The sequence below is a fragment of the Paracoccus sp. (in: a-proteobacteria) genome, assembly GCF_047973135.1.
In the GTDB taxonomy this organism is placed as follows: Bacteria; Pseudomonadota; Alphaproteobacteria; order Rhodobacterales; family Rhodobacteraceae; genus Paracoccus.
Genome location: NZ_JBKEBL010000132.1, coordinates 1 through 52,372 on the forward strand (window position 1 = coordinate 1; position 52,372 = coordinate 52,372).

Consider the following 52,372-nt stretch of genomic DNA (forward strand, 5'->3'; position numbering starts at 1 on the left):
CTTCCGGCACCGCAGACACGAAAATCAGCGCATGCCACAAATTCGGGGCTTTGCTGCTTTTTTGCGCGAATCCCATTGACGCCCCCCAAGACTGCCTTTAGAGACCCCGCTCACCACCTGCCCAGATGGCGGAATTGGTAGACGCGCACGGTTCAGGTCCGTGTGCCGCAAGGCGTGGAGGTTCGAGTCCTCTTCTGGGCACCAAAAGCCCCCGGAAACATCAGGTTTCCGGGGGCTTTTGCTTTTCCGGATGGCGCAGGGCCGCCGGATAAGTGCCGCAAGCCATTTGACATGAACGCCTTGGTAGGCGATTTCCTGTCTCAGGCGCAGAACGAAATGCAATTTGAACGTGTGGCGCAACCGCGTCACGGATTTTTTGGCGGAATGGCATGGCAAAATCGGCGACGGCAAGACGATCCCCCACCCGCGACAGGGCCCGCGACAGGGCCCGCGACAGGGAACGCGACAGGGAACGCGTCATTCGCCACATGGTGCGGGTCGAGGGCGGCACGTTCACCATGGGCTCGGACGATCATTATCCCGAAGAGGCTCCGGCACATAAGGTCACGGTGGACGGCTTCTGGATCGATCCCCGGCCAGTGACGAACAGGCAGTTCAAGCGCTTTGTCCGCGACACGGGCCATGTCACCCTTGCCGAGAAAACGCCCAATCCAAGGGACTATCCCGGCGCGTTGCCACAGATGCTGTATGCGGGTTCGCTGGTGTTCTCGCCCCCGGACCGGGTGGTGGACACGTCCGATTTCACCGTCTGGTGGCAATATATGAAAGCGGCGGACTGGCGGCATCCCTATGGTCCGGGCAGTAATATCCACGGCAAGGACGATCACCCCGTGGTCCATATCGCCTATGCCGACGCGCTGGCCTATGCGGTCTGGGCTGGCAAGGACATCCCGACCGAGGCCGAATGGGAATATGCCGCGCGTGGCGGGCATGAGGGCCGCGAATACGCCTGGGGGGACGAGCTGACCCCCGGCGGCCGGCATATGGCAAATACCTGGCAGGGCATTTTCCCGAACGAGAATCTGGTCGAGGACGGGTATGAACGCACCTCGCCGGTGGGCAGCTATCCGCCGAACGATTACGGGCTTTACGACATGATCGGCAATGTCTGGGAATGGACGGCTGACTGGTATGCCGCGCAGCATCGGGCCGATCCGGGCAAGGCCTGCTGCATTCCCCGCAATCCGCGCGGGGTCGCGATGGATGACAGTTTCGACCCGGAAATGCCGCAGATCCGCATTCCGCGCAAGGTGCTGAAGGGCGGATCGCATCTGTGTGCGCCGAACTATTGCCAGCGTTACCGCCCCGCCGCGCGCCACGCCGAACCGGTGGACACATCGACCAGCCATCTTGGCTTTCGCTGCGTCCTGCGCGGGCAGCACGACTGATCGCGGGCGCGAAAATCGCGTTTTCACTGGATCGTCGCCCCGGATTCTGGTCATTGGGGCCAAATTCCAACGATGGCAGGCAGCAAAACATGAGCATTCACCTTTATCAGAACGATCTTCCCGACGACCTGGACCTTGGCAAGGTCGTCGCCATCGACACCGAGACGATGGGTCTTGACCCGCGCCGCGACCGGCTGTGCCTGGTGCAACTGTCCTCGGGCGATGACGAGGCGCATCTGGTCCAGATCGAAAGGGGCCAGACCGAGGCGCCGAACCTGACGCGGATGCTGACCGATCCCAAGGTGTTGAAGCTGTTCCACTTTGGCCGCTTTGACATCGCCGCGCTGGAAAATGCGTTTGGCGTTGTGACCTCGCCGGTGTGGTGCACCAAGATCGCGTCAAGGCTGGTGCGCACCTTTACCGACCGCCACGGGCTGAAATACCTGCTGAATGAACTGGTCGGCGTGGATGTCAGCAAGCAGCAACAGACAAGCGACTGGGGCGCCGAGGATCTGAGCGATGCGCAACTGGAATATGCCGCCTCGGACGTGCTGCATCTGCACAAGCTGAAAGAGGCGCTTGAGGAAAGGCTGCGGCGCGAGAACCGGCTGGGGCTGGCGCAGGCCTGTTTCGATTTCCTGCCCGCCCGCGCACATCTGGATCTGTTGGGCTGGGGGGATGAAAACGACATTTTCCATCACTAGATTGGCGTCATGACATCACATCTGGAAACGGCTGTCCGCGTGATCCGCACCGAGGCTGGGGCGCTGGACCTGCTGGCCGACAGCCTTGGCCCCGAATTTCAACAGGCCATCGACATGATCCTGGCCGTGAAGGGCCGGGTCATTGTGTCTGGCATGGGCAAATCCGGCCATATCGGGCGCAAGATCGCGGCGACTCTGGCCTCGACCGGGACGCCCGCGCAATTCGTGCATCCGGGCGAGGCAAGCCATGGCGATCTGGGTATGGTCACGCGCAACGATCTGGCGCTGGTTCTGTCCAACAGCGGCGAGACGCCGGAATTGGCCGACCTGATAACCCATACCCGTCGTTTCGAAATTCCGCTGATCGGTGTCGCCTCGCGCCCGGATTCGACCCTGCTGCGGCAAGCGGATCTGGCGTTGGTGCTGCCCCCTGCGCCCGAGGCCTGCGGCCAGGGGATCGTGCCGACCACCTCGACCACGATGACGCTGGCGCTTGGCGATGCAATGGCCGTGGCGCTGATGGAACACCGGCAGTTCACGGCGGAACATTTCCGCACCTTCCACCCCGGCGGCAAGCTGGGCGCGCTGCTGGCCAGGGTGCGCGACCTGATGCATGCCGACATGCCGCTGATCGCCGACGGCGCGCCGATGACCGATGCGCTGCTGGTCATGAGCCAGAAGGGTTTCGGTGTTGTTGCCGCGGTGGACGGCGCGGGCAGGCTGACCGGCATCATCACCGATGGCGACCTGAGACGGCACATGCAGGGCCTGCTGGACCGCTCCGTCTGCGAGGTGATGACCCGCAATCCCGGTGTCATCGCCCCTGACGCGCTGGCCGGGGCGGCGCTGGCCGAGATGCAGGCCCGCAAGATCACCAGCCTTTTCGCGGTCGAGGATGGTCTGCCTGTCGGCATCCTGCATATCCATGACTGCCTGCGCGCGGGGTTGATCTGACCGATGAACCGCACCCGCATCGTCCGCTGGCTTCGCGTGCTGCTGCCTCTGGTGGCGCTGGTGATCCTGTCCACGATGTTTCTTTTCTCGAACCGTCCCGGCGACGGTACGGGTCTGTCCCCCGCGCATGAGGGGGCAGAACAGACCGCGCGCGACCATCGGATCCTGTTGCCGCATTATTCGACCATGACCGGCGACGGGGCCGAAATTTCGCTGCGCGCGGCCGAGGCGATGCCGGGCCGGGATACACAGGATCCGACCGCCAGCGACCTGCTGCTGGACTGGCGCGCGAAAAGCGGGCTTTCGGCGCGGCTTATCGCCCCGGACGGCACATTGGGCGATGACATGATCGAACTGCGCGGCGGGGTGCGCATGACCACCTCGTCGGGCTGGCAGGTCGAGGCGCCAAGCGTCGATGCCGCGATGGACAAGTCATGGATGCTGGCCGATGAAGGGGTCGAGGCCGAGGCGCCCTTCGGCCATCTGACGGCGGACCGCATGCACATGCAACCCGACGAACGCTTTGAAACCGGACCCGACGCGCCATCGGTTTTGAATTTCACAGGTAACGTCCATTTGATATACCAGCCCTGATTGACCCGAGGAAAATCCATGCTGCGTCAGATCCTGATCGTCTTGCTGCTGTTCTCTGCGCCGGCCATGGCGCAGAATGTGTCATTTGGCATGAAGGCGGATACCTCGCTGCCGATCGACACCGAATCCGACAGCCTGTCCGTGAACCAGAGTGATGGCACGGCGCTGTTCACCGGCAATGTCGTGATCGGACAGGGCGAGATGCGGCTGAAGGCGGATACGGTGACGGTCGAATATGTGCAGGGCACGCAGAACCGCATCGAATCGTTGCATGCGAAAGGCAATGTCACCCTGGTCAGCGGCCCCGACGCCGCCGAGGCGCGCGAGGCCGATTATCAGGTTGGCACCGGCTTTGTGACGCTGATCGGCGATGTGGTGATGACCCATGGCGACAATGTCCTGACCGGCGAAACGGTGCATGTCGATCTGAACACCGGAACCGCGCGTGCCGAAGGCCGCGTGCGGTCTATCCTGCAACCGGATAACCAGTGATGCGGCAAACGCCCGAAATACCTGCCAGGGGGCTGGTTGTGGTCGGCTTGCGAAAATCCTATCGCAAGCGCCCGGTGATCCATGACGTTTCCGTCAACCTGCAAAGGGGCGAGGTCGTCGCGCTGCTGGGGCCGAACGGATCGGGCAAGACGACGTGTTTTTACTGCATCGCAGGGATGATCCGCCCCGATGGCGGGCAGGTGATTCTGGACGGGACCGAGGCCACGCATCTGCCGATGTTCCGCCGTGCACGGATGGGCATCGGTTATCTGCCGCAGGAAATGTCGATCTTTCGCGGCCTGACGGTCGAACAGAACATCATGGCCGTGCTGGAGGTGGCGCTGGATGATCCGCGCCACCGCCGCGACCGGCTTGAGGAATTGCTGGGCGATTTCTCGATCACCCATCTGCGCGCCGCCCCCGCGCTGGCCCTGTCGGGCGGCGAACGTCGCCGGGTCGAGATCGCGCGCTGCCTTGCGTCGAATCCACGGTTCCTGCTGCTGGACGAACCCTTTGCGGGGGTTGATCCGATCGCCGTGGGCGAGATCAGGACGCTGGTTCACGAACTGAAATCGCATGGCATCGGCGTGCTGATCACCGATCACAATGTCCGCGAGACGCTTGGTATCGTGGACCGGGCCTATATCCTGCATGATGGCCATGTCCTGAAATCGGGCACCACGCAGGAAATCGTCGCCGATCCCAAGGTCCGCGAGGTCTATCTGGGTGACAGCTTCCGCCTGCACTGAGGCGGCTTTCCGGGCGGGTGCCGTGCGAAGATCGGCGGCTGATCCGCAGAAGGCCCGCGATAGCCAGACGACCCGTTGACAGCCGCTCAAGACTGGAACCAAATGAGGCCATGAGCGGCGCGAACGACCGCTCTGTTCCCGCCCCACCCAGACGGCTGACCGGCTGACTGGCTTGGGTCCGGGCAAAGGGAAAGGACACTACATGCGCTTTACTATCAGCGGAAAACACATTGACGTAGGTGACGCACTGTCGCTTCATGTCAAGGATGAGTTGAGTGAAACGGTCGGCAAGTATTCGCAGCGTCCCACTGATGCCGCAGTCACCTTTTCCCGCGATGCGCACCAGTTTATCTGCGATGCCGTCGCGCATCTGTCCACCGGTCTGACCGTGCAGGCCCGTGGCTCGGCAAACGAAATCTATGCGGCATTCGAAGCCTGCCGCGAGCGCATGGACAAGCAGTTGCGCCGTTACAAGCGTCGGCTGAAGGACCATCACAAGGACCGGACCGAACCGGTTGAATACGGGCAGGCGGGCCTGTATGTGCTGACCGCCGACGAGGATGAATGGGAAACGCACGATACCGGTCTGCAACCCATGATCGTCGCCGAAATGGAAACCCGCGTCCCGACCCTGTCGGTGGGTGACGCCGTGATGCAGATGGAACTGGCCGGGGCGCCGCTTTTGGTATTCCGCAACGAAAAACATGGCGGCGTCAACGTCGTCCACCGCCGCGATGACGGCAATGTCGGGTGGATCGACCCGCGCGGTAACGGCTGACGCCTCGCGTGACGCACAGCAGAACTGAACCGCCCCGGTTGCTTGTCCGGGGTGGACAGCGCAGGAAAGACACGACCCGATGCAACTAAGCGAAATTCTTCAGCCGGGGGCGGTACGTTCTTTGGGGCAGGTAACGTCCAAGAAACGGCTGTTTCAGGAACTGGCCGATCTTGCGGCAAGCGAATACGACCTGAACTCGTCCGAGGTTCTGGATGCCCTGCAAGAACGCGAAAGCCTTGGCCCCACGGGCGTCGGGCAGGGGGTGGCACTGCCACATGCCCGGCTGCACGGGCTTGACAAGGTTGCGGGGCTGTTTCTGCGCCTTGAGAAGCCGCTGGATTTCGATGCGGTGGACCGCCAGCCCGTCGATCTGATTTTTGCCCTTCTGGCCCCGAAGAACAGCGGCGTCGATCACCTCAAGGCGCTGGCGCTGGTGTCGCGGACGTTGCGCGACACCGACCTGAGGGGCAAGCTGCGCGCCAATGACAACCCGACCGCGCTGCATGCGGTGTTATCCGCCGCCCAGGGTTTCAAGGTGGCCTGAAGGTTTGGAATTGGACCGATTCGGCCCTATATTGACCGTCCAAGGGTCTAAGGAGGGCCGAAGATGACCAAACACGTCAGCGACCAACCCCGTAGCCACAGCGAAGCGCGGCTTCGCGAATTTACCCGTCAGGAACGCGAGTCGGGTGTGCATCCCGCCATTGACACCTTGCGCAGCCGTCCCAAGGACCGCAGCGCCGATGGCCGCAAAACCGCCGAATTTGCCCGGATCGAGCGCGGCAAGACCGTCTGACGGCATTTTCTGGCCCGGCGGCGCGATGCGCCTTGACGCCGGGCCGGGTTTGCCGCCGGGAATTATGCGCGGACCAGTTTCTCGTAATCCTCGGCGACCTTGCGGGTCATCGTCCCGACTTGGAAATGCCAGTCGCCAATCTGCCCGACCGGTGTTACCTCGGCGGCGGTGCCGGTCAGCCAGCATTCCTGAAAACCGTCCAGCTCTTCGGGTTTTATGCGGCGCTCATGCACGGTGATACCGTTGTCCTTCAGCATCTGGATGATGGTCTGCCGGGTGATGCCGTTCAGGAAACGGTCGGCCAGCGGGGTGTGCACCTCGCCATCCTTGACGAAAAAGATGTTCGCGCCGGTTGCTTCGGCCACATACCCCTCCCAGTCCATGAACAGCGCGTCGGAACAGCCCTTGGCCTCGGCGGCGTGCTTGGACATGGTGCAGATCATGTAAAGCCCGGCGGCCTTGGCGGCTGTGGGGATGGTTTCGGGGCTGGGACGCTTCCATTTCGCGATGTCCAGCTTGGCCCCCTGCCATTTCGCATCGCCGTAATAGCTGCCCCATTCCCAGGCGCAGACGGCCAGATGTACCGGATTGCGCGCCGCCGAAACCCCCATGTCCAGCCCCGACCCACGCCATGCGACGGCGCGGACATAGGCGTCCTTGAAGCCGTTGGCGGCCAACACCTGATCCTTGGCGGCGTCGATCTGTTCGGCGGTATAGGGGATGGCCATGTCCAGCAGCCGCCCCGATTCGATCAGCCGCAGCGAATGTTCGTGGCCCTTGAAGATCTTGCCGCTGTAACACCGCTCGCCCTCGAAAACCGAGCTCGCATAATGCAGCGCGTGGCTTAGGATATGCACCTTCGCGTCGCGCCAGTCGATCAGTTCCCCGTCCATCCAGATCTTGCCATCGCGATCATCATATGCCGCCGTCATTTTCCGTTCTCCATCCACCGGGTGCATTTCATTTGTTACGCAAATAAGGCCGGATCGGGCCTGTTTCTTGCGCAAGACGCTTGACGGCTAGCAATGCCGCGTTAGAAAGTCAACAAGGCTGTCCTATCAGGGCGGAAATTCCGAAAGAAGGATCAGGCGATGCAACAAAAGGCCAGAACGCCGGGCATGGTGGGCGAGGATTTGCTGTTCCTGACCGACGATCAGTTACGGCGCGGCATCGAGGCGATGTTCTTTGCCTATCGCGCCTTCACCGCCGATCCTGATCTGATTCTGGGCGACATGGATTATGGCCGCGCCCATCACCGCGCCCTGCATTTCATCAACCGCGACCCCGGCCTGACCGTCACCTCTCTGCTGGATGTTCTGGGCGTGACCAAGCAGTCGCTGAACCGCGTCCTGCGCACCCTGATCGAGGACGAACTGGTCGAAAGTCGCGTGGGCCGCCGCGACCGCCGCGAACGCCAGCTTTACCTGACCGACAAGGGCACCCTGCTGGAACGCCGCCTGTCCGAGGCACAGCGGGCCCGGATGCGCGCCGCCTATCGCAACGCCGGCCCGCAGGCAGTGGCGGGTTTCCGGCAGGTGCTGGAGGCGATGATGGACCCCGACATGCGGGCGCAGTATCAATCGATGAAGGAACTGCCGCAGGAAGGCAAAGACCCCGATGAATCGCCAAGACGCCCATATCCTGATCGTTGACGATGACGAACGCATCCGCAGCCTGCTGGGCCGTTTCCTGCGCAGGAACGACTATCTTGTCAGTTGCGCCCAGGACGCGGCTCAGGCGCGCAGGCTGTTGGCCGGGCTGGAATTTGACCTGATCGTGATGGATGTGATGATGCCGGGCGAGGACGGGTTTTCGCTGACCCGCTATCTGCGCGGGCGGATCGACACGCCGATCCTGTTGCTGACCGCGCGGGGCGAGACCGAGGATCGCATCAACGGTCTGGAAAGCGGCGCCGACGATTACCTGCCCAAACCGTTCGAGCCGCGCGAATTGCTGCTGCGCATCGCCGCGATCCTGCGCCGCGTGCCGGCCATCGATTCGATCCAGCCGAAATTCCTGACGCTCGGCGCGCTGCGCTATGACACCGACAAGGGTGAATTGTGGCAGGGCGATGCGCCCCTGCGCCTGACGGGCACGGAACAGGCATTGCTGCGGCGTCTTGCCGCCACGCCGGGCGAGGCGGTCAGCCGGACCGATCTGATCGAGGATCTGGGACGGGGCGGCAATGGCGAGGAATCCGAAAATTCAGAGCGCGCCATCGACGTGCAGATCACCCGCCTGCGCCGCAAGATCGAACCGGACCCGAAAGAGCCGCGATTTCTGCAAACCGTGCGCGGGGCGGGCTATATGCTTGTCACGGACTAGGCTTGCAGGCGCGGCTCGGCGGTCATAGCGTGGCGGCTATGGACGAAAACCCGACATATCTGGGAACCGAAATCGACGCGGCGACCGCGCTGGCCCTGCTGGAATGGCAGGCCGAGATGGGCGCGGACGAGCCGATCTGCGAAACCGGCATCGACCGGTTCGAACTGGCGGCGCGCCCTGCCGCCCTGCCGGTGCAGCCCGAAACGCCCCGCCCGGCCCCTGCCGCCGACGCGGATGGTACCGCCTCCGACGTGGCCAAGGCCGAGTCGCTGGCGGCTTCGGCAGGCGATCTGGCGGCGCTTGCGGCGGCTCAGGAAGGGTTCGACGGGATCGAACTGAAGAAAGGCGCGCGAAATTTCTGCTTTGCGGATGGCAATCCCAGGGCGCGGCTGTTGATCTTGGGCGAGGCGCCCGGCGACGAAGAGGATCGCCGCGGCCGTCCCTTTGTGGGCCGCGCGGGGCAGTTACTGGACCGCATGTTCGGTGCCATCGGCTTGTCGCGCGAGGCGGTGGATGCCGAAAAGGCGCTGTACATCATCAACGTGCTGACATGGCGCCCGCCCGGAAACCGCGACCCCAGCCCAGATGAAATTCTTGTGAGCATGCCTTTCCTGCGTCGCCATATCGAACTGGCCGCGCCCGATCTGATCGTGCTGATGGGCAATATTCCCTGTCAGGCGGCACTGGGCCGACGGGGCATCCTGCGCCTGCGCGGCCAATGGACACAGGCATTTGGCCGCCCCGCCCTGCCGATGACGCACCCGGCCTATCTGCTGCGCAACCCCGCCGCCAAGCGTGAGGCGTGGGCGGATTTGCTGTCGCTGGCCGAGCGGCTGGAATCTCTTTCCGTTTAGGTTTCGTTTCCGCATCATGGGATAACCGGAACGTCCCTGGCTGGACTATGACCCATGCGCTTTCTGTTTCGCAGCCTCAGCGGGCTGTTCATCACCGCCCTGACTATCGGCCTGCTGTTTCTGGCGGGCTTTCAGGTTTGGCAGGCGACCGTCCTGCGCGGGCAGGATGACGGCCCGTCGCGCCGTGCGGGCGAACAGGTGTACACCGCGCGGCTGATCACCCTGCAGGCGCAGCGCGCCGATCCGGTGATGGAGGTGTATGCGTTGATCCAGTCGCGCCGGCGGCTGGAACTGCGCGCGGGTGCGGCGGGACAGATCGTGATGCTGGACCCCGCCATGCATGAGGGAGGCGAGGTCAGGGCCGGGCAGATTCTGGCGCGGATCGACCCGGCGGCGGCGCAGGCGGCGCTGGACAGTCAGATCGCCGCGCGGGACGATGCGCAGGCAACGCTGGCCGATGCGCGGCGCAAGGTCAGGGTGGCGACCGACGATCTGGTCTCGGCAGAACGTCAGGCCCAGTTGCGTCACGCCGCAGTTGACCGACAGAACGAACTGGCCGCGCGGGGCCTTGGCACCAGCGCGGATCGCGAGGCGGCGGAACTGGCGGCCTCATCGGCGGATCAGGTGGTGCTGGCAGGGAAATCCGCGCTGGCCAGCGCTGAAGCCAGCGTCACCGCCGCCGAAAACGCGCTGCACCGCGCCGAAATTCTGCTGACCGAGGCGCGGCGCGAACTGGCCGACACGGAAATCCGCGCCCGCTTTGACGGTAAGGTCACAGGGGTCACGGCGGTCGAGGGCGGGCTGGTCAGCATGAACGAGAAACTGGCCGAAATCATTGATCCCGACGCGCTAGAGGTTCAGATTCCGCTGTCGCTGCAACAATTCACACGTCTGGCCGCAGGCGGGCCATCGGTGGCGGGCACGCCGATGACGGTGGTTCTGGATGGCAGTTCAGGTCAGTTGACGGCAAAGGCCAGGCTTGATCGCACCTCGGCCTCGGTGGCCGAAGGGGCGGCGGCGCGGATCGTCTATGCCCGGATCACCGAAAGTGAAGTGGCGCTGCGGCCCGGTGATTTCGTGACGGTCCGCATTCAGGAACCCGCGCTGACGGATGTGGCGCAGGTTCCGGCGGCGGCGGTCGGGGCGGACAGTGCGGTTCTGGTCGCCGATGTCGAAGGGCGGCTGACGGCGGCGCGGGTCGAGGTGCTGCGCCATCAGGGTGACGATGTGATCATCCGCGTTCCGGCCGAACTGAACGGCACCCGGATCGTGGCTGAACGCGCCCCGCAACTGGGCACCGGTATCCGCGTGCGCGATGCGGATGCGCCTGCCCCCGCCGCCGATCAGCGGGCGCAGAACCGGCGGGGGCGTGGCAATGGCTGACGGGGGCGGCACAAGGCGCGGGGGTATTCTGGCGCTGTTCGTCAATCACCCGACACTGGCCAATCTGGTCATGGCGGCGATGGTGGTCGCGGGCCTTTACGCCGCGCCGCAACTGCGCGCGCAGTTCTTTCCCGATACCGTGGTCAATGAAATCGACGTGACGGTGCGCTGGGACGGGGCCGGCCCCGACGATGTGGACCGTTCCGTCGTGGGCGTCCTGGAACCGGCGCTGATGGGGGTCGAGGGGGTGGCCATGACCTCGTCCCGCGCGACCGAGGGCGCGGCCCGGATCGAGATTGAATTTGAACCTGGCTGGGACATGTCGCGTGCGACCTCCGATGTGGAAACCGCCATCACGGCGGCGGGCGACCTGCCCGACAGCGCCGAAGACCCCGAGGTGACGCGCAGCGCCTGGCGTGATCGGGTGGCGGATGTTGTCATTTCCGGCCCGGCGGGGCTGGATCAGCTTGGCCGCATCGCCGACGATCTTGTGAACCGGCTGTATGGGCAGGGCATCACCCGGATCAACACGATCGGCCTCAGCGCGCCGGAAACGCTGATCGAGGTGGACATGCTGGAACTGGTCCGCCACGACGTGACGCTGGAACAGATCGCGGCGGTTGCGGCGGCGGCGGCCTCGGCCAATCCGGCGGGGGACGTCTCGGCGGGCGCGACCCGCGTGCGCACCGGCAGCGAAATCCGCGATCCGTCGCAGGTTGCGGAACTGCCCGTCAAGGCGCTGGCCGATGGCACCAAGCTGACCATCGGCGATGTGGCCCGCGTCACCAGTACCGGCCTGGACCAGAACGTTGCCTTTTACGTCGGCGACAACCCCGCCGTCATGGTCGGCGTCCAGCGCAGCGCGGCTGGCGATGCCATCGGCATGCAGCGCGGGGTCGAAGATATCGTCGCCCGCATGGAACCCGGCCTTCCCGACGGGGTGGAAATGACGCTGGTGCGCGCCCGCGCCGAGGTCATCGCCGCCCGGCTGGAGCTGTTGCTGGACAATGCCGCCATGGGTCTTGGGCTGGTGCTGGCGTTGCTGTTCCTGTTCCTGAACGCACGCACCGCCATCTGGGTCGCAGCGGGGATTCCGGTGTCGCTGCTGACCGCAGTTGCGTTGATGCATGCCACCGGCATGACGCTGAACATGATTTCGCTGTTCGCGCTGATCCTGACATTGGGGATCATCGTCGATGACGCCATCGTGGTGGGTGAACACGCCGATTACCGCGCCCGCAAACTGGGCGAACCCGCCGCCATCGCCGCCGAACGGGCGGCGAGGCGTATGGCGGGGCCAGTCGTGTCCTCGACCCTGACGACGATCATCGCCTTTGCCGGGCTGACCTTTATCGGAGGCCGGTTCGGCGACATGGTCATCGATATTCCGCTGACGGTCATTCTGGTTCTGGTGGCCTCGCTGATCGAGTGTTTTCTGGTCCTGCCCAGCCATATGGCCCATGCGCTGACGGTGACGGCGCGGCGGAACTGGTATGACCGGCCCTCCAAACTGGTCAATCGCGGGCTGGACTGGCTGACCGACCGGCTGGTCCGGCCTCTGATACGCGCTGTGCTGGCGCTGCGCTATCCGGTGCTGGCGGCAACCATTGCCGCGCTTGGATGGGGCGCGGCGACGCTGATGACGGGGCAGGTGCCGTGGCGGTTCTTCGATTCGCCCGAACGCGGCAGTGTGGCAGGCAATTTCGCCATGCTGCCCGGCGCCACGCGCGAAGATACGATGCGCGTCATGTGGCAGATGCAGGCGGCGGTGGATCGCGTGGCCGGCGAATATCAGGCCGAATACGGCCTGAACCCCGTCACGCATGCCATGGCGCAGGTCGGCGGCAATTCCGGGCGCCCCCTGCCCGGAGCGGACACCAAGGATCCCGACCTGCTGGGGGCGATCCAGATCGAGTTGATCGACCCGGATTTCCGCCCCTATTCCAGCTTCGACTTTGTCGCCGCGTTGCAACAAGCGATGCCCACGGATCCGCGTCTGGAAACCGTCAGCTTTCGCGGCTTCCGCTCGGGGCCGGGTGGCGATGCGATCTCGGTCCGGCTGACGGGGGCGGATGCGCAGCGGTTGAAGGATGCCGCCGAGGCGCTGAAGCTGCGGCTGTCGGATTTCCCCGAGGTTTCGGCGCTGGAAGACAGCATGCCCTATGACAAGCAGGAACTGGCGCTGGACCTGACAGCGCAGGGTCACGCGCTGGGGTTCACGACCGAGGGGTTGGGGCGCGAATTGCGGCAGAGGCTGGGCGGGATCGAGGCGGCGACCTATCCGGTGGGCACGCGAACCGGTGCGATCCGGGTGGAACTGCCCGAACACCAGCGCAGCGGCGATTTTCTGGACCGGATGCTGATGCGGACCGGATCGGGCAACTGGGTACCGCTGGCCGATATTGTCACCGTCCGCAGCGCCGTCGGCTTTTCCACCGTCCGGCGCGAAAATGGCGAAAGGATGATCTCGGTCACGGGGGACATATCCGACGACGATCCGGCCCGTGCCGCCGAAATCACCGCCGAATTGCAGACGCGGATCGTGCCGCAGATCGCCGCCGAATACGGTGTGAATTACGAAGTGACGGGCCTGGCCGAACAGGAAAGGGAATTTCTGGGCGATGCGGCGGCGGGGTTCGGGCTGGCGCTGACCGGGATCTATATGGTGCTGGCCTGGATTTTCGCCAGTTGGAGCAGGCCTTTCGTCGTCATGTCGGTCATTCCCTTCGGCCTGATCGGCGCGGTCTGGGGGCATTATCTGTGGGGCCTGCCCATGTCGATGTTCTCGATCGTGGGACTGATCGGCATGTCGGGCATCATCATCAATGATTCCATCGTGCTGATTTCGACCATCGACGATTACGCGAAAGAGAGGGGGTTGCGCCCTGCCGTGGTCGATGCGGTCTGCAACCGGCTGCGTCCGGTGATGCTGACCACGGCGACGACTGTGCTGGGGCTTGCGCCGCTGCTGTATGAACGGTCCTCGCAGGCGCTGTTCCTGAAGCCGACCGTGGTGACGCTGGTCTATGGTCTGGGGTTCGGGATGATCGTGGTGCTGCTGGTGGTACCCGCCGTCATGGGGATCGGGGCCGATATCGCGCAGGCGCGGGCCGGGTTCCGGCGCGGTCTGCGCGCGCCCGGTTTGCGCGGCCCCCTGCGGATCGGCGCGGGGCTGGCGGCGCTGGCCTTTGCGGTGACGCTGCTGCCTGCGACGGTGCTGCCGGTGCTGGGGATCGAGGTGCCGGGCTGGTGGCCGGTGGCCGGATCGGCTGGCGCGGCACTTGGCTGGTATGTGCTGGGGCTGGCGGGCGCGGTCGCGGTGGCGGCGCTGGTCAGCCTTGCAGGTCGCAGCCCAGCATCTCGACCGCGCCATCCGGGCCGATCAGCGTAAAGCGGACCTGCGACACGTCCAGATCGAAGGGCGCACCCGTTGGTGCGACGAAATCGGCGGTGGCGCGGGTCGCGCCGTCCTCGGGCAGCAACAGGGGGATCGAGACCCAGATGTCGGGGCGGTCCACCACCTCCATCGCGGCAACCTCGATCCGCGCGCGCGGCAGAAGAACCTCAAGCTGCATGCCGTCCGCGATGTCGCGCAGGGCACAGGTTCCGCTGTCCGCGACCAGCGCCGGCACGTCCCGCAGCGCGGCCTTGATCGAGGCCGAGGGGGCAGGGGCGGGGGCAGGGGCCTGCAAAGCCACATGCACCGGCACGCAGATCCGTTCGCAGATACCCAGATCGACCTCGGCGGCCAGAACCAGCGGCTTGCCGGGATCCGCAGGTGTCGCGGTGAAGGGCAGCACCAGCAGGTCGTGATAGCCAAGGGTGATATCCCCGCCCGACCGGATCGCCTGAGGCGCGGGCCAGTGAAATGTGACCCCGGCCAGGTTTTCAGACGCCCCCCAGTCAAAATCAGGCGGCAGCCCGGTATCGCCGGGACTGCGCCAATAGGTTTTCCACCCCGGCTGAAGTCGTAATTCCAGCGCCGAAACACGGTTTCCCTGCGAATCGGTCCAGCCGGGCAAAAGCCGCGCCGAGACAAGGCCGGGGGGCAGATCCTCGGACAGGGCGGGCAAAGCGGTAAGGGTCAGGGCAAGGGCCAGGCATGCGGGGGGTTTCATTCTTCGGGATTTAGCGCCTGACGCGCTCGCACAGAAATCACAAACGCGCGGGGGCTTGCAAGATGCACGACAAGAGCCAATCTTGTACATATAGGAGACCCGATGACCAGCAACCCCATCACATTTGAACATGTTCCGCAAAACCTGACCGGCAAGGTTCTTATCGCCATGCCGGGCATGCGGGATCCGCGTTTTGCGCGCTCGGTCGTGCTGATCTGCGCGCATTCGGACGATGGCGCGATGGGGCTGGTGCTGAACCAGCCCATGCCCGAGGTCGGCTTTGCCGATCTGCTGGATCAACTGGGGATCGAGGCGGATGACCGCTCGCGCAAGATCGAGGTGCGGTTCGGCGGCCCGGTCGAGCCGGGACGCGGCTTCGTGCTGCACAATGTCCCTGAGCATGGTGACGATCCCGAGGGGAGGCTGCGCATCAGTCAGGCCGTCGCCATGACCACCACGCGCGACATTCTTGAGGATCTGGCCCATGGGCAGGGACCGGAATCAGCAGTGCTGGTACTGGGATATGCCGGTTGGGGCCCCGGCCAGCTTGAGGCCGAGATGCTGGCAAATGGCTGGCTGACCGGAGATGGTGCCGACGATCTGATCTTTGGCGCGGATAATGACGGCAAATGGCAGGCGGCGCTGAAGGCTCAGGGAATCGACCCGTCGGTTCTGTCGGCGGCAGCAGGCCGCGCCTGATTGCGTCCCGCGATGGCCGGGGGAGCTGCGCCCCCCGGACCCCCTGCTTTTGGGCGCGGATAGCTGTGGCGCTGTTGCGTGCGGGGCGGTGGCGGTGGTTACTGGGGGGCTGACGGGGCTTCGTCGGGCAGGACGGGTTGTTCGGTCTCGACGGGTGCCGGGCTGGCCGCTGCCTTGTCGTCGATCAGCCGGTTATTCTGCCATTCGCCCGAAGCAACCTTGCCGGACTTGTAACGCATCACCCCCTGGCCCTGCCGCCTGCCCGCGACGAAATGGCCTTCGTATCGGTCGCCGCTGACATAGGTGGCGGCACCGTCACCGTCGATCTCTCCTTCTTTCCAGCCGCCTTCATAGACAAAGCCGTCAGGTGTGGTCAGCTTGCCCTTGCCATCGCGGCGGCCATTGGCGAAGCCGCCGGTATAAACCGTGCCGTCGGGATAGGTGGCCTGCCCCTCGCCGTGGCGCTGGCCGTCCTTCCATGCGCCGGTATAGACATAACCGTCGGGATAGGACATGCGGCCCTGCCCGTCATTGCGGGCGTTGCGAAAGCCGCCTTCGTAGATCATGCCATTGGCATAGCTGGCCTTGCCTTCACCCTCGATCACGCCATCCTTCCATGCGCCCTCGTAGGTGGCGCCGTCGGAATAGGTGATCTTGCCGGTACCCTGGGGGCGGTCGTTGTGCATTTGCCCGGCATAGACCGAGCCGTCGGGATAGGTGATCTGGCCCTCGCCTTCCATCCGGCCGTCCGCCCAGTCTCCGGTATAGACGAAACCGTCTGTGCCGGTGAAGGTGCCCTTGCCATGCCTGCGGTCGGATTTGAACTGGCCGTCATAGACATCGCCGCTGGCATAGGTGGCCACGCCCTGCCCGTCGCGCTTGCCATTCACCATCTGGCCTTCGTAGCGGTCGCCTGATGCCTGCACCAGAACGCCCGTACCCGACATTTGCCCGGCGGCCCAGATGCCGTCATAGACCAGACCGTCGGCCATGGTCAGCTTGCCCTTGCCCGCGCGCTGGCCTGCCAGCATGCTGCCTTCGTAGACGGCACCGTCGGAATAGGTGATCCGGCCCTGACCTTCCTTGATGCCGGCCTTCCAGTCGCCCTCGTATTTATAGCCGTTGGGCTGTGTCAGCACGCCCTTGCCCTGATGCAGCCCCTTGACGAATTGTCCGGTATAGACGCTGCCATTGGCATAGCGGGCCTCGCCCTCGCCGGTCATGTCACCGGCGACCCAGTCACCGTCATATGTGCCGCCATCGGGATAGGTGATGATGCCCTTGCCATCGGGCTTGCTTTTCGAGAAATGCCCGGAATAGACCGAGCCGTTGGGGAAGGTCGCCTTTCCCTGGCCCGAGATTTCTCCGTCCACCCAGTCGCCGGTATAGCTGTAGCCGTCGGGCAAGGTATATGTGCCCTGACCATGCTGGCGGCCATTGCGAAAGGTTCCCTCGTACACGCCGCCATCGTCATAATTCTTGGCGATGACCTGCGCGTCCGCAGCCCCTGCCGCCGCCATCAGCGTCAGAGCAACTGCCGTATTCGTGAACCGTCCTGCCGGTTTCATCTCCTGAGCCCCATGCTTTTTTTCTGGTCTACCCCATGCGCGCGGCACGCGCAAAGGCCGACTTTCCCTTTCCCCGCGCTTCGCCTATCACGGGGGCGACAAAACCGGGGGGCCCCGCCATGACTGACCGCTTTCGCCTGACCATCGGACAGTTGAACGCCACCGTGGGCGATCTGGCGGGAAATGCCGCCAAAGCGCGCGAGGCGTGGGATACGGCGAAACAGGCGGGCGCGGACATGCTGGCCCTGCCCGAAATGTTCGTTACCGGCTATCAGACGCAGGATCTGGTGCTGAAACCGGCTTTTACCGAACAGGCCATGGCGGCGGTGATGGCGGTGGGTGCGGCCTGTGCTGACGGACCGGCCATTGGTATCGGCGGGCCGTGGCGCGACGGGGGCAAGCTGTTCAACGCCTATTACGTCTTCAGCGGCGGAAAGCTGGTCGCCCGCGTGTTGAAGCACCATCTGCCCTATAAGCAGTTGTTCGACGAATTGCGCCTGTTCGACAGCGGCCCGATCAGCGGCCCCTATGCCATCGGCGCGGCGCGCATCGGATCGCCCATATGCGAGGATAGCTGGTATCCCGACGTGGCCGAAACGCTGGCCGAGACCGGGGCCGAAATCCTGATCGTGCCGAATGGCAGCCCCTATCACCGCGAAAAGCTGGACCTGCGCATGGGCCATATGGTCGGCCGGGTGATCGAGACGGGCCTGCCGCTGGTCTATGTGAACCTTGTCGGGGGGCAGGACGATCAGCTTTATGACGGGGCCAGCTTTGTGCTGAACCCCGGCGGCAGGAAGGTGGTGCAACTGCCGCCCTTCGCCGAGGCTATCGTGCATGTCGATTTCACCCGCACGCATGGGGGCTGGCATGCCGAGCCGGGCGAAATGGCCCCCCAGCCCGATGCCTGGGAACAGGATTACCACGCGATGATGCTGGGCCTGCGCGAATATCTGCGCAAATCCGGCTTTCGCAAGGTCGTTCTGGGCATGTCGGGGGGGATCGATTCGGCGCTGGTGGCGACCATTGCTGCGGACGCGATCGGCCCGGACAATGTGCGCTGCGTCATGCTGCCTTCGGAATATACGTCGCAGGCCAGCCTTGACGATGCCGCCGATTGTGCCGGGCGGCTGGGGGCGCAGCTTGACACCGTCAAGATAGACGGCGCGCGCGACGCGGTCTCGGGGGCGCTGGCGCATCTGATGGCGGGCACCCAGCCCGACATCACCGAAGAAAACATCCAGTCCCGCCTGCGCGGGGTCATGCTGATGGCGATCAGCAACAAGTTCGGCGAGATGTTGCTGACCACCGGCAACAAATCCGAAGTCGCGGTCGGCTATGCGACGATCTATGGCGACATGGCGGGCGGCTATAACCCGATCAAGGATCTGTACAAGACCCGCGTGTTCGAAACCTGCCGCTGGCGCAACGCCAATCATCGCGACTGGATGATGGGACCGGCGGGCGAGGTCATTCCGCCCCGGATCATCTCAAAGCCGCCATCCGCCGAGCTGCGCCCCGACCAGAAGGACGAGGATTCGCTGCCCCCCTATGACGTGCTGGACGCGATCCTTGAGGGGCTGGTCGAAAAGGATCTGGCGCTGAAGGATCTGGTTGCGCAGGGCTTTAACGCGGAAACCGTGCGCAAGGTCGAAAAGCTGCTGTATATCAGCGAATGGAAACGCTATCAGGCCGCGCCCGGCCCGCGCATTTCCACCAAGGCTTTCTGGCTGGATCGCCGCTATCCGCTGATCAACCGCTGGCGCGACGAACTGTAGCCCCGCTGGCCATCCGCGCGTCAGCCGCGCGCATTGTCAGGCGTTGGCCGAAATCGCCCGCCGCCCCCGTGTGTGGCCATGCTGCCGCAACCGCCCCGATATATCGGGCGCAGCAACCGTTTCGGCGGGGCCTATATCCGCATGCGCCGGATGCTGGCGATGTTGATCATCACGGCGGCCAGAATGACAAAGCCCCGGACGATGCCCTGCGCGAAGGGATCGACGCCCAGCAGCACCAGCCCGTTAACCAGAGCGGCAATGAAAATGATCCCCAAAAGCGTGCCAAGCATGGTTCCGCGGCCACCAAACAGGCTGGTGCCGCCGACCACGACGGCGGCGATGATGTCAAATTCCAGCCCCTGAGCGGCCCCGCTGTTGCCCGAACCCAGGCGACTGGCCATCAGGATGCCGGTCAGCGCGGCCAGAAAGCCGGTGATGCCGAAGGTGACGATGCGAATGCGGGCGACGGGAATGCCCGACAGCCGCGCGGCCTCGGCATTGCCGCCCACGGCATAGACGCTGCGGCCAAAGACCGTCCGGACAGCGACAAAGCTGAATACTCCGAACAGCACCAGCATGACGATGGCCGGGACAGGCAGGCCAAGAAACCAGCCGGCACCAAGCCGCTGAAAGCCGAAATCCATGATGACGATAGGCACCGCCGAAGAAATCACCTGCGCCGCCCCCCGCAGGGCCAGCCACAGGGCCAGCGTCACGATAAAGCTGGGCACATCGAAACGCGCGCGCAGAAAACCGGTCGTCATGCCGATCAGCGTGCCAAGGCCAAGGACCAGCACCGCCGCCAGATAGACATTCAGCCCGTGTTGTGCCAGCCAGGCCAGCATGACCCCGGCAAAGGCCACATGCGGCCCGACCGAGATGTCGATCTCGCCGCTGATCAGCACCAGCGTCATTCCCCAGGCGATGATCCCGACGAATGCGGCATCGCGCAGGATGTTCAACTGGTTGCCCATTGTCAGGAAATTCGGCGCAAATCCGGCCAGAACCACGTAAAGCAGCAGGATGGCTGCCATAAGCCCTGCCTCGTTGGCCCGATGCGCCAAAAGCGCCGCAAGTCCCGTTCTGGTCTCGCCATCCGTCTGTGTCGCGGTCATCCTTGCGCGTCCTTTCAATCGCCCATCGTCAGGTCGAGAAGCCGTTCCGTGGTAATGTCATGTCCCGAAAGCCCGGCGGAAATGGTGCCGCCACGCAGCACCACGACCCGGTCGCAGACCTCGGGTATCTCTTCGACCTCGCCCGAGACAAAGACCACGGCCATGCCCCTGTCGGCGAGGTCGCGCATCAGCCGATAAATCTGTGCCTTGGCGCCGACATCGACTCCGCGCGTCGGTTCATCCAGAAGCAGGATGCGCGGCTCGGCGTTCAGCGCCTTGCCGATCACCACCTTCTGCTGGTTGCCGCCACTAAGATTCGACAGCGCCTCGGACGGCCTTGCCAGTTTGATCCCAAGCGCGTTGATCGAGTCCGCCACGCGGCGGCGCATGGCGGGGCGGTCGATGACGCCTCGGCGCGAGACATTCGGCCAGCTTGCCATGACAAGATTTTCATCGACCCCCAGCATCACGACCGCACCAAGGTTGCGGCGGTCCTCGGGCGTCATCACCACGCCTTGCGCCATGGCGTCGCGCAGACCGGCGGGCCGGAAGTCCCGCCCGTCAAGCGTGATCGCGCGGGCCTCGAACGGCCGCAGCCCGGCAAGCGCCTGAAGGATCTCGGTCCGGCCGGAACCCAGCACTCCGGCGATGCCCAGAACCTCGCCCGCGCGGATGTCGAAACTTGCGTCCCGGACCCTTGGCGCGACAGAAAGCCCGTCAACGGTCATCAGCGACGGGCGGCGTTCCGTCGCGGGGGAATGCGCGCGCCCGTCCGTGGCGGATTCCGGCTGTTCGCCAAGCATCATCGCCACGATATCGGCATTGCTCAGCCCCTTGACCGGGCTGGTCGCGATGACCGCGCCATCGCGCATCACCGTGACCGAGCCGGCAACGCGCCGGATCTCGTCCATCCGGTGCGAGATATAGATGATGCCGGTGCCGCCGCTGGCCAGCTTGCGGATCACCTCGATCAGTGCCTCGACCTCGCGCGTGACCAGCGAACTGGTGGGTTCGTCCAGAATCAGGATGCGTGCGCCCTGCCGCAAGGCGCGGGCGATCTCGACAAGCTGACGCTCGGCGACCGACAGGGTTCCGGCCAACCGACGCGGATTGATTTTCAGGCCAAGATGGGCCAGCGCCTGCCCGGCCTCGCGCGTCATTGCCGTCCAGTCGATCCCGCCGCGCGCGCGGGGCCATTGGCCCAGAAAGATATTCTCGGCGACCGACAGTTCGGGGATGACGCTCAGTTCCTGATGCACGGTCGCGATACCCGCCCGGATGCCATCGGCGGGCGAGGACATCCGGGTTTCGGTGCCGCCGATACGGATGCTGCCCGTGTCGGGGATCGTGACGCCCGCAAGAACCTTGATCAGCGTCGATTTTCCCGCGCCATTCTTGCCCAGAATGGCGCGTACCTCGCCGGGTTGCAGCGCGAAATGCGCGTCGCGCAGCGCCACCACGCCGGGATAGGTCTTGGTGACGCCCCGGATTTCGATCAGCGGCGTATGCATGGGGTTTTCATGTTCCGGATGATGCGGCGCATCTTATGGAATGCCGTCTGAATGCGCTGTAAGCCACTCTTTGACCTTGTCGGGATCGGACGAGGGGAACAACTCGGTCGGCACGATGGTCAGATAGGTGTCGATCTTTTCGCGCTTGACCGCCTTCAGCGCCATGGCAACCGAAACCCTGCCCATTTCCTGCGGCTGCTGGCCATTGGTGGCGATCAGCGTTTCGGGCATGTTCAGCAGGTATTGGGCAAGCTGCGCGCTGATGTCATTGCCGAATACGACGACCTTGCCGGTGCGCCCTGCCGCCCCGATTCCCTGCACGGCACCGATGGTCCCGTTGTCGGTGGTCGCGAACATGGCGTTGATTTCGGGGTCGCCGGTCAGCATGGTCGTCGCGGTTTCGGTGGATTTGCCCGGCTCGAACCCCGCCTGATCGGCAGCCCAGACAACGCCCGGCAGCTTTTCCTCGACCGCTTTCTTGAAACCCTCTTTCCGCTGGACGCATGCCTCGTAGACGTCGCAGTTCAGGATACCGAAACGTGGGGCGTCGATGCCCTTTTCGACAAAGTATTCCGCCGCCAGCACGCCGACATCATAGCCAAGCTTGACCTGATCGGTCGTGACCAGAGCCTGAACGTATTTCTGCGCGTCCTCGTCATTGATGCATGTGTTATAGCAAATCACCGGAATGCCCGCGTCAAAGGCTTGCCGGACCACCGGCACCGAAGCCACGGCCGAAACCGGCGACATGATGATTGCCTGTACCTGCGATGAAATCAGGGTCGAGGCGAATTGCGCCTCGCGCGAGGCGTCGCCCTGACTGTTCTGGCCAAGAAGGCGGATATTCTGATCTCCGGCACCCGTTTCGATGCCTTTCTTGATACCGCCGTAAAACCCCTGAGCATCCAGATACAACGCGCCGATGGTCACGTCCTGTGCGGCGGCAGGCCCGGCGACGGCCAGCGCCAGCCCGGTCAGGGCGGCGAAAAGGGATGGTCTGGGTGGGTGACAGGTCATTTCTTCTCCTCCAAATCTGGTTTCCGGCTGTTTTGGCGCGGATCATTCCGGCAGTCGAAAGCGATGGTCGGGCAGCCCGCCGATGCCGGCCTCGGCGATGAATACCGCCCCTTCCAGCGGGTTGGCGGCAAGCTGGGCCGGGCTCAGCGTGAAGGTCGCGGACGTGACGACCAGCAGATCGCGCGACGGGCCGGCGAAGGTGCAGCTTGTGATGTTCGTCGCGGGCATCTCGATCACGCGATCCACCCTGCCGTCCGGGGTGATGCGGATGACGCAACCGCCGCCGAAACGGGCGTTCCACAGGCAGCCATCCTGATCAATGGCCGAGCCGTCGGGGGCGCCGCGCCCGTATCCCTCGATCAGCACCCGGCGGTTCGAAAGGGTGCCGGTCTCGTCGTCGTAATCATGGGCGAAGATGACGTCGCGGATCGAATCGCCGAAATAGAATGTCTTGCGGTCAGGCGACCATGCCATCGTGTTCGAGATGCCAAACTCATGCGGGCTGTGGCGCGACACCGTGCCCGAACCATCTATGCGGAACAGCGCGCCGGAATTTCGGTCCATGTCGCGGCCCGTCCCGTCCGGGTTCAGATTGGTCTGCATCGACCCTGCCCAAAACCGCCCGCAGGGATCGCAGCGCCCCTCGTTCAGGCGGTTTCCGGGCATGCCGTCTGGCTGCACAAAGGGCGTGAAGGCCCCGGTCGCGAAATCGAAAAATGACACCCCGCCCGCCAGTGCCAGAACCGCGTCATGGCCGCCGCCCTCGCACAGGGCGATGGCGGTCGGAAAATCGTCGCAATCCCAGTGCCACGCCTCGTCCGTTGCCAGCCGGTAACGGAAGATGCGCTTGCCGATGATATCTACCCAGTACAGATCGCCGCCGTCACCGTCCCAGATCGGGCTTTCGGCCACCTGCGCGATGGCCGCGCCCGGAAGGGGGCAAAATTGCATGGCGCGGGTCATTTCCGGTCGCTCCAGCTATAGGAAGTGGCCGGATCGGCCCACCGGCTGTTTGGCACCAGTGCGAACCAGTCGGGCCGGGCGGGATCACGGTCATAGGGATAACCGCCAAACTCTCTGTAATACTCGGCATATTGCGCCAGCTTGTCGCGATCCAGTTCCACCCCGAGGCCCGGTCCCGTGGGCACGGTGATCGCCCCGTTGCGATAGGGCATCAGGCCGCCCCGGATCACATCGTCGCGCAGGTGGTGGTAATGGGCATCCGCGGTAAAGACCAGATTGGGCAAAACCGCGCCCAGATGCAGCATGGTCGCAAGCTGGATCCCCAACTCGCCCGAGGAATGCACCGCGACGCCAAGCTGGAACGTGTCGCAGACCGCTGCGGCGCGGATGCAGGGACGGATACCGCCCCAAAAAGTCGTGTCCAGCAGGATGACATCCACTGCCGGGTCGCGCACATTCGAGGCAAGCTGTTCGAAATTCACCACTACGGTATTCGTCGCGGTGGGGATGCGCACCGATTCGCGCACCCGGCGCATGCCGTTCAGGCCCCAGGTGGGATCCTCGTAGTAATCGTTGCGCAGATCCTCGATGGCATGGCCAAAGCGGATCGCCTCTTCGACGGAATGGGCTGCGTTGGGATCATAGCGCACGCTGTCGCCGGGAAAGGCCTGGGCAAGGGCGCGGAACACCTCTAGCTCGTAGTCGGGGGCAAAGATACCGCCCTTCAGCTTATGGGCGGTAAAGCCGCATTCCGCCTTGAGCCGCGCGGCCTCGGCGATCAACTGGTCCGCCGTTCGGATCTCGCCGCCGCGTTCGTGGTGATCGTGACGGAAGAACAGGTAAGAGGCGAAACCCACCTCGTCGCGCAGCTTGCCGCCCAGCAGGTCGCAAACCGGCAAATCCAGCGTCTTGCCCATGATGTCGAGACAGGCAAATTCGATGGCCGCATGCAACTGGGTGCGGTTGTTGTACAACGAGGCCGTCGGGTTGCAGATCTTGAAGCGCAGCGCCTCAAGGTCAAAGGGATCGTGCCCGACAAGATAGGCTTTCAGCCCCCGGAACGCGGCTTCGGCGGATTCGCCGCCGCCGCCCATCTCGCCCAGGCCGATGACGCCGGTATCGGTCTCGATCTCGACGATGGTGCGGACGAATTTCCCCCAATGCGCGCCGTTCGAGGTCCGGATCGGAGCATCAAGTGGAACCGCAACCGTGGTGGCACGGATATCGGTGATACGGGGTCGTTTCATGCTGTGCTCCTGAACCTCAGGTAATGATGTCGATCATGTTCTGGACGCTGGTTTCCGCTGCCGTCAGATCGGCGACCTTCGCGCCTCGGGCGAAGGCGACGATCCGGTCCGAGACGTCGTGAACATGGTGCAGGTTGTGGCTGATGAAGATGACGGTGATGCCCTGATCGCGAAGCTGGCGGACGTAATCCAGCACCTTGTTCATCTCTTTCACCGAAAGATGGTTGGTCGGTTCGTCCAGAATCAGCATGCTTGACCGGAAATGCATCGCCCGCGCGATGGCCACGCCCTGACGCTGGCCGCCCGACAGATCCTTGACCGGCGCGTCGGGAGAACGCAGATGCAGGCCCACATCCTCGATGGCCGCCATCGCCTCGGCCGCCATGGCCTTCTGGTCCAGCAGCCCAAAGCCGCGCCATCCCCATTTGCGTTTCTCGCGGCCGATAAAGACGTTCCGGGCGATAGACATTTCGGGGATCATGGCGGTGTATTGATAGATCGTCTCGATCCCCAGATTCATCGCGTCGCGGGGGCTGCGGATGGCGACCTTGCTGCCCTCGAAGAAAATCTCGCCCGCGCTTTGGCGATGGACGCCCGACAGGATCTTGATGAAGGTGGATTTCCCGGCGCCATTGTCGCCGATCAGGCCGACCACCTGCCCCTTGGGAATATCCAGATCCAGACCGCGCAGCGCATGGACCGAGCCATACCATTTGTCCAGCCCGCGAACCGACAGGTGCAGATCAGTCATCGCCGGTCTCCTTGCGTTTTGCGCTGGCCGCCATGTCGCGGGTGAATTTGTTGACCGCGACCGAAATGACGATCATCGCGCCCACGGCAAAGCGGAACCAGTTGGCGTCGATCCGGGTCAGAATGATGATATTTTCGATAAAGGCGATCAGCAGTGCGCCGATCACCGCCCCCGTGACCGAGCCGATGCCGCCCGTCAGCGCGGCCCCCCCGATGACGGCTGCGGCGATGGCGGTCAGTTCGAAGCCGGTGCCCATGGTGGGCACGATGGCCTGGATGCGGAAGGTCTGGATCATTCCGGCAAAGCCCGCCAGCAGTGAACACAGGACAAAGCACAAGGTTTTGACCAGCGTGGTGTTGATCCCCATGTCGCGCGCCGCCTCGCGGTTGCCTCCGGTCGCGAAGATCCAGTTGCCAAAGTCAAAGCGCCGCAGCCAGAAGCCCAGCAACATCCCGATCCCCAGCAGCCAGAATACAGACACGCGCAGCAGATCGAACTTGCCGACGATCCACCACAGGTTCAGGTCGCGCGGAAAGGGCGGAGGAAAGCCGCCCGACATGACGATGGCGATGCTGCGGGCCATGAACAGCATCCCCAGCGTCGCGATAAAGGACGGCAGCCCGATGCGCAGCGTGATAAAGGCATTGATCAGCCCCACCACAACCGCCGCGAACAGCCCCACCACCATGGCAAGCGGCAGCGGCAATCCGGCGGCCATGCACAGGACCATGACCATGGGCGACAGCGCAAAGACCGATCCGACCGACAGGTCGAACTCGCCCGCGATCATCAGGATCGTCACGCCGATGGCGATCAGCGCGATTTCCGGGATGGGCTGAAGGACGATCTGAAGATTGGCATAGGTCAGGAACGCGGGGGAAAGGAAGGTAAAGACGATCATCATGACGACAAGCATGATGAAGGCGCTTGCCTCGGGTTTTTTCAGAAGCAGTTGTGTCATCTGCGAAGACTTTCGGAAATGTGGCGGCCGGTTGGCTGGCCCGGCCACAGGGCCGGGCCGCCGCGCTTCAGCGCACGCCCTGCTCGACGAAGGCTGTGACCTGATCGACATCTTCGGGGCTGACCAGCGCCTTGCCGGTATTCACGTCAAAGGCGGAAAGGCCGTATTTCTTGATGAAATAAAGCTGCTGGATCGGCAGATAACCCTGAAGGTAAGGCTGCTGATCGACGGTCAGATCGACATAGCCCTTTTTCATCTCGTCCAGCAGGATCGGCACCAGATCGAACCCGCCCATGCGGATCTGATGCGGCTGGATGCCCATGTCGCGCAGGCATTCCCCCGCCCCCGAGAACCAGAAGCCAGCGCCGATCACGGCGGTGGTGGCGGGGTTGCCCTGCACATACTGACAGATCCGTTGCCCGGTGATGGAAAGGTCGTTGCCGCTGTCGATCACCTGATAGTCCAGATCCCAGCCATCGGCGATGGCCTCGTCCAGGTATTTCCTTGCCCCGCCGATGCGTTGTTCGGCCCAGGATTCGCCGGGACGGGCCAGCCCCAGCAGCACATGCTGCTTTTGGCCCTTGTCCAGCAGCGCGACCAGCCCCTTGGCGACCTCGTATCCCGCCTGGAACAGATCTTGCCCGACAAAGGCCAGCCGGGCATTGCCCTCGGCCCCTTGTGTGTCATCGACATTCAGCGTCAGGACCGGAATATCCGCGTCGATGGCGCGCTGGATCGCGTCATCATACAGGTTATCATCGACGATCACCGTCGCGATTCCGTCCACGCCCTGCGCGATGGTGGTTTCCAGGTTTTGCAGATGCATTTGCAGATTGCCGTTTTCCGGCGTGAACAGAAGCTGGCAATCGACCTGATATTGCGCGCAGGCGTCGTCCATGCCGCGCTTGATGGTCTGCCAGAATGTGTTGTCTATCCCTGTCTGCGTCAGAATCGTGAAGCGATAGGGTTCTTGCGCCTGTGCCGCCGCGATGGTGGCCCAGATCGCTGTCAGGGCCGTCGCGGCCAGTTTGGTCGTCGTCATCGTTCCTCCTCCCTCAGGTGATGATCATGCGTCCATTTTCATGGCTTGCAGTGTCTCGTAACAGGCCGCCAGCGGGTGATAATCCGTCTTGGAGGCCGGGCTTTTCTCGTCGCTGTACCGCTGACCGGATTTGTCCAGAATGCGGTACCAGGCACCGTGGTCGTGATCGACGAAATACCTGTCGGCATAGGTCCAGACGCGGTTGTACCAAGTCCGGTATTCGTCCTTTCCCGTCGCCTGTGCCAGCAGCGCGGCGGCGGCGAAGGTTTCGGAAAAGACCCAGTAATACTGATCAGTGTCGATGATCGCGCCATCCGGCCCGAAGGTGTAATTGATCGCGCCGGTGGTCGGATCCCAGGCGCGACCCAGCGCGGCACCGAACAGAAACTCGGCCTTGGGGATCAGCCAATCCGCCGGGCGGTGCCGGTTCAGGATCAGCAGCAGCTTGGACCATTCGGTGAAATGACCGGGCAGATAGCCCCATGGGCGGAACAGGTTTTTGGGATCATCGCGGTTGAATTCCCAGTCATGGGTCCAGTTCGTGTGATAATGTTCCCAGACAAGCCCACCCGCCGGTTCGGCCAGATCGAGGCAGACCCGGCGGGCCAGCAGCTCGGCCCGGTCCAGATAGCGGGGGTTGCCCGTAGCCTCCCATGCGGCCAGCATCGCCTCGCACATGTGCATGTTCGCGTTCTGGCCGCGATAGGAATCGATCGCCGACCAGTCCCCTGCCGCGATCTCATCGACGTAAAGCCGCGCCCCGGCGTCCCAGAAGCGCGTTTCAAGCAGGGTCCAGATGTCATCCAGCAGCGCATCCGCCCCAGGAACATCCGCCTTGCGCGCCCCCGCCGCCGCCAGCAGCACGAAGGCGTGCCCATAGCAATGGCGGGTGCCGTCCACCACATCCTGCCCCGACAGAACCCAGGCATAGCCGCCATCGGGCCGCCGGTGATGGTCGCGCAGGAAGGCAAGGCCATGGGCGGCGGCCGTGCGACAGCCCTCATCGTCAAGCGTGACCGCTGCCAGCGAATAGTTATAGATAAAGCGGCAGGTGCCGACCAGATGCTTGGTCATCCGGTCGAAAATCGAACCGTCATCGCGCATCTGATTGATATAGCCGCCAAATTCGTGATCTATACAGGCCGGATGATAGAAATCGATGATCGACCGGATATGCGATTTCAGAAAGTCCTCGCTTTGGAAATTCACATTTCCCTCCCTGAACTGTGGATGCCTTATTCGGGCAGAATGATGCCCAGCTTTGACAGCACGCCGCCGTCGATCTTGATATCTGCGCCGGTCATGAAAGGGCACAGGTCGCTGGCCAGAAAGGCCGCGACGGCGGCCACCTCGTCCACGCGACCGACACGCCCGACCGGATGGCCCTTGCCCCATGCTTCGATGGTCGCCTCGGCGGTGTTGTCGCCCTTCCACAGATCCGCCGCCCAACGCAGCATTGGCGTGTCGATCGAGGCGGGGCAGATCGTGTTCACGCGCACGCCCGCCCCGGCATGATCCAGTGCCATCGCCCGCGTCAGCGCCAAGATCGCGCCTTTGGAGGCGGTATAGGCGGCGACATTGCTTTGCGAAGCGAAAGCCTGCACCGAGGCCAGATTGATCACCGCGCCGCCGCCCTGCGCCGCGATTTCGGGGATTGCGTATTTCGCCGCCCAGAAGATGCCCTTGACGTTGACGTTCATCACATCGTCCCAGACATTTTCCGGCGTGTCGGTGATGGTGCCGTAGCGCTGGATGCCCGCCGAGTTGACCAGCGTGGTCAGCCCGCCAAAGGCCGCCACCGCATCCTCGACCGCCCGCCGCATCTGGTCGCCCTGCGTCACATCGGCGACGATGGGCAACAATTGCCCACCCGCCGCCAGTTCTTTCTGCGCCGCGTCAAGCGAGGCCGGTTCGTTCGAGACGATGGCAACCCGCGCTCCGCAATCCAGCAGTGCCCGCGCGATGCCAAGACCCATGCCCTTTGAGCCGCCGGTGACAAGGGCGCGTTTTTCCGACAGGTCGATCTGGGGAAGGCTGGTCATCACTCGGTCTCCTGCTCGATGGGGATGGTTTCGAAATAATCCGGTTGCGCGGCGACAAGCTGGTCTATCTGCGCCATCACCCGGCGCAGGTGCAGCTCCATCACGACCTGGGCGCGGTCGGAATCATGGGCGGCAATTGCGTTGAACAGTTCGACGTGATCGTCCAGCAATGTGTTCAGGTCATAGGCACTGACCGTCGCCAGACTAAGCCAGCGCAGACGGTCCATATGCTTCTTGGCTTCGGAAATCACAGGCCAGACGGCGGGTCGGCCCGCCATTTCGGCAAAGCTTTGATGCATCCGTTCGTCCGAGGCGAAAAACAGTGCCGTATCGCCGTCGGTGATTGCGAATTTCTGTTCTTCGACCGCCTGCTGAACCGAGAATTTGAACCGGCGAGAGCTTTCGGCGGCTGCCTCGCGGACGATGGCGACCTCCAGCTTTTCGCGGACGAATTGCGCGGCGCGTACCGCATCCAGCCGGATCGGCGCCACGGTCGTACCCGCGCGCGAACGGAAATCGACCAGCCCTTCGGATGACAGCCGGGTCAGCGCCTCGCGGATCGGCGTTCGGCTGACGCCCAGCATATCGGCAAGCTGCAACTCGCCCACGGCGGTGTTCGGCGCAAGCTCCAGCGACACGATCTTGCGGCGGATCGTTCGATAGGCGCGTTCGGCAGCGGACAGTTCGATCGCCATGGTCATCTCCTCTGCATTCTTGTATACATAAATGCAAATTCAAGTCAATCACATTGTACAGAACTGTTTGTCCGCGACATGGGGATGCGCGGGCATGCGCGGCCTGGCGAATGGCACGGAACCGCCGCCGCGCGCCGGGGTTTTTCGATGCGCTGATTTCATTGGGTTTCTCTTGCCGGAAATGCCGGGGCGGTCCGCCGTTTTCACCTGACAATCCCGGCCCAAGGCACTAACGTCGCGGCATGACAGCGTCCTTGACCCTGACGACCCATCCGGCCATTGCCGGGATCGCGCCCCAAATCTGGGATGCGTTGGGCGACGGCAATCCCTTTACCTCGCATCGCTTTCTTGATGCGCTGGAACAGTCCGGATCGGTTGGCAAGGGCACCGGCTGGCAGCCTCTGCATCTGACGGTCGCGTGCGAGGGCCGGATTGTCGGGGCTGCGCCCGTCTATGCGAAATCTCACAGTCACGGGGAATATATCTTCGATCACGCCTGGGCCGAGGCCTATATGCGGGCGGGCGGGGCCTATTATCCCAAGCTGCAATGCGCTGTCCCTTTCACCCCGGCCGAGGGTGCGCGCCTGCTGGCCCGTGATCCCGCCGTCAAGCAGGCGCTGCTGGCGGGAATGACCCAGGTTGCCGATCGCGGCGGGGCCTCGGGTGTGCATGTGACCTTTTGCAGCGGCGCCGAGGCCGCGCTGGGGCAAGAGGCGGGCTTTCTTCCCCGTGTCACCCAGCAGTTTCACTGGCTGAACAAGGGCTATGGCAGCTATGATGAATTTCTGGCCGCCCTGTCCTCGCGCAAACGCAAGGATCTGCGCAAGGAACGCGCCCGCGCGCAGGCTTTCGGGGGCAGGATCCGTCATGTCACCGGTGACGATCTGCGACCGGAACATTGGGACGCCTTCTGGGCCTTCTATCAGGATACCGGCAGCCGCAAATGGGGTCGGCCCTATCTGACCCGCGCCTTTTTCGACTGTATCCATCAGACCATGCGCAACGACATCCTGCTGGTTCTGGCCGAGGATGACGGCACCCCCATCGCCGGAGCGCTGAATTTCATCGGGCCCGATTGTCTTTATGGCCGTTACTGGGGCTGCGTGCAGGACCACCCCTTCCTGCATTTCGAACTGTGCTATCATCAGGCCATCGACTTTGCCATCGCCCGCGGCCTTGCCCGTGTCGAGGCCGGGGCACAGGGCGAACACAAGCTGGCGCGCGGGTACGAGCCGGTGCCGATCCATTCGCTGCACTGGGTCGGCGATCCCGGCTTTCTGCGGGCGCTGGCCAGCTATCTGGATCAGGAACGCCGGGCCATGGGCCAAGAGATCGCGGCCCTGTCCGACTGGACCCCGTTCCGCAAGGGCGGCTAAGAGGCGATATTCGCGGACGGCATGATCCGCCCGTCCGGCAGGTTGGCCAGGGCCGCCGCCTGTTTGCGATAGACCAGCGGAGATTGGCCGTACCAGCGCAGAAAGGCCCGCGTGAACACCGCCTGATGGGCATAGCCAAGTGCGTCGGCCACATCGGACAGCGGTTTGCGCGTCAGCGTGACCAGCGACATCGCCCTTTTGCGCCGCCAGTCGTCGATCAGTTCCCGGAACGAGCTGTTTTCCTCTTTCAGGCGCCGTTGCAGGCTGCGCGGTTCCAGTCGCCGGGCATGGGCCACGCTTTCCAGCGTGCAATGGCCAAGTTCCATCTGCCGGGCGATTTCCTGACGGGTGGCATCGACGACGCTGCCGCTGGTGGCCTCGCGTTCGGTGGACAGGTAACGGCGGATGATGGCGTGATAGGCAGTGTCGCTGCGTTCCAGCCGCAGATCCAGCGCCTCGCGGTTGAAATACAGGGCGTCCCGTTCCGCGCCAAAGCGGACAGGGCAGCCGAACCAGGCCTCGGCGGTGCGTGCCAGACCAAGCTGGGGTTCGCGAAAACTCGCCTCGATATAGGTCAGCGGCCTGCCTGCCGCCTGATCTATGATGTTTTTGGTCACGGCAAGGGTCAGAAAGATGTACTGCCGCGTCACGACGGGCAAATTCTGAACCGAGACGATCACGGCGGCGACGTCCTCTTGTTCCTCAAGCGCGGCGACAAGGGCGTTGGTATAAACCGTCAGATTCTGCACGATGGAATACAGCGCGTCGCGCAGCGTCGGCTCCATCCGTGTCACCAAAGCCACGGGGCCAAGGATTTCCAGATGCTGATAGGGAACCATGCGAAAGGCCAGATCGGGCAGACGCCATGTCACGGCACAATTTTCAAGCAACTGACAATACGTTGTAAAATCGACCTGTGCATCGCCCTGCCGCAGCACGGCCGGATCCAGCCCTACCTGTTGCAGCGCAGCTTTCAGATCCCCCCCGAACTGGTCTGCAACCTCTTTCAGACCGGTCAGGCCGGGCGAACGGATGAATTGTCTGTTCACGGTATCCCCCCATGTTGCGGCCCCCCGCCAGCGGATCATGACACAATTGCAACGTAGAGGCGAGATTTCGTATGCATCATTTGTTACACGGGGTCAGCCGCTTGTCGTGGCGCGGGGCGATCCGGGGCAGGGGCCGGTGCGCAGGCTTTGATCCAGAAGCCTTTTCACCTCTGGTCGGCAGGATCCGCAATTCGTGCCTGCACCCAATGCCTGCCCGATGGCCTCGACCGACAGCAGACGCCGGGAGGTGATCGCGCTCAGGATGGTGTTCACGCCGATGCCTGCACAGGCGCAGATCAGCGCGCCCTCGTCCGGGCGGTCGGCGCCGGGTTGGCCCGACAGCACCGCTGCGCCGCAATTATCCGACAGCGCGCCCGTGACAAAGCTGCGCGACAGGGCGACCGGACCAGTCGAGACGAACAGTGCGGCCTCAAGACGGTCATCCTTGACAAAGGCCATGCGGACGATGCCGCGCCGCGAGTCGCGGACGGTCAATGGATCATATGGCAGGTCAAACAACCCATGCGCGAAATCATGCCAGTCGTCGGGAAGGGCCTTTCCGGCCATCTCGGCCTGAAATCCTCTGACGATCGTCGCATTCGCCCAATAGTCGCAATTCGGCGCGATAGGGTGGCGCGAGACAGCAAAGCCATACCAATCGGCGTCGAAGGGACGGATGCTGACGACGGCGGATTTCGATGCCGGCTGCCCCGAGATCGCGTCGGTCAGCGCCGGAACCAGCGCGTTGACACGGCCTGTCGGGCCGGTCTGGCCGGTCCAGTGCATCGGGGCGAAGGGCTGGCCGGGTTTTACGCGGTCGGTGATCAGCACGCGCAGGACAGCGCTGCCCCCGGCCCCCGCGACATGGGCGAGGCTGGCGGGGGGCAGGTTCAGTGCGGCGGCGTCCTGCGGATGGATTTCCAGAAACGGCTCGGCCAGATGGCGCGACAGGCGGGACGACAGGCCGGTGCGGGTCATGCTGTGCCAGTGGTCACGGATGCGCCCCGTATTCAGCCGAAAGGGCCGGGCGGGGCCGGTTGCCTGTGGCAGGGCGGCGCTGACCGGCACCATCCGCGCCTTGCCTGACGGCGTGTGAAAGCGGCCATCGCCGAAAAAGCGCCCTCCCTGCCGCGACGGCGATTGCGGCCACAGAAAGGGCTGCATGGCGTCATAGCGGGCCTGCGTGATCCCGGCATGCAGCGAGATGTCGAAGTCGCTGCCAAGCTGGCCCGCGACACCGGACAGCGCGGCATATTCGGCAAAAATCGCGGCCGGGCTGGTCCAGCCAAATTCCCGTGACCAGCCCATCCGTCGGGCGACCGAGGCCAGAATGCGCCAGTCGTCCCGCGCCTGTCCCGCAGGGGCCAGCAGTGGACGCTGGCGGCTGATGCGGCGTTCGGAGTTGGTGACGGTGCCATCCTTTTCGCCCCAGCCGGTCGCAGGCAGCAGCACATCGGCCAGCCGCGTCGTGTCGGTATCGGCCATGATGTCGGACACCACGACGAAATCGCATCCGGCGATGGCGCGGGCCACCCGGTCGGCCTCGGGCATCGAGACGGCGGGGTTGGTGCAGATGATCCACAGCGCCTTGACCCGCCCGTCCTCGACCGCGCGAAACATGTCCACGGCCTTCAGCCCCGGTTTCGTGGCCATGCGCGGCGCGTTCCAGAAACCCCGGACAGCGGCGCGATGCGTAGGGTTTTCGATGTCCAGATGGCAGGCCAGCATATTGGCAAGGCCGCCGACCTCGCGCCCGCCCATCGCATTCGGCTGCCCCGTGACCGAGAACGGCCCCATGCCGGGGCGTCCGATGCGGTTGCTGGCCAGATGGCAGTTAAGGATCGCGTTCACCTTGTCGGTGCCGGTCTCGGACTGGTTGATCCCCTGCGAATAGACGGTGACGACCCGTTCGCTGTCGCACCACATATCGAGAAACCGCGCCAGATCTTCGGGTGGCAGGCCGGTCATGTCTGCCGGGGTCCGGCGCGCTGCCTTCAGACAGTCGGCCAGCCCCTCGACCGGGGCGTCGGGGGCGATCAGGCCGCGCCGGTCAATCTCGGCCAGCAGCAGGTTGAAGATCGCCGCATCCGATCCCGCAGCGCAGGCCAGATGCAGATCAGCGATGTCGCAGGTGGCGGTGCGGCGCGGGTCGATCACGACGACCCGCGTACCCCGCACCTGACGCGCTGCGGCCAGCCGCTGAAACAGCACCGGGTGACACCATGCCAGATTGGAACCGACCAGAACAACGGTATCAGCGGTCTCAAGATCCTCATAGAGGCCGGGCACTGTGTCGCTGCCAAAGGCGCGCCGGTGCCCCGCAACCGAGGACGCCATGCACAGCCGTGAATTGGTGTCGATATTGGCGCTGCCGATGAACCCCTTCATCAGCTTGTTGGCGACATAGTAATCTTCGGTCAGCAATTGCCCCGAGACATACAGCGCCACCGAATCCGGCCCGTGCCGCGCGATGGTGTCGGCAAAGCGCGCCGCGACAAGGTCCAGCGCCTCGTTCCAGCCTGCCTTGCGTCCGGCGATCAGGGGGGCCAGCAGCCGGCCCTGCCGCCCCACCGTTTCCCCAAGGGCCGAGCCCTTGACGCAAAGCCGCCCGAAATTTGCCGGGTGATCGGGATCGCCCTCGATGGTCAGCCCGCCAGCGGCGTCGGGCGTGGCCAGCACCCCGCAGCCCACGCCGCAATAGGGGCAGGTCGTGCGGGCCGGACGGGGGGCAGAGGACAGCATGTTCATCAGGGGTCTGCCTTCATTCGGCCGGAATGGGCCGGGCCAGAGAGGCCGGTGCCTTGCGGGTGCGGCGTGTTTCGGGTGCGGTGCGGTAATGCGTCGAATGGGTCATCGCGCCCATAAGGGTCAACCCGCCGGCCATATTGCCCGGAACGGTCGGGATCTCGTTCCAGATCAGGTAATCGGCGATCGTGAAATTGCCGCCCGGCAGCAGGCCCGCCGGGAACAGGAACATGTTCACGATGGAATGCTCGAATCCCATGTCAAACAACACGAGGATCGGCATCCACATCGCGATGACCTTTCCCGAGACGCTGGTGGACATGAAAACCTTGGCCTTGCCCGCGTCGATCATCTTGCAGGCAAAATCCCGAGGGGTAACATGGGACATGGACATGTTCCTTGTGTGTTGGGTTGCGCCCGTCAACAGGCTTTCCGAAAGGCCGCCAGATCGGCGGAAATCAGAATGCGGCCCTTGCTGATGCGTACCTGATAGGTGCGGACCGCGCCGTCATCGATGCCCTGCGCGCGACCAGAGTTCATGTCGAACACCCAGTTATGCAGCGGGCAGGTGACGTGGTCGCCATGGACGATGCCCTCGGACAGCGGCCCGCCCTTGTGCGGGCAGCGGTCATCCAGCGCAAAGACCCGGTCATCGGCGGTGCGAAAGACGGCGATGCAGCCATGCGTGGTCCTGACAAGCCGCGCGCCCTGACGCGGAATATCCTCAAGCGTTCCGATATCGACCGAAACAGTCATTCCGCAGCCTCCAGTGTCAGATTGGCGACAGGGGCCCATTTGGGCGTTTGGTCGGGGGTGGAATGTTCCGCCCATGGATCCTTGCGATAGACCGACTGGCTGATCTCGAACCGCCCGCACAGCGCGCGGCGGTTGGCCCCGTCATTGACGACCTGCGCCCGGACCCAGTCCAGCCCGACCTTGGCCACCCATTTATAGGGGCGGTCCAGATAGCGGGCGTTTTCGCGGTAAAGCTGGACAAAGGCGGTGACGATTTCGACCGCCTCGTCCTCGGACGGGGTCGAGGCCAGATGCTCGGTTTCCTTCAGTTCCATCCCCGCCGCGCCCGCGACGCTGATATTGTAACCGCTGTCCACGCAGATGATGCCGACATCCTTGCAGGTCGCCTCGGCGCAGTTGCGCGGGCAGCCGGATACGCCCAGCTTGACCTTGTGCGGAGTCCAGGATCCCCACAGCAACCGTTCCAGCCGGATGCCAAGCCCGGTCGAATCCTGTGTGCCAAAGCGGCAGAATTCGCTGCCCACGCAGGTTTTCACCGTGCGAAGCCCCTTGGAATAGGCATGACCCGAGACCAGCCCGGCACGGTTCAGATCGCCCCACATATGCGGCAGATCCTCTTTGCGGACGCCCAGCATGTCGATCCGCTGACCGCCCGTGACCTTGATCATCGGCACGTCGTATTTCTCGGCCGCATCGGCGATGGCGCGCAGTTCGGCGGGCGTGGTCACGCCGCCCCACATGCGTGGCACGACCGAATAGGTGCCGTCCTTCTGGATGTTGGCGTGGTTGCGTTCGTTGACGAAACGTGATTGCCGGTCGTCGCGGTATTCCAGCGGCCATTCGGCCAGCAGATAATAATTCAGCGCCGGGCGGCAGGAATGGCAGCCGCCGACGGTTTTCCAGCCCAGTTCCTGCATGACGGCGGGGATGGATTTCAGGCCCATGGACCGGATCAGGCGGCGCACGTCCTCGTGGCTGTGATCGGTGCATTTGCACATTCCGGCGGGCGCGGCGGCGGCAAAGCTGTCGCCAAGGGTCAGTTTCATCACCTGTTCGACCAGCCCGGTGCAGGTGCCGCAGGAATTGCTGGCCTTGGTGCCTGCGCGCACGGCGTCCAGCGTGGTCGCGCCACCCTGCACGGCCTGAACGATAGTGCCCTTGCAAATGCCGTTACAGCCGCAGATTTCCGCCTCAGGCGGCAAGGCTGCAACGGCCGCCATAGGGTCCACGGCAGACCCTCCCTGAAAGGCGGGGCCAAAGATCAGGGTGTCGCGCATGCCCGCGATGTCGGTGCCGTCCTTCATCAGTCCATAGAACCAGTTGCCGTCGGCGGTATCGCCATACATCACCACGCCGATGATACGGTCGTCCTGAAGGACCAGCCGTTTGTAGATACCGCGTCCGGGATCGCGAAAGACGATGTCCTCGCGCCCCTCGCCATCGGCGAAATCGCCCGCGCTGAACAGGTCGCAACCCGTGACTTTCAGCTTGGTCGCGGTCTGGACGGGGCGGAACTCGGCTGCCGCGCCCAGCAGGGTTTTCGCCAGCACCTTCGCCTGATCGTAAAGCGGCGCGACAAGGCCGAACAACTGGTCGCGATGTTCCACGCATTCGCCAAGCGCGAAGATATGCGGATCGCTGCTGCGCATGGCGTCATCGACGACGATGCCGCGTTCAACCTCAAGCCGGGCATCGACGGCGATGCGCGTCTCGGGGCGGATGCCGACGGCCATGCAGACCAGATCGGCGGGATAGACGGTGCCGTCTTCCAGCAGCACGGCCTCGGCGCGGCCATGGCCCAGAATAGCCTTGGTTGCGCCCTTGCAGTGAACCGTGATCCCGCGCCGTTCCAGATCCTTTTGCAGCAGGTATCCGGCGGCGGGGTCAAGCTGACGCTCCATCAGGTGGCCCATCAGGTGAATGACGGTGACGCTGGCCCCGCGCGCGGCCATGCCCGCAGCGGCCTCAAGCCCCAGCAGCCCGCCGCCGATGACCACGGCGTCCTTGCCCGCGATGCCCGCCTCGATCATGGCGTTCGTGTCCTCAAGATCGCGATAGGACACGACGCCGGGCAGATCCTTTCCTGCCACCGGAATGATAAAGGGCGCAGAGCCGGTCGCGATGACCAGCGCGTCATATGCTGCGCTGGATTGGTTCGAATGCACCACGCGGTTTTCGCGGTCGATCCTGACCACTGGCTGCCCAAAGCGGCAATCGACCCCATGCGCGGCATACCAGTCATCGTCATGGGTGACGATGTCCTCATATGCCTTTTCGCCCGACAGGACCGGCGACAGCATCAGCCGGTTATAATTCCCGCGCGGCTCGCCGTTGAACAGGGTGACGTCAAAGGCGTCGGGATCGGCCTCGAACAGATGTTCCAGCATCCGGCCCGAGGCCATGCCCGCCCCGATGATCACAAGTTTCCTTTTCATGACAATGCCTCCGGTCACGCGGTTTGCAGGGTTGCAGGACGGGTCATGCGGCGGACGGACAGGTGCATCCAGACCATGCAGCCCGCGACCAGCATGAACAGCACGGCAAAGCAGCTTGACCACAGCCCGGTTTCATCCTTGAGCCAGCCGAACAGCAGCGGCAGGACAAATCCGCCAAGCCCGCCGATCATGCCGACCAGACCGCCCACCGCGCCGACATTCTGCGGGTAATAGGATGGGATATGCTTGTAGACGGCGGCCTTTCCGAGGCTCATGAAAAAGCCCAGAACAAAGATCACCACCAGAAAGACCGGCAGCGGAATGCCGCCCGGTGCCGACAGGATTGCCGTCGCCGCCAGCGACACGGCAAAGGTCGCATACATCACCCGGCGCGCGCCTACCCGGTCGGACAGAATGCCGCCATAGGCGCGAAAGATCGAAGCGGGGATAGAATAGGCCGCGCCGATCATCCCGGCGGTCCTGACGTTCAGGCCATAGACCCCGATCAGGTAATGCGGCAGCCACAGCGCCAGCGCGACGAAGGCCCCGAAGCTGAAGAAGTAATAGGCCGAGAACCGCCAGACCTGCATGTTCCCCAGCGGTGCCATCTCGGCCCGCAGGCTGCGTTGTTCCATCTGGCCGCCCCGGCGCGCCGCCGTGACCGGATCGTCCTTGGACAACACCCAGAACAGCACAGCCGTCACCGTCAGCACCGCCGCCCAGATCTGCGCGGTCATCTGCCATCCATATGCGAGCATGACAAAGGGTGCCGCGAATTTCGTCACCGCCGCACCGACATTTCCGATGCCGAAAATCCCCAGCGCGGTTCCCTGCCGCGCATCGGCGTAGAAGCGCGACACATAGGCGACCCCCACGGCGAAAGAACCGCCGGCCAGCCCGACGCCAAGCGCCGCCACCAGCATCTGCGCATAGGTCGCAGCCCAGCCCAGCAAAAAGGTCGCGGCGGCGGCGGCCAGCATGGTCAGGGTATAGACCGCGCGTCCGCCGATCCGGTCGGTGGCGATGCCCAGAAAGATGCGGGTCAGCGATCCGGTCAGGATCGGCAGGCCGACCAGCAGCCCGAACCGGGTCTCGCTGAGGTCAAGCTGATCCCGGATCTGAAGGCCGATAATCGAGAAAACCGTCCAGACGGCAAAACAGATGGTGAAGGCAACAGTGGACAGGCCAAGCGCGCGGCTGGCCTCGGGTGAGGAGGTGCTGGTTGCGGACATCTAGGGGCTCCGGCAATGACTGGCAATTCATGGGTTCGGAAGGCGTCAGGACAGGTCGGGACATCCCCGGCGGGGGAGTCCATGAACTGATGCCTTCTGTGGAGGACCGCATCATCGCGGGCAGGTGGCGGGCGCGCCGTTGCGCCGTGCCTGTGGGTTTAGATTGAGGCGATCCGTCGTGCCGCGCAAGTGTGGATTGCTGCAATCGCAGCCAGGATGCCGCAACGCAGAAGATTTAGGCGGCAGCGGTGCGAATTGCCTGATTTTCAGTCAGTTTTGTGACCGAACCACGGCAGAGGGGTCAAAGACATGGCCGTCGAAAAAACTGTCTGCGCGAAGAATCATCTGCCCCCGTTCAGCGGGGACGGTGCGATCCTCGGGCAGCGAGCCCTCGATCCGCGACGAGGCCCCCGGCAATGGTGCCCCTGCCGGACGCAAATGCTGGCGATACAGGTCGGTGCGGAAATGCGCCATCGCGCGCTGCATGGCCGGTTCCGGCGGCAGTCCGTGGCGCTGCGCCAGGTTGCGGGCAATCAGGGCGGCGATGCTTTTCCATGGAAAATTCACCGACCCCGCGCTGAATGCGACGAATTGAGGCACCTGCCGCGTGCCGCCATCTGCGGAAATCACCAACCGCCCGGTCATGCCCCGCTCGGCCAGATCGGGCGGCAGGTCCAGATAGCGGGGGGCCGACAGGATCTCGGCGGCGGTGGCCCGGTGATCGGCCTCGTCCAGCCAGCGTCCGGCCCGCCACAAGGCCCGCATCAGCGCCCCCGTGTCCTCGGGCCGGTCCTGCGCGAAATCACGGCGCAGCACCAGCCCCTTTTCGGGCGCGGCCGCCCAGATCGCCCGGCCCGGCAGCAGCAGCCCGGCAATTCCGCGTTCAACGGCATGCGAGGCCCATGGCTCGCCCACGCAGAACAGATCCACCTCATCCGCCGCCAGTGCATCGGCCATCAGCGGCGGGGGTACGGTCTTGACCTTCAGGTCGCCGGGGCGGAACCCGCACGCGGTCAGCCAGTGGCAGATCAGTTCAAGCTGCATCGAAAACATGAAGGGCACGCCCACATGCAGGGGTCCGGTGACGACGCGGCGCAGCGCCTGACCCGCCGCCGCCGCATCGGCCAGGTCGAACCCGTGGCCGGTGTCGCGCAGCCGCCTCAGGATCGGGTTGCTGACGGCAACCGCCTGCCCGCAATGGGACAGAAACATCAGAAGATCGAAATCCGGCCCCGGCGGACCCAGCCCAAGTGCCTGTCCGACAGGCAGCGGTACCAGCATATGCGCGGCGTCAATCAGCCCCGCGCCCAGCATGTCACGGCTTTGCGCCCATGCGCCCAGCCGGACCAGTTCCAGCAAGAGGCCCTCTTGCGCGGCAAAGCCCAGTTCCTGCGCGACGATCAGTGGTGCCGCATCGATCAGGGGCACATATCCCAGCCGCAGGCGGATCATCGGCCCAAAAGTCCCGCTGCCGTGACTAGTTGCTGCGCGATCTCTCCGATGCGCTTGCCCTGATCCATGGCGGTCTTGCGCAGCAGGGCATAGGCCTCGGCCTCGCCGATGCCGCGCGCTTTCATGATCAGCGCCTTGGCGCGATCAGTGATCTTGCGTTCCTCCAGCGCGGCGCGGGTCGCGGCCAGCTCGGCCCGCAATTGCTGAAAGATATGGAACCGCGTCACCGCTGCGTCGAGGATCGGCTTCAGCCTTTCGGGCCGCAGCCCGTCCACCACATAGGCCGACACCCCCGCCTCGATGGCCGAGCGGGTCAGCCCCTCGTCCGAACGGTCCACGAACATCGCCACCGGCCGCTCGGCAGGCCCCGAGGCCAGCGCCAGCTCTTCGAGAATATCGCGAGAGGGATTGGCGATGTCGATGAGCACGACATCGGGGCGCAAATCCGCGACATGGCGTGCCAGCGAGGATTGTTCCGCGATGATGCGGACGTCGTGATCGCCGGACTCGGCCAGCCCTTCGGCGATCGAGCGGGCGCGGTCCGGGTCGGTTTCGGCAACGACGATGAGAAGTTTCTTGGGCATGGTTTTCCTGACTTGCCCCTTGCGATCTCACAGGGGATTTCGCGGTGCAAGCACGATAGCGCGTGGCGCGGGCGGCGCGCTGCGGATTGCCTGAAATATGGCCAGTTTTGTACATTGTCCGGGAAGTTTGCGTGTGATGGCAGCGCCGCAGATTTGCGTCCCGCGATGGCCGGGGGAGCTGTGCACCCCCCGGACCCCCAGCATAAGCCTGCGGCCTTGCACGGGGACGGGTTGCGGCGGCTTTTTCGGTGTGTACTGTACAGTATGAAACTGGCGTTCCCTGAGAGAATAAATTTGACTAGTCAACCAGATCTATTAAGATTGATCCATGACCGAATCCCTTCCCAGATACCGCGCCCTGGCCGAGCAGATTCGGCAAGACTATCTTGGCGGCGCTGCCCGTCCGGGTGATCGTCTGCCGCCCGAGGCAGAGTTTTCCCGCCGGTTCGGGGTTGCGCGCGGCACCGTGGTGCGAGCGATCGAGGTGCTGGTGGCCGAGGGCGCGCTGGTGCGTCGTCAGGGTTCGGGCACGTTCGTGTCTGATCCGGGGTTGCGCCGCCGTCAGGGCCGGGTCCAGAGTTTTACCGAATCCATGCGCGGGCTGTCGCGTCAGGTATCGCATCAGGTGCTGTCGGTCGGGCCTGTCGGGGGCGGGGACGCGCGGGCGCTTGGTTCGACCGAGGCGATGGTGCGCCTGTCGCGGCTGCGCTTTCTGGATCTGGAACCCGTGGCGCTGCATGTGTCCCAGATTCCGGAAAGCCTGTTCACGCTGATTGTGCGGGATCATGGCGATGCGCTGGTGCCGGGCGCGCGGACGACGTTTTCGCTGTATGCCGCATTGGAAGAGGCCGGGCATCCGGTTGCACGGGCCAGCGAACGCAATGTCGCCCGACTGGCCAGCGACGAGGAAGCGGGCTTGCTGCGGGCCGCGCCTCCGGTCGCGGTGATGGAGGTCTGGCGGAACAGCCGCGACGCGACGGGGCGGCTGATCGACGCAACGCGGGCGCTGTATCTGCCGGGGAATTACAGCGTCGATATCGAATTGGTCCGCCAGCAGGCGGGTGGTTGAAACGGCAGGCAAGACTGTCGGCATATGGGAGGTTGAGAATGCGAAAGACAATCATGCTGGCCACGGCGGGGCTGATCGGGGCGGCGGTTCCCGCGCTGGCCAAGGATGCTCCGGTCGCGCTGATCATTGCGCAGGGCGGGCTGGGGGACGGGTCGTGGAACGACACCGCCTTTGCCGGGTTCCAGAAGGGGCTGGAGACCACCGGGCTTGAGGGGCGTCCCATCGAATCGAATGACGTTGCCGCGCAGGGCGAGGAAATCATGCGCCGCGCCGCCGATGCGGGGTTCGGGATGGTGATCTCGCTGGAATGGCTGCATGGCGAGCCGATGGAAAAGCTGGCATCCGATTATCCCGATACCGACTGGGTGATCATGAACCAGACGCGGACAGGCGACAATATCGTCTCGGTCGTCTTTGGCGAACACGAGGGCAGTTATCTGGCGGGGGCGCTGGCCGCGCAGGTGACGACCGACACATCCGTTCCCGGCATCAATGCCGATCCGGTCATCGGCGTGATCGGCGGGGTGAAATCGCCGGGCATCGACAAGTTCATCTCGGGCTATATCGAGGGCGCGCATGCGGTGAATCCCGATATTCAGGTCAAGGTTGCCTATTCCGAGACATTCGGCGACCCGGCCAAGGGCGAGCAGATGGCAAAGGCGATGTTCGACGCGGGGGTGGATGTGGTCTATCAGATCGCGGGCGGCACCGGTATCGGCATCATCAACGCCGCCAAGGCATCGGGCGTTTATGCGATCGGGGTCGATACCGATCAGGACGGGCTGGCACCGGGCCATGTGCTGACCTCGATGGTCAAGCGCGTGGATGTGGCGGTCGAGGATCTGCTGACCGCCTACAAGAATGACAGCTTCCCCGGCGGGCAGCACATGGTGTTCGGCCTTGCCGAGAACGGCGTTGGCCTGTCGCCCATGACTCATACGCGCGACATCATTCCCGCCGCCTATCTGGACAAGGTCGAGGCGCTGAAGGCCGACATCGTCGCGGGCAAGATCAAGGTCTGGGACGTGTCCACCGACGGCTATCCCGAGTTTTTCAAATAGGCGATGGCTGTGGCGGAGGGGTTTGACGGCGTCGTTCTGGGGGCGGACAGGCTGAGCAAGGCCTATGGTCCGGTGCAGGCGAACAAGGACATCTCGCTTGCCCTGAGGGCGGGCGAGATTCATGCCATCGTCGGCGAGAACGGTGCCGGGAAATCGACGCTGATGCGGATGTTGCAGGGGATGGAGGCCCCCGACAGCGGGCAGGTCATTCTGGACGGCGCACCCGCGCGGCTGTCCGGACCCGCCGGGGCGCTGGCCCGTGGCATCGGCATGGTCCATCAGGAATTCATGCTGGCCCCGGATCTGACGCTGTTGCAGAACCTTGTCCTTGGCAGCGAGCCGATGACCGCCGGCCCGCTGCGCCGCATCGACTGGGCCGCCGCCGAAGCTGATGGTACGCGGCTGGCGGACCGGATCGGCGTGCAGGTGGACTGGCACGTCCCGTCAGCCGCCGCGCCGGTCCACATCCAGCAATTCGTTGAAATCATTCGCCTGCTTCGGCGTGGCGCGCGGATCCTGATCCTGGACGAGCCGACCGCCGTCCTGGCCCCTCCGCAGGTCGAGGAACTGTTCCGCCTGTTGAACCGGCTAAAGGCCGACGGCGCGTCGATGCTGTTCATCTCGCACAAGATCCCCGAGGTGGTGGCGCTGGCCGACCGGGTGACGGTGATCCGGCGCGGGCAGGTCACATATTCCGCCGCCATGGCCGACACGACCGGAGACGAGATCGCGCGCCATATCGTCGGTGCCGATGCCGCACCCGCTGCTGTGGAACTGGCGGGGCACGAGGCGGTGCGTCCGGTGCTGCGGCTGAATGGCGTGGCGACCGCGCCGCGCAGGCATGCCCGGCCGCTGCGTGACATTTCCCTGACCATCCATGCGGGCGAGATCGTCGGTCTGGCCGGGGTGGCGGGGAATGGGCAAGGCGATCTGGCGGAATTGCTGGCCGGGCTGCGCCCGGTTGCGAGCGGCACGATCACCCTGAACGGAAGCGATCTGACCCATGCCGACACCGCTGCAAGGAGAGCGGCGGGGTTGGGCTATATCAGCGCCGACCGGCGGCACGAGGGGCTGTGCCTTTCGGCCTCGATCGCGCTGAACACGGTGACGGGCAGTCACCGCCGCCCGCCTGTCGCGCGGGGGCGGTTTCTGAACCCAAAGGCCCTGCTGGATACGGCGCGGGAACGGCTTGAGGGGTTGCAGGTCCGCTATGGCGCGCTGGCCGATCCGGTGTCCAGCCTGTCGGGCGGCAATCAGCAAAAGCTGGTCTTTGCCCGCGAAATCGCCACCGGGCCGTGCTTTCTGGTCGTCTCGCAGCCGACGCGGGGGGTCGATCTGGGCGGGATCGCGGCGATCCATCATCTGCTGGGGCAGTTCCGGGCGGATGGCGGTGCGGTGCTGCTGGTGTCCGAAGAGCTGGACGAGATCCAGACCTTGTCGGACCGCATTCTTGTCATGGCCGAAGGGGCCATCGTGGGCGAATTGCCGCGCGGTGCCTCGGCACAGGAAATCGGGCGGATGATGGTGATGGGGGGCGAACATGCTTGACGGACTGTGGTCCAGCCTCAGGGCGCTGCTGCTGCCCTTTGTGCTGGCGCTGGCGATTGCCGGGGTGCTGCTGATCCTGATCGGCGAAAACCCCTTGGCCACCTTTGCGTTGCTGGCCAATGAAAGCTTTGGCTCGGCCCGCCGCATCGCCTCGACCCTGTCGGCGGCGACGCCGCTGCTGTTCACCGCTGTGGCCACCGCCGTCTGTTTCCGTGCGGGGGTGTTCAATGTGGGCGTCGAGGGGGCGTTTCTGGTCGGCGGGCTGGCAGCGGTATTCACGGGGTTTGCCCTGCCCGCCGGTTTGGGCCTGATGCTGATCCCGCTGGCGCTGATCGCGGGGGCTGTGGCGGGCGCGGTATGGCTGTGGTTTCCCGGTTGGCTGCTGGCGAAATACGAGGTGGACGAGGTCGTTTCGACGCTGATGCTGAATTTCGTCGCGCTGGCGATTACCGGCTATCTGGTGAACGGGCCGCTGCTGTCGGCGTCGGCGGGGAACAACATGACGCCGGCCATTCACGACGCCGCGCATCTGCCCCGCTTGATGCCGCCATCGACCCTGCATGCGGGGTTCCTGATCGGCGTGGCGGTGGTGGTGGCCTATGGGCTGTGGTGCCGTTATACCCCTGCGGGGCTTGAGGGCGGGCTGGTCGGGCTGAACCGGCGGTTTGCGCAGGCCATCGGCATTTCCGTTCCGGCGACGGTGATCGCGGTGATGGTGCTGTCGGGCGCGGTCGCGGGGATTGGCGGCGCGTCGCACGGGTTGGGGCAGTTATTCCGCTTTTCCGACAGTTTCTCGCCGGGATACGGCTTTACGGGCATGGCGGTCGCACTGCTGGGGCGCAACCATCCGGCCGGCATGATCTTTGGCGCGGTGCTGTTCGGGGCGCTGGCCTCGGCCGGGACGACGATCCAGCTTTTTTCCGACATCCCGCTGGATCTGGTCGAGATCATTCAAGGGCTTGTGATGATCTTTGCGGTCATGCAGATCGCGCTGCCCCGGCTGCGGAGGCACACCAATGCCTGAACAGATCCTTGCCGCATCCATCGTCCTGACGACGCCGATCCTGCTGGCTGCCATGGGCGGGCTGATCAACCGGCAGTCGGGCATCGTCAATATCGGACTGGAGGCCGAGATTCTGGCCGGTGCGCTTGTCGCTGTCATTGTCTCATCCGCGACCGGAAGCTGGCTGCTGGCCTGCCTTGCGGCGCTGCTGACCGGCACGGTCATCGGCTGGTTGTTCGCGCTGACCATCACGCGCGGGCAGGCCAACATGATCGTGGCCGGGCTGGGGCTGAACGTGCTGGTTGCGGGGGGAATCGGCTTTATCCTCAGTTGGCAATACGGCACATCGGGCACGCTGCGCCTGCCGGATGTGGTGCTGCTGCCCCATGTCCTGCCCGAGGCTCTGGGGGGCGTTCCGCTGCTGGGGCGGATGTTGTCCGGGCTGGATCCGCTGACGCTGTTAGCCTGGGCGACGGTCGCAGCGATGCCCTTTGTTCTGGCCGATACGCGGTTTGGGCTGCGGCTGCGGGCCACCGGCAACGCGCCGCAGGTGGCCCGTGCCCTGGGTCTGGACGGGCTGCGCATACAAGAGGCGACAACGGCCATCGCGGGCGCACTGTCCGGGCTGGCCGGGGCGCATCTGGCGCTGGCATCGATCGGGCTGTTCAACGAGGGGCTGTCGGGCGGACGCGGTTTCATCGCGCTGGCGGCGTTCTATTTCGGTCGCGACAAGCCCTGGCCCACGGCGCTGGTCTGTCTGATGTTCGGCTTTCTGGACGCCACGCAGATCCGGCTGCAAACGGCGGGCCTGCCGCCCAAGCTGATCGGCGCGATCCCTTATGTCATGGTTCTGGCCGCGCTGATCGTCGCGTCCATCCGCAACAAGAAAAGGAATGAGACCTGAAATGCGCACGGCCCTTCTGGTCATCGACATGCAGAATTCGTTTCTGCATCCCGAGGGAGAGAATTTTTATCCTGCCGCACCCGAGGTGATCGCCCCGGTCCGGCACCTGATCGCGACCGCGCGGCAGGCCGGGGCGATCATCGTCCATGTCGCCGACCGCCATCGTCAGGGGTTCGACGATTTCGAACAAATCCGTCTGCCCGACCATTGCCTGCACGGAGGCCGCGATGCCGAGTTCTACAAGGGCTTTGGACCCGGCGGCTATGCGCGCGAGATCGTGATCGAAAAGCGCCGCTATTCGGCCTTTTTCGCAACCGAACTGGGCTTGTTCCTGCGCGAACAGGCGATACGCCGGGTGGTGATCTGCGGCGTCAAGACCAATGTCTGTGTTCGCGCCACCGCGCAGGACGCCTTTGCCAACGGGCTGGAGGTCGTGATCCCGCGCGAGGCGACCAATTCCAACCGTGCCCATCTGGCCGAGGCCTCGCTTGAGGATATGGGCCGCTATTTCGGGCGCGTGACCGGCCTGGAAGAGGCCGGGGCGCTGCTGCAATGACGCGGCTTGTCGTGACCGGCTTTGCCAGTCTGGATCACGCGATCCATCTGGCGGGCGACATCGGCAAGGACCGTACGACGCGTATTACATGGCGCGATCCGGCGGCATGGCCGCGGGCCGGGGGCTGCCCGGTCTATATCGCCATGGCCGCCGCGCGGCAGGGGCTGTGCGCCGCGCCGCTGACCTGGATCGGAGATGATGCGCCGGGCGCGGCGCTGATGGCGCAATGCCGGGCGGCGGGGCTGGATCTGAGCGGTATCGCGGCTGTGGCGGGGCGGCGCTCGCCCGTGTCGATACTGGCCTGCCAGCCGGATGGCGCGGTCTCGTGCCTGTACGACCCCGGATTTCCGGGGGAACACAGGCTGACCAGCGCGCAGGCGGGGCTGATCAGCGCGGCAAGCCATCTGTGCGTCACGGTCGGGCCCGGTCATCTGGTCGGCCAGATCCTTGACCTGGCCCCGGCGACGGCGCGGCTGTACTGGGCGGTCAAGAACGACGCCGATTCCTTTGATGCCGCCGCCCGGCAGCGGCTGTCGGCGCGGGCGGATGTGATTTTCTGCAATCATGCCGAACAGGCGCTGATCGACGGCGGTAACGCCATCCGCGTCGTGACCCATGGCGCGCGCGGGGCCGAGGTGATCACCCTGCAAGGCAGCGCCTTCGCCCCCGCGCCCGCCCGGATCGACGTGCGGGACGCGACCGGGGCAGGGGACACATTCGCCGGGGGCTTTATCGCCGCCGAAATGGCCGGGGTTCTGGACCCGCTGGCTGCGGTGGGGGCGGGAATGGCTGCCGCCGCAAAGCTTTTGACGGAAAGGCAAGCATCATGAAAACCGCCTGGTATCTGGGCTATTCGGATCGCGACATCGGCGAGGCCGCGATTCTGGTCGGCGACCCGGACCGTGTGACCCGGATCGGAAATTTGCTGAGCGACGCGACTTTTCTGCCCGAAAGGCGGGGGCTGCGCTCGGTTACGGGCGGGTTCGGCGGGCGCAGGGTGACGGTCGCGGCCTTTGGCATGGGTGCGCCCATCGCCTCGATCGTGATGCACGAGCTGGCCGATCTGGGCATCCGCCGCTTTCTGCGGATTGGTACGGCAATGCACTTCGCCCCCGCAAACCCCGGCGATTTCCTGATTTCGCGCGCGGCGATTTCTCATGACGGCACCGCGCCCGCCTATGCCGATACCAGCCGCCCGATCCCCGCCGATCCGGCGCTGATCGCCGGGCTTGAGGATGCCGTAAGGGCCGAGGGTGCGGCACCTCATACTGGTACCTACGCCACGTTTGACGCCTTTTACCGCGACATGTTCGCGCTTGAAGACGCGACAAGGCCGCGCGTCGATGCGGTCCGTGCGCGGCTGAGGGCCGATGGCGTGCTGGCCACCGACATGGAAACCTCGGCCCTGCTGGCTGTGGCGCAGTCGCAGGGGCTGTCGGCGGCGACGCTGTGTCTGGGCACCGTGGACGGAATCACCCAACAAAAGCTTGACAAGACCCGGCTGGACGCTGGCGAGGCGCGGATGTTCCGCATCGCCCTGCGCGCCATGACGGCCTGAAGAACGGATCAAGGCAATGAACGACATTTCGCATGACTATCTGCAAACCGTGATCGACCGGCTGCGGCGCGTGCAGGACGGCCAGATCGAGGCTATCCGCGCGGCAGGCGCCATCTGCGCCGACGCCATTCTTGGCGACAATCTGGTCTTTACCTTCGGCACTGGCCACGGATCCTTTCCGGCAATGGAGATGTATCCCCGCACCGGCACCTGCACGGGCTTTCGCCCCATCGTCGAAAGCTCGATGATCTCGTTTCACCGGGTTCTGGGCGACATGGGCGCGCGGCAATACCGGTTTATCCATTCGCAGGAAGGCTATGGCCGGGCGATCCTGTCCTCGCATCAGACGAAACCGGGCGATGCAATGCTGATCTTTTCGCATTCGGGCCTGAACGCCGTCACGCTGGACATCGCCATCGAGGCGCAGGCGCAGGGGATGAAGCTGATCGGCGTGACCTCGATCCCGCACAGCTCGGCCACGCCGTCGCGGCATTCCTCGGGCAAGCATCTGTATGAACTGGCCGATGTCGTCGTGGATACGGTCGTGCCGCTTGGCGATGCCGGGCTGGAGATCGAGGGCGTCAGGGGCCGGGTCGGCGCGACCTCGACCGCGATTGCCATCGCCATCGGGCAGGCAATCAACGCTGAAACCGCCCGCCTGATCGCGGCGGCGGGGCGCGACCCCTATATCATGGTCAGCCCCAACACCCTGGACAAGGCCAGCGCCACCGAACAGAACGACCGCAACTATGCCGAATTGTGGCGCAGGCTAAGGGCACGCTGATGGAAACCCGCGGATTTTTCATTGATGGTGCATGGCACCGCCCTGCCGGTTGCGACAGCTTTGCGCTGATCAACCCCGCCACGGGCGATGAACTGGGTCGGACGTTGCTGGCCTCGGGTGCGGATGTGGACCGCGCGGTTGCTGCGGCCGAACGCGCCGCGCCGGTCATGGCCGGAATGGCCGAAACGGAACGCGCCGCCATCCTGAACCGCGCCGCTGCGCTGATCGAGGAACGCGCCGATGACATGGCACGGCTGCTGACGCGCGAACAGGGCAAGCCCGTTCCCGACAACGTGAAGGAAATCCTGTTCGGCGCCGAGGTGCTGCGCTATTACGCGGCCGAGGCGACGCGGGTCTGGGGCACGCTGCGTCAGGCATCCTCGCCTGCGATCCGCAATCTGGTGATCTGGCAGCCAATCGGCGTGACGGCGGCCATCGTGCCGTGGAACTATCCCATCGATCTGTATTGCTGGAAGATCGGGCCGGCCATCGCTGCGGGTTGTCCCATCGTGGTGAAATCGCCGCACGAAACGCCGCTGGCCATCGCCATGCTGGTCGATTGCCTTCACGAGGCGGGTCTGCCCGCCGGTGCGCTGGCCGATCTGCCGGGGCTTGGACCCGTCGCAGGCGAGGCGCTGTCGGCCCATCCGCGGGTGCGGCTGATCTCGGCCACGGCCTCGGTTCCGGCGGGGCAGGCGATCATGCGGGCGGCGGCGGGCAACCTGAAGCGGGTATCGCTGGAACTGGGCGGGCACGCGCCCTTTATCGTGCTGCCCGGTGCGGACCTGCAAGAGGCCGCAAGGGCCGCCCATCGCCGCGCCTATTCGAACATGGGACAGATTTGCATCACCGTGAACCGCATTCTGGTGCATGACAGCCAGCGCAAGGACTTTGCCGATATTCTGGCGGGGCTGGCCGAGGATACCGTGTTGGGCGACGGGCAGGATCCGGCTATCGGATACGGGCCGGTGCAAAACGCCTCGGTCATTGCACGGACGGACCGGCATGTCGCCGATGCGGTGTCGCGTGGCGGGCGGCTGCTGGCCGGTGGTGCGCGCGCGACCGGCGGCGATCTGGACCGGGGGTTGTTCTATCGCCCGACGGTGATCGATCAGGCCCCGCTGGACAGCCTGCCGATGACCGAGGAAAGCTTTGGCCCGCTGGCGGCAATTGCAGGTTATCGCGGTATGGACGACCTGCTGGCCGTGGCGAACGGGCTGGATTTCGGGCTGGCGGCCTATGTCTGGGGCGATCTTGAGACCGCCTGGGGTGTGGCCGAGCGGCTGGAGTTTGGCGCGGTGGGCGTCAATGTCAATGACACCAGCGAATTGCAGGCTCCGTTTGGCGGCTGGAAGATGTCGGGCTTTGGCCGCGAACTTGGCCCCGAGGGGCTGATGACATTCCTGGAACAGAAGCACCTGAAAATCCGCCTGCGCCCGCCGGTTCTGCCCGGCTGAGGCACCGGTTCCGGCTGCCGGGCGAAAATCACATTGACAGAGGCCCGGCATAGTTCTTACGGATCCGTGACACAAAGCTGGAACCATTTTACCGTCCATTCCGATGCGGCTTGCGGGAAGCTTGCGCTTTCCGTGGTGCCGCGATCCTTTTTTTGCACCATCCACACGCAAGAACCCGGAGCATGGGAATGAGCGACGACAAGACGCGATACCTGAAGATCATCGAACAGCGCATCCTTTGGCTGTCTCACTGGATGA

General features: G+C 64.4%; 50 protein-coding genes and 1 tRNA gene. 28 read left to right on the forward strand and 23 right to left on the reverse strand.

Features of this window, described 5'->3' with window-relative positions; all coding sequences use genetic code 11:
- The first annotated feature begins 119 nt into the window (after window positions 1–119).
- The 10 genes from ACK5L9_RS09965 (at window position 120) to ACK5L9_RS10010 (ending at window position 6,476) form a co-directional block, all read left to right on the forward strand.
- Window positions 120–204 (forward strand) — tRNA-Leu (locus ACK5L9_RS09965).
- 185 nt (window positions 205–389) lie between these two features.
- Entirely contained in the window at window positions 390–1,409 is a 1,020-nt protein-coding gene (locus tag ACK5L9_RS09970) for a formylglycine-generating enzyme family protein (protein ID WP_416911306.1), read from the forward strand.
- An 89-nt stretch (window positions 1,410–1,498) separates the two neighbouring features.
- Window positions 1,499–2,113 carry a ribonuclease D gene (locus tag ACK5L9_RS09975; protein WP_416911307.1) on the forward strand — a complete coding sequence of 205 codons (615 nt, stop codon included), beginning with the start codon at window positions 1,499–1,501 and terminating at the stop codon, window positions 2,111–2,113.
- 9 nt (window positions 2,114–2,122) lie between these two features.
- The gene (locus ACK5L9_RS09980) at window positions 2,123–3,067 is read left to right on the forward strand and encodes a KpsF/GutQ family sugar-phosphate isomerase (protein ID WP_416911308.1); all 945 of its coding nucleotides are present in this window, start codon (window positions 2,123–2,125) and stop codon (window positions 3,065–3,067) included.
- A gap of 3 nt (window positions 3,068–3,070) precedes the next feature.
- A complete protein-coding gene (locus ACK5L9_RS09985; protein ID WP_416911309.1) occupies window positions 3,071–3,661 on the forward strand; it encodes a hypothetical protein in 591 nt (196 codons plus the stop codon).
- A gap of 18 nt (window positions 3,662–3,679) precedes the next feature.
- Entirely contained in the window at window positions 3,680–4,153 is a 474-nt protein-coding gene (lptA, locus tag ACK5L9_RS09990) for a lipopolysaccharide transport periplasmic protein LptA (protein WP_416911310.1), read from the forward strand.
- Window positions 4,153–4,902 carry an LPS export ABC transporter ATP-binding protein gene (gene lptB, locus ACK5L9_RS09995; protein ID WP_416911311.1) on the forward strand — a complete coding sequence of 250 codons (750 nt, stop codon included), beginning with the start codon at window positions 4,153–4,155 and terminating at the stop codon, window positions 4,900–4,902. Before lptA ends, lptB begins: the two co-directional genes overlap by 1 nt.
- Before the next feature lie 202 nt (window positions 4,903–5,104).
- Window positions 5,105–5,680 carry a ribosome hibernation-promoting factor, HPF/YfiA family gene (gene hpf, locus ACK5L9_RS10000; RefSeq protein WP_416911354.1) on the forward strand — a complete coding sequence of 192 codons (576 nt, stop codon included), beginning with the start codon at window positions 5,105–5,107 and terminating at the stop codon, window positions 5,678–5,680.
- A gap of 79 nt (window positions 5,681–5,759) precedes the next feature.
- Window positions 5,760–6,224 carry a PTS sugar transporter subunit IIA gene (locus tag ACK5L9_RS10005; protein WP_416911312.1) on the forward strand — a complete coding sequence of 155 codons (465 nt, stop codon included), beginning with the start codon at window positions 5,760–5,762 and terminating at the stop codon, window positions 6,222–6,224.
- 63 nt (window positions 6,225–6,287) lie between these two features.
- Complete coding sequence (locus tag ACK5L9_RS10010; protein WP_416911313.1) at window positions 6,288–6,476, forward strand: hypothetical protein; 189 nt, start codon at window positions 6,288–6,290, stop codon at window positions 6,474–6,476.
- Window positions 6,477–6,538: 62 nt separating this feature from the next.
- On the opposite strand, the gene ACK5L9_RS10015 is transcribed toward ACK5L9_RS10010, so the two are convergent.
- Window positions 6,539–7,408, reverse strand: a complete 870-nt coding sequence (locus tag ACK5L9_RS10015; protein WP_416911314.1) for a branched-chain amino acid aminotransferase — start codon at window positions 7,406–7,408, stop codon at window positions 6,539–6,541.
- A gap of 159 nt (window positions 7,409–7,567) precedes the next feature.
- Here ACK5L9_RS10015 and ACK5L9_RS10020 point away from each other — a divergent pair, with 159 nt between their 5' ends.
- The 5 genes from ACK5L9_RS10020 to ACK5L9_RS10040 are packed head-to-tail and all read left to right on the forward strand — an operon-like array spanning window position 7,568 to window position 14,429.
- Window positions 7,568–8,128: a MarR family winged helix-turn-helix transcriptional regulator gene (locus tag ACK5L9_RS10020; protein ID WP_416911315.1), complete on the forward strand. Its 561-nt coding sequence runs from the start codon at window positions 7,568–7,570 to the stop codon at window positions 8,126–8,128.
- A complete protein-coding gene (locus ACK5L9_RS10025; protein WP_416911316.1) occupies window positions 8,094–8,801 on the forward strand; it encodes a response regulator in 708 nt (235 codons plus the stop codon). The genes ACK5L9_RS10020 and ACK5L9_RS10025 overlap by 35 nt, the downstream gene beginning before the upstream one ends.
- A gap of 38 nt (window positions 8,802–8,839) precedes the next feature.
- On the forward strand, window positions 8,840–9,655 hold the full coding sequence (locus ACK5L9_RS10030; RefSeq protein ID WP_416911355.1) for a uracil-DNA glycosylase: 816 nt from the start codon (window positions 8,840–8,842) through the stop codon (window positions 9,653–9,655).
- A gap of 54 nt (window positions 9,656–9,709) precedes the next feature.
- Window positions 9,710–11,038, forward strand: a complete 1,329-nt coding sequence (locus ACK5L9_RS10035) for an efflux RND transporter periplasmic adaptor subunit (RefSeq protein ID WP_416911317.1) — start codon at window positions 9,710–9,712, stop codon at window positions 11,036–11,038.
- A complete protein-coding gene (locus ACK5L9_RS10040; protein ID WP_416911318.1) occupies window positions 11,031–14,429 on the forward strand; it encodes an efflux RND transporter permease subunit in 3,399 nt (1,132 codons plus the stop codon). Before ACK5L9_RS10035 ends, ACK5L9_RS10040 begins: the two co-directional genes overlap by 8 nt.
- Here ACK5L9_RS10040 and ACK5L9_RS10045 read toward each other — a convergent pair.
- Window positions 14,371–15,156, reverse strand: a complete 786-nt coding sequence (locus tag ACK5L9_RS10045; RefSeq protein WP_416911319.1) for a protein-disulfide reductase DsbD domain-containing protein — start codon at window positions 15,154–15,156, stop codon at window positions 14,371–14,373. The two genes, ACK5L9_RS10040 and ACK5L9_RS10045, sit on opposite strands and share 59 nt — an antisense overlap.
- A gap of 102 nt (window positions 15,157–15,258) precedes the next feature.
- Here ACK5L9_RS10045 and ACK5L9_RS10050 point away from each other — a divergent pair, with 102 nt between their 5' ends.
- Complete coding sequence (locus tag ACK5L9_RS10050) at window positions 15,259–15,855, forward strand: YqgE/AlgH family protein (RefSeq protein ID WP_416911320.1); 597 nt, start codon at window positions 15,259–15,261, stop codon at window positions 15,853–15,855.
- Between the two features lie 98 nt (window positions 15,856–15,953).
- On the opposite strand, the gene ACK5L9_RS10055 is transcribed toward ACK5L9_RS10050, so the two are convergent.
- On the reverse strand, window positions 15,954–17,423 hold the full coding sequence (locus tag ACK5L9_RS10055) for a 2-isopropylmalate synthase (RefSeq protein WP_416911321.1): 1,470 nt from the start codon (window positions 17,421–17,423) through the stop codon (window positions 15,954–15,956).
- Between the two features lie 119 nt (window positions 17,424–17,542).
- Between ACK5L9_RS10055 and ACK5L9_RS10060 the strand changes: the two genes are divergently transcribed.
- Window positions 17,543–19,201, forward strand: a complete 1,659-nt coding sequence (locus ACK5L9_RS10060; protein ID WP_416911322.1) for an NAD+ synthase — start codon at window positions 17,543–17,545, stop codon at window positions 19,199–19,201.
- 131 nt (window positions 19,202–19,332) lie between these two features.
- Here the strand turns inward: ACK5L9_RS10060 and ACK5L9_RS10065 are convergent, their stop codons facing one another.
- The 11 genes from ACK5L9_RS10065 to ACK5L9_RS10115 form a co-directional block, all read right to left on the reverse strand.
- Window positions 19,333–20,316: an ABC transporter permease gene (locus tag ACK5L9_RS10065; protein ID WP_416911323.1), complete on the reverse strand. Its 984-nt coding sequence runs from the start codon at window positions 20,314–20,316 to the stop codon at window positions 19,333–19,335.
- 14 nt (window positions 20,317–20,330) lie between these two features.
- Window positions 20,331–21,827: a sugar ABC transporter ATP-binding protein gene (locus ACK5L9_RS10070; RefSeq protein ID WP_416911324.1), complete on the reverse strand. Its 1,497-nt coding sequence runs from the start codon at window positions 21,825–21,827 to the stop codon at window positions 20,331–20,333.
- Between the two features lie 33 nt (window positions 21,828–21,860).
- The gene (locus tag ACK5L9_RS10075) at window positions 21,861–22,844 is read right to left on the reverse strand and encodes a substrate-binding domain-containing protein (protein WP_416911325.1); all 984 of its coding nucleotides are present in this window, start codon (window positions 22,842–22,844) and stop codon (window positions 21,861–21,863) included.
- A 42-nt stretch (window positions 22,845–22,886) separates the two neighbouring features.
- A complete protein-coding gene (locus ACK5L9_RS10080) occupies window positions 22,887–23,795 on the reverse strand; it encodes an SMP-30/gluconolactonase/LRE family protein (RefSeq protein WP_416911326.1) in 909 nt (302 codons plus the stop codon).
- Window positions 23,796–23,803: 8 nt separating this feature from the next.
- Entirely contained in the window at window positions 23,804–25,054 is a 1,251-nt protein-coding gene (locus ACK5L9_RS10085) for an enolase C-terminal domain-like protein (RefSeq protein WP_416911327.1), read from the reverse strand.
- 16 nt (window positions 25,055–25,070) lie between these two features.
- Complete coding sequence (locus ACK5L9_RS10090) at window positions 25,071–25,805, reverse strand: ATP-binding cassette domain-containing protein (protein ID WP_416911328.1); 735 nt, start codon at window positions 25,803–25,805, stop codon at window positions 25,071–25,073.
- On the reverse strand, window positions 25,798–26,766 hold the full coding sequence (locus ACK5L9_RS10095; protein ID WP_416911329.1) for an ABC transporter permease: 969 nt from the start codon (window positions 26,764–26,766) through the stop codon (window positions 25,798–25,800). The genes ACK5L9_RS10090 and ACK5L9_RS10095 overlap by 8 nt, the downstream gene beginning before the upstream one ends.
- A 67-nt stretch (window positions 26,767–26,833) precedes the next feature.
- Window positions 26,834–27,808: a sugar ABC transporter substrate-binding protein gene (locus ACK5L9_RS10100; RefSeq protein ID WP_416911330.1), complete on the reverse strand. Its 975-nt coding sequence runs from the start codon at window positions 27,806–27,808 to the stop codon at window positions 26,834–26,836.
- Window positions 27,809–27,832: 24 nt separating this feature from the next.
- Window positions 27,833–29,017 carry an AGE family epimerase/isomerase gene (locus ACK5L9_RS10105; protein WP_416911331.1) on the reverse strand — a complete coding sequence of 395 codons (1,185 nt, stop codon included), beginning with the start codon at window positions 29,015–29,017 and terminating at the stop codon, window positions 27,833–27,835.
- Window positions 29,018–29,043: 26 nt separating this feature from the next.
- Complete coding sequence (locus ACK5L9_RS10110; RefSeq protein WP_416911332.1) at window positions 29,044–29,850, reverse strand: SDR family NAD(P)-dependent oxidoreductase; 807 nt, start codon at window positions 29,848–29,850, stop codon at window positions 29,044–29,046.
- A complete protein-coding gene (locus tag ACK5L9_RS10115; RefSeq protein WP_416911333.1) occupies window positions 29,850–30,545 on the reverse strand; it encodes a GntR family transcriptional regulator in 696 nt (231 codons plus the stop codon). Before ACK5L9_RS10115 ends, ACK5L9_RS10110 begins: the two co-directional genes overlap by 1 nt.
- A 242-nt stretch (window positions 30,546–30,787) precedes the next feature.
- Here ACK5L9_RS10115 and ACK5L9_RS10120 point away from each other — a divergent pair, with 242 nt between their 5' ends.
- The gene (locus tag ACK5L9_RS10120) at window positions 30,788–31,921 is read left to right on the forward strand and encodes a GNAT family N-acetyltransferase (protein ID WP_416911334.1); all 1,134 of its coding nucleotides are present in this window, start codon (window positions 30,788–30,790) and stop codon (window positions 31,919–31,921) included.
- Here the strand turns inward: ACK5L9_RS10120 and ACK5L9_RS10125 are convergent.
- The 8 genes from ACK5L9_RS10125 to ACK5L9_RS10160 all read right to left on the reverse strand — a co-directional run bounded on the left by ACK5L9_RS10125 (window position 31,918) and on the right by ACK5L9_RS10160 (window position 42,174).
- The gene (locus tag ACK5L9_RS10125; RefSeq protein WP_416911335.1) at window positions 31,918–32,970 is read right to left on the reverse strand and encodes an AraC family transcriptional regulator ligand-binding domain-containing protein; all 1,053 of its coding nucleotides are present in this window, start codon (window positions 32,968–32,970) and stop codon (window positions 31,918–31,920) included. The genes ACK5L9_RS10120 and ACK5L9_RS10125 overlap by 4 nt on opposite strands.
- A 93-nt stretch (window positions 32,971–33,063) precedes the next feature.
- Entirely contained in the window at window positions 33,064–35,718 is a 2,655-nt protein-coding gene (locus tag ACK5L9_RS10130) for a molybdopterin-dependent oxidoreductase (protein ID WP_416911336.1), read from the reverse strand.
- Between the two features lie 13 nt (window positions 35,719–35,731).
- Window positions 35,732–36,103, reverse strand: coding sequence for a formate/nitrite transporter family protein (locus ACK5L9_RS10135; protein WP_416911337.1), 372 nt, complete (start codon window positions 36,101–36,103; stop codon window positions 35,732–35,734).
- 32 nt (window positions 36,104–36,135) lie between these two features.
- On the reverse strand, window positions 36,136–36,471 hold the full coding sequence (gene nirD / locus ACK5L9_RS10140) for a nitrite reductase small subunit NirD (RefSeq protein ID WP_416911338.1): 336 nt from the start codon (window positions 36,469–36,471) through the stop codon (window positions 36,136–36,138).
- Window positions 36,468–38,906 (reverse strand): nitrite reductase large subunit NirB, encoded by a 2,439-nt coding sequence (gene nirB, locus ACK5L9_RS10145; protein ID WP_416911339.1) that lies wholly within the window; start codon window positions 38,904–38,906, stop codon window positions 36,468–36,470. Before nirB ends, nirD begins: the two co-directional genes overlap by 4 nt.
- Window positions 38,907–38,920: 14 nt before the next feature.
- The gene (locus tag ACK5L9_RS10150; protein WP_416911340.1) at window positions 38,921–40,138 is read right to left on the reverse strand and encodes an MFS transporter; all 1,218 of its coding nucleotides are present in this window, start codon (window positions 40,136–40,138) and stop codon (window positions 38,921–38,923) included.
- Window positions 40,139–40,408: 270 nt separating this feature from the next.
- The gene (locus ACK5L9_RS10155) at window positions 40,409–41,590 is read right to left on the reverse strand and encodes an ABC transporter substrate-binding protein (RefSeq protein WP_416911341.1); all 1,182 of its coding nucleotides are present in this window, start codon (window positions 41,588–41,590) and stop codon (window positions 40,409–40,411) included.
- Entirely contained in the window at window positions 41,587–42,174 is a 588-nt protein-coding gene (locus ACK5L9_RS10160) for an ANTAR domain-containing response regulator (RefSeq protein ID WP_416911342.1), read from the reverse strand. Before ACK5L9_RS10160 ends, ACK5L9_RS10155 begins: the two co-directional genes overlap by 4 nt.
- 328 nt (window positions 42,175–42,502) lie before the next feature.
- Here ACK5L9_RS10160 and ACK5L9_RS10165 point away from each other — a divergent pair, with 328 nt between their 5' ends.
- From ACK5L9_RS10165 to ACK5L9_RS10210, 10 genes are read left to right on the forward strand one after another with little or no spacing between them, the layout of a single operon-like run.
- Window positions 42,503–43,243, forward strand: coding sequence for a GntR family transcriptional regulator (locus tag ACK5L9_RS10165; RefSeq protein WP_416911343.1), 741 nt, complete (start codon window positions 42,503–42,505; stop codon window positions 43,241–43,243).
- A 38-nt stretch (window positions 43,244–43,281) separates the two neighbouring features.
- Window positions 43,282–44,304 (forward strand): BMP family lipoprotein, encoded by a 1,023-nt coding sequence (locus ACK5L9_RS10170; protein ID WP_416911344.1) that lies wholly within the window; start codon window positions 43,282–43,284, stop codon window positions 44,302–44,304.
- A gap of 3 nt (window positions 44,305–44,307) precedes the next feature.
- On the forward strand, window positions 44,308–45,852 hold the full coding sequence (locus tag ACK5L9_RS10175; RefSeq protein ID WP_416911345.1) for an ABC transporter ATP-binding protein: 1,545 nt from the start codon (window positions 44,308–44,310) through the stop codon (window positions 45,850–45,852).
- On the forward strand, window positions 45,845–46,876 hold the full coding sequence (locus ACK5L9_RS10180; RefSeq protein ID WP_416911346.1) for an ABC transporter permease: 1,032 nt from the start codon (window positions 45,845–45,847) through the stop codon (window positions 46,874–46,876). Before ACK5L9_RS10175 ends, ACK5L9_RS10180 begins: the two co-directional genes overlap by 8 nt.
- The gene (locus ACK5L9_RS10185; RefSeq protein WP_416911347.1) at window positions 46,869–47,759 is read left to right on the forward strand and encodes an ABC transporter permease; all 891 of its coding nucleotides are present in this window, start codon (window positions 46,869–46,871) and stop codon (window positions 47,757–47,759) included. Before ACK5L9_RS10180 ends, ACK5L9_RS10185 begins: the two co-directional genes overlap by 8 nt.
- 1 nt (window position 47,760) lies before the next feature.
- The gene (locus ACK5L9_RS10190) at window positions 47,761–48,315 is read left to right on the forward strand and encodes a cysteine hydrolase family protein (protein ID WP_416911348.1); all 555 of its coding nucleotides are present in this window, start codon (window positions 47,761–47,763) and stop codon (window positions 48,313–48,315) included.
- Entirely contained in the window at window positions 48,312–49,145 is an 834-nt protein-coding gene (locus ACK5L9_RS10195) for a carbohydrate kinase family protein (RefSeq protein WP_416911349.1), read from the forward strand. Before ACK5L9_RS10190 ends, ACK5L9_RS10195 begins: the two co-directional genes overlap by 4 nt.
- A complete protein-coding gene (locus ACK5L9_RS10200) occupies window positions 49,142–49,873 on the forward strand; it encodes a hypothetical protein (RefSeq protein ID WP_416911350.1) in 732 nt (243 codons plus the stop codon). The genes ACK5L9_RS10195 and ACK5L9_RS10200 overlap by 4 nt, the downstream gene beginning before the upstream one ends.
- 16 nt (window positions 49,874–49,889) lie before the next feature.
- On the forward strand, window positions 49,890–50,657 hold the full coding sequence (locus ACK5L9_RS10205; RefSeq protein WP_416911351.1) for a sugar isomerase domain-containing protein: 768 nt from the start codon (window positions 49,890–49,892) through the stop codon (window positions 50,655–50,657).
- Window positions 50,657–52,114, forward strand: coding sequence for an aldehyde dehydrogenase family protein (locus ACK5L9_RS10210; protein ID WP_416911352.1), 1,458 nt, complete (start codon window positions 50,657–50,659; stop codon window positions 52,112–52,114). Before ACK5L9_RS10205 ends, ACK5L9_RS10210 begins: the two co-directional genes overlap by 1 nt.
- 56 nt (window positions 52,115–52,170) lie before the next feature.
- Here ACK5L9_RS10210 and ACK5L9_RS10215 read toward each other — a convergent pair.
- Window positions 52,171–52,372: hypothetical protein (locus ACK5L9_RS10215; RefSeq protein ID WP_416911353.1), on the reverse strand; the 202-nt coding region annotated here is incomplete at its 5' end.

Excerpts from the sequence above, each read along its gene's own strand:
- ACK5L9_RS09970 (WP_416911306.1), top strand. The coding sequence starts at position 390 with ATGGCAAAATCGGCGACGGCAAGACGATCCCCCACCCGCGACAGGGCC.
- ACK5L9_RS09975 (WP_416911307.1), top strand. The coding sequence starts at position 1,499 with ATGAGCATTCACCTTTATCAGAACGATCTTCCCGACGACCTGGACCTT.
- ACK5L9_RS09980 (WP_416911308.1), top strand. The coding sequence starts at position 2,123 with ATGACATCACATCTGGAAACGGCTGTCCGCGTGATCCGCACCGAGGCT.
- ACK5L9_RS09985 (WP_416911309.1), top strand. The coding sequence starts at position 3,071 with ATGAACCGCACCCGCATCGTCCGCTGGCTTCGCGTGCTGCTGCCTCTG.
- lptA (WP_416911310.1), top strand. The coding sequence starts at position 3,680 with ATGCTGCGTCAGATCCTGATCGTCTTGCTGCTGTTCTCTGCGCCGGCC.
- lptB (WP_416911311.1), top strand. The coding sequence starts at position 4,153 with ATGCGGCAAACGCCCGAAATACCTGCCAGGGGGCTGGTTGTGGTCGGC.
- hpf (WP_416911354.1), top strand. The coding sequence starts at position 5,105 with ATGCGCTTTACTATCAGCGGAAAACACATTGACGTAGGTGACGCACTG.
- ACK5L9_RS10005 (WP_416911312.1), top strand. The coding sequence starts at position 5,760 with ATGCAACTAAGCGAAATTCTTCAGCCGGGGGCGGTACGTTCTTTGGGG.
- ACK5L9_RS10010 (WP_416911313.1), top strand. The coding sequence starts at position 6,288 with ATGACCAAACACGTCAGCGACCAACCCCGTAGCCACAGCGAAGCGCGG.
- ACK5L9_RS10015 (WP_416911314.1), bottom strand. The coding sequence starts at position 7,408 with ATGACGGCGGCATATGATGATCGCGATGGCAAGATCTGGATGGACGGG.
- ACK5L9_RS10020 (WP_416911315.1), top strand. The coding sequence starts at position 7,568 with ATGCAACAAAAGGCCAGAACGCCGGGCATGGTGGGCGAGGATTTGCTG.
- ACK5L9_RS10025 (WP_416911316.1), top strand. The coding sequence starts at position 8,094 with ATGAATCGCCAAGACGCCCATATCCTGATCGTTGACGATGACGAACGC.
- ACK5L9_RS10030 (WP_416911355.1), top strand. The coding sequence starts at position 8,840 with ATGGACGAAAACCCGACATATCTGGGAACCGAAATCGACGCGGCGACC.
- ACK5L9_RS10035 (WP_416911317.1), top strand. The coding sequence starts at position 9,710 with ATGCGCTTTCTGTTTCGCAGCCTCAGCGGGCTGTTCATCACCGCCCTG.
- ACK5L9_RS10040 (WP_416911318.1), top strand. The coding sequence starts at position 11,031 with ATGGCTGACGGGGGCGGCACAAGGCGCGGGGGTATTCTGGCGCTGTTC.
- ACK5L9_RS10045 (WP_416911319.1), bottom strand. The coding sequence starts at position 15,156 with ATGAAACCCCCCGCATGCCTGGCCCTTGCCCTGACCCTTACCGCTTTG.
- ACK5L9_RS10050 (WP_416911320.1), top strand. The coding sequence starts at position 15,259 with ATGACCAGCAACCCCATCACATTTGAACATGTTCCGCAAAACCTGACC.
- ACK5L9_RS10055 (WP_416911321.1), bottom strand. The coding sequence starts at position 17,423 with ATGAAACCGGCAGGACGGTTCACGAATACGGCAGTTGCTCTGACGCTG.
- ACK5L9_RS10060 (WP_416911322.1), top strand. The coding sequence starts at position 17,543 with ATGACTGACCGCTTTCGCCTGACCATCGGACAGTTGAACGCCACCGTG.
- ACK5L9_RS10065 (WP_416911323.1), bottom strand. The coding sequence starts at position 20,316 with ATGACCGCGACACAGACGGATGGCGAGACCAGAACGGGACTTGCGGCG.
- ACK5L9_RS10070 (WP_416911324.1), bottom strand. The coding sequence starts at position 21,827 with ATGCATACGCCGCTGATCGAAATCCGGGGCGTCACCAAGACCTATCCC.
- ACK5L9_RS10075 (WP_416911325.1), bottom strand. The coding sequence starts at position 22,844 with ATGACCTGTCACCCACCCAGACCATCCCTTTTCGCCGCCCTGACCGGG.
- ACK5L9_RS10080 (WP_416911326.1), bottom strand. The coding sequence starts at position 23,795 with ATGCAATTTTGCCCCCTTCCGGGCGCGGCCATCGCGCAGGTGGCCGAA.
- ACK5L9_RS10085 (WP_416911327.1), bottom strand. The coding sequence starts at position 25,054 with ATGAAACGACCCCGTATCACCGATATCCGTGCCACCACGGTTGCGGTT.
- ACK5L9_RS10090 (WP_416911328.1), bottom strand. The coding sequence starts at position 25,805 with ATGACTGATCTGCACCTGTCGGTTCGCGGGCTGGACAAATGGTATGGC.
- ACK5L9_RS10095 (WP_416911329.1), bottom strand. The coding sequence starts at position 26,766 with ATGACACAACTGCTTCTGAAAAAACCCGAGGCAAGCGCCTTCATCATG.
- ACK5L9_RS10100 (WP_416911330.1), bottom strand. The coding sequence starts at position 27,808 with ATGACGACGACCAAACTGGCCGCGACGGCCCTGACAGCGATCTGGGCC.
- ACK5L9_RS10110 (WP_416911332.1), bottom strand. The coding sequence starts at position 29,850 with ATGACCAGCCTTCCCCAGATCGACCTGTCGGAAAAACGCGCCCTTGTC.
- ACK5L9_RS10115 (WP_416911333.1), bottom strand. The coding sequence starts at position 30,545 with ATGGCGATCGAACTGTCCGCTGCCGAACGCGCCTATCGAACGATCCGC.
- ACK5L9_RS10120 (WP_416911334.1), top strand. The coding sequence starts at position 30,788 with ATGACAGCGTCCTTGACCCTGACGACCCATCCGGCCATTGCCGGGATC.
- ACK5L9_RS10130 (WP_416911336.1), bottom strand. The coding sequence starts at position 35,718 with ATGAACATGCTGTCCTCTGCCCCCCGTCCGGCCCGCACGACCTGCCCC.
- ACK5L9_RS10135 (WP_416911337.1), bottom strand. The coding sequence starts at position 36,103 with ATGTCCCATGTTACCCCTCGGGATTTTGCCTGCAAGATGATCGACGCG.
- nirD (WP_416911338.1), bottom strand. The coding sequence starts at position 36,471 with ATGACTGTTTCGGTCGATATCGGAACGCTTGAGGATATTCCGCGTCAG.
- nirB (WP_416911339.1), bottom strand. The coding sequence starts at position 38,906 with ATGAAAAGGAAACTTGTGATCATCGGGGCGGGCATGGCCTCGGGCCGG.
- ACK5L9_RS10150 (WP_416911340.1), bottom strand. The coding sequence starts at position 40,138 with ATGTCCGCAACCAGCACCTCCTCACCCGAGGCCAGCCGCGCGCTTGGC.
- ACK5L9_RS10155 (WP_416911341.1), bottom strand. The coding sequence starts at position 41,590 with ATGATCCGCCTGCGGCTGGGATATGTGCCCCTGATCGATGCGGCACCA.
- ACK5L9_RS10160 (WP_416911342.1), bottom strand. The coding sequence starts at position 42,174 with ATGCCCAAGAAACTTCTCATCGTCGTTGCCGAAACCGACCCGGACCGC.
- ACK5L9_RS10165 (WP_416911343.1), top strand. The coding sequence starts at position 42,503 with ATGACCGAATCCCTTCCCAGATACCGCGCCCTGGCCGAGCAGATTCGG.
- ACK5L9_RS10170 (WP_416911344.1), top strand. The coding sequence starts at position 43,282 with ATGCGAAAGACAATCATGCTGGCCACGGCGGGGCTGATCGGGGCGGCG.
- ACK5L9_RS10175 (WP_416911345.1), top strand. The coding sequence starts at position 44,308 with ATGGCTGTGGCGGAGGGGTTTGACGGCGTCGTTCTGGGGGCGGACAGG.
- ACK5L9_RS10180 (WP_416911346.1), top strand. The coding sequence starts at position 45,845 with ATGCTTGACGGACTGTGGTCCAGCCTCAGGGCGCTGCTGCTGCCCTTT.
- ACK5L9_RS10185 (WP_416911347.1), top strand. The coding sequence starts at position 46,869 with ATGCCTGAACAGATCCTTGCCGCATCCATCGTCCTGACGACGCCGATC.
- ACK5L9_RS10190 (WP_416911348.1), top strand. The coding sequence starts at position 47,761 with ATGCGCACGGCCCTTCTGGTCATCGACATGCAGAATTCGTTTCTGCAT.
- ACK5L9_RS10195 (WP_416911349.1), top strand. The coding sequence starts at position 48,312 with ATGACGCGGCTTGTCGTGACCGGCTTTGCCAGTCTGGATCACGCGATC.
- ACK5L9_RS10200 (WP_416911350.1), top strand. The coding sequence starts at position 49,142 with ATGAAAACCGCCTGGTATCTGGGCTATTCGGATCGCGACATCGGCGAG.
- ACK5L9_RS10205 (WP_416911351.1), top strand. The coding sequence starts at position 49,890 with ATGAACGACATTTCGCATGACTATCTGCAAACCGTGATCGACCGGCTG.
- ACK5L9_RS10210 (WP_416911352.1), top strand. The coding sequence starts at position 50,657 with ATGGAAACCCGCGGATTTTTCATTGATGGTGCATGGCACCGCCCTGCC.